The organism is Sphingobium cloacae, assembly GCF_002355855.1.
Taxonomy (GTDB): domain Bacteria; phylum Pseudomonadota; class Alphaproteobacteria; order Sphingomonadales; family Sphingomonadaceae; genus Sphingobium; species Sphingobium cloacae.
Map to the genome: position 1 here is coordinate 2,483,952 of NZ_AP017655.1, position 55,648 is coordinate 2,539,599.

Genomic DNA, 55,648 nt, shown 5'->3' on the forward strand with positions numbered 1-55,648 from the left:
TTGCACCTCGCGCCCCTCCAGCGGGAAGACCGCGCCGTCGCCCAGCACCACCAGCGCGGGACGGGCGCTCATCTGCGCCTTTACCCAGCCTTCATGTCCCTGCGCCCAGCCGAGCGCGCGTTTCAGGCTGGCGCGGGCGGGCAGGGACAGGCGCAATTCGCCTCGCACGCCGTCGAGCGACAGTTTGTAGGCCCGCGCGCGGGCCGAGCGGCGGACGCGCACGGGCACCGCGACGCCATCCACGAGGATCGCGGCTTCGTCAGAGTTCCCGGTCGACAAGATGATGTTCCCAATCACCCGCATCGGCCTCCGCCACGGTCCAGCCGCGCACGGATTCGCCGGCGCGGTGGACGGCTTCGCGGTCGCCGCAGATGAGGTAGTGCCATTCCGGCAGCGGCCTGCCTTCTTCGCGCAGGCGATAGGCACAGGTGCGGGGCAGCCAGCCGATCTGCTTCACCTTCTGCGGCGTCAGGCGCACGCAATCGGGCACGAAGCGGCGGCGGTCCTTGTAATTGGTGCATTGGCCGCTGTGCCGGTCGAGCAGGCGGCAGGCGACATTGGTGGGATAGATGCGCCCCGTATCCTCATCCTCCGCCTTGTGCAGGCAGCATTTGCCGCAGCCGTCGCACAGCGCCTCCCACTGCGCGCGGTCCAGCTGGTCGAGGGGTTTTTCCCAGAATTCCAATGGCCTCACTTCACCCATTTTTCGAGGGACGCGAGCACATGGTCGGGCGACCCTTCGTCCACGTCCGGCGTCCCCGGATCGTCCACCGGCACCAGCGCGATCGGCGCGCCGTCCGGACCGAAGAGATAGGGCGTGCGGCTGTGCCCGACCAGATAGTCGCTCGCGCCCTGCGACTCCTCGCGATGATAGATGACGGCGAAATCCCTGGCGACCTTCGCGATCTCGTCCGGCGTGCCGGTGAGGCCGATCAGGCGCGGGTGGAAGGCGCTCACATAGGTCTTGACCGTGGCGGGCGTGTCGCGCTGCGGGTCGACACTGATGAAGATCGGCTGGACTCTCGCGGCAAGGGCGGGCTTTTCCTTCTCGAACTTCGCGAACGCCTGCGTGATGCGTTGCAGGTCGACCGGGCACACGTCCGGGCAATAGGTGTAGCCGAAATAGACGAGGCGGTACTGGCCCTGGAAATCGTCCCAGCTCACCTTTTTCCCGTCCTGATCGGTAAGCGTGAAGGGCGCCCCGATCCTGGCGCCGGCCAATTCGCCCTGCGGGCTTGATGCATTGTCCGCGCCGCCCATATTACAGGCAGCCAGAAGGGCGAGGACGGGCAGGGCGGCGATGGTCAGCGCTTTGTTCATGGCATGGCCAGCCATGCCCTGCTAAGCCCGCATTTGCAAATCCAACGGGGCATGAAAGCATGACGAGTCGTTTTTGGGGTGTTCGCGGCGCCGCGCTGGCCTTGGCCCTGCTGACCCCGGCCGCCGCACAGGCGCAATTTTCGGATGCCTATAATTTCCTGAAAGCGGTCAAGGATGTGGACGGGCAAAAGGCGACCGACCTGCTGCAAAAGCCGGGATCGACCGTCATCAACAGCCGCGACGTCACCACCGGCGAAACCGCGCTGCATTATGTGGTGGCGCGGCGGGACAATAGCTGGCTCGCCTTCCTTCTGTCCAAGGGCGCCAATGCCAACCTGGCCGACAACCAGGGCAACACCCCGCTGATGGATGCGGTGCAGGGACGGTTCGAGGAAGGGGTCCGCACGCTCCTGACCTTCGGCGCGCAGGTGGACAAGACGAACAGCAGCGGCGAAACGCCCCTGATCCGCGCGGTGCAGCTGCGGGACGTGGGGCTGGTCCGCCTGCTGGTGGCGCAGGGGGCCAATCCCGACAGGCGCGACACGCTGGCGGGCATGTCCGCGCGCGACTATGCGGAACGGGACGGCCGCACGCCGGGCCTCATCGAAGCGCTCGACAGCGCCAAGCCCAAAAGCACGACGCCCAGCGGGCCGGTGCAGGGTCCGGTGTTACGCTAATCCCCTTACCAGCCGATTTCCGCCGCATGGTCGGGATCGGTCAGCGCGGTCAGCCGCCGCGCCGCGCGCCGGGCGAAACGCAATGTCTCCGCCTTGCGCCGCGCCGCCGCCAGCGCCTCGGTCGGGGCGGGACGGAGCAGTTCGGCGTCATATTGATCGGCGACGATCAGGCCCGTCCGATCCGGCCATAGCAGTTCGCCGTCGAACAGCGACAGGTCGAAACCCGACGGCACCGCCCAATAGAAGCGGTCGCAATAATCGAAATAGTCCGGCCATTTCATGTCGCCCATCAGGTCGGCGCGGCTGCACTTGATCTCCACGATGGTGATCCGCCCCGCGCCGTCCAGCGCCATGATGTCCGCCCGACGGCCGTTGGGGAGCGGCACTTCCAATAGGCCGCTCATGTCGTGACGGAAGAAAAGGCGCAGCGTCCCGCGAGCCACGGCCAGCGCCGTGCCATCGGTCAGGGGGGAGCAGCCTTGGGCGGCGGCCATATCGTTCATGATCCACCTTTAGAACAAGTCATGAACATATGAAAAGGCCGATGCGGAACGCTTCGTCCCGAATCGGCCCTGCACATCCTCCGCTGAAAGGATCAGCGATAGAAGATATGATTGTCGATCGCCGCCAGCTTCGTCTTGCCCCAATTGGGCGAAACGCGGCGGGCGTGGAAGAACAGCGCCCCTTCCGCCTTGCTGTCCCAGCTGTCCGCCATGGCGATCTGGGCGATGGCGACAGCCTGACGCCAGCTGTTGCCATTCATGCGGATCGACGGCATGGACTGGCCGCGCACGAAGCTGAACTGGCTGGGCTGATAGACGACGCCGCACAGGCTGTCGGCGAAGCGGCCGGATTTGGCGCGGTTGATGATGACCCGCGCGACCGCGAGCTGGCCTTCCAGGCTTTCGCCCTTGGATTCGAAATAGACGGCGCCCGCGAGGCACTTCATGTCGCCGTCCAGCTCTTCGGGAGCGCCATGCGCATCGACCAGAGCGGCCAGGCTGTCGGCCTGCACGGAACCATCGGAGGAAGAGAGAGTTTCATCAGAAGCCAGCGGCTGCGCGACTTCGCGCGGCGCGGCAAAGATGACGGCGGGCTTTTGACCGGCCGCGGGCGCTCCATGGGGCGCGATATCGGTGGGAAGAGTCCCGTTGGAGGATATCGCCTCACTGGCGGAGGACATATCCGACGCCGTGACCGCCGCGGCGGTGGACAGCGCAAATGCCGCAACGATCGCGGCCTTCAGACGAAAACTCATTATATCTCAAAAACATGCGGTTCTTGGCCTGAAACGTCTATTCAACCCGATATTCTGCGACGTTCGGCCGCCTCCCGTCTGCGTGTTTACCCTGTCCGTCCCCCTTGACGGGTCATGGCAACCTGCGCGTTCAACAAGCGTCGGGGGCCTGTGCCCGCGCGCGGAAGGTTAGTCAATCATGAACAGATCGTTTCAGCGGCGAATCGTTCCGCTTCCGCGATATCAAGTTCGATTATCCACAGGTCGGGGTCCGCCCGGCGTCGGCGCTCAATATATTGTGCGAGCGCCAGCGGCCCCGCGTCGAGGGCGGGACCACAGGGGGCGAGCCGATAGCCGCCTTCATAGTCGGGAATCCGCTCGAACAGGCCGGTTTCCTGTCCCCTTTCCAGCGTCTGGACCAGTATGACGCCGCTGTTTTCGTCGCCCTTCACCAGCACCGTGGCGAAGCCGCCCGCCGCGGCGGCCCGCCGCACCAGCACGCCGATCAGCAGCGCGCTGGTCAGCCGGTCAGCCGCCATAGCCCGGCAGGGAGGACAGCGAATATTGCGACCGCATGAAGGTGCCCGTGCCCCGGCCCACTTCCTCCCCTTCCGAATCGACGAGACTGGCTTCGGCGACATAGACGCGGCGCTTGCCGCTGATCCAGCGGCCCTCGGCCCGGATGCGGCCGGGGCGGATCGGGCGGGTGAACAGCAGATTGAAGGCGGTTGTCAGCAGGAAACGGTCGCTCACCAGACTGTTCGCGGCATAAAAGGCCGCGTCGTCCAGCATCTTGAAATAGAGCGTGCCATGGACCGCGCCCGCCGCGTGAAAATGCCCTTCCTCCGCGTCAAAGTCGATGATGGAGCGCCCCGCTTCCGGAATGCGCAGGACCGACCGGAACATCCGGTTGATCGGCGCGGAACGATAAAGACTCTCCAGCGCCCGGAAATGCGCGGCTTCGCCGCTGGCGCCGGGAATCGGATCAGGCTGCGTCACGCGCCTCGCCACCGGCCAGCAGGGCATGGAGCGCCTCGGCCGATTTGGCGCCGCGCAGACGGGCCACCTGGTCATCGTCCCGCAGATAGCGCGACACCCGCGCCAGCGTCTTCAGATGCTCCGCGCCGCTGTCGACCGGCGACAGCAGGGCGAAGACGATATCCACCGGCGCGTCGTCCACCGCCTCGAACGGCACCGCCGGATCGACCAGCACGACCACGCCGCACATCTTCTGCAATTCGGCGATCTTCGCATGGGGGATGGCGACGCCGCCGCCAAAACCGGTGGACCCCAGCTTCTCCCGCTCGAACAGGGCTTCGGCCACATGCTCCGCATTCAGCCCATAGGCGTCCGCCGCCAGGGCCGCGATCTTCTGGAATAACTGTTTCTTGCCGTTCGCCGTCAGACCCGTTGCGAGCGCCTTGGGCGAAAGGATGTCGTTGAAATGAACCATGTTCAATCCGGAACCGCCGGACCGCGCTTCCACCATGGGGACATAGGCGCGGACCGGATCTATAAAGTCCGGCCCCATAGGACGCATGGAGCACAAGGTCAACATGCACGCCCGGCGGGGCCGGATCGTCAGGGGGTCAGGCGCGCGGCTCGACCCATCCGATCGTGCCGTCCTGACGGCGATAGACCATGTTATAGGCCGATGTCCCCGCATTGAGAAACAGCAGCGCGTTGGTGTTGCGAAGGTCCAGCATCATCACCGCATCCGATACGCTGGCTTCGGGGATGTCGACGCGCGTCTCCGCCACGATCAGCGGCGCTTCGGCCGGTTCCTCTTCATCGTCCTGGGACGAAGCGAAGATGGTGTAGCCCGCGCCGTCCAGAGCGTCGAAACCGTTGCTCCGTTCCGCTTCGGCGGCGGCGAACTGGGCGGACCGGTCCTTCAGGCGGCGCAGATAGCGGCGCAATTGCTTTTCAATCCGTTCCGCCGCCTGATCGAAGGCGGGATGCGCTTCCTGCGCCTCGCCCGCGCCCTTCAGGATCAGGCCGGTCATGACATGGCAGACGATATCGCAGTGGAAGGCGCCGTGCGGCGCGGGACGAAACGTCACGTGCGCCGAAAGAGTGCGGGAGAAATATTTCTCGGCCATCGCCTCCAGCCGGGTCGCGACATGCTGCTTGAGCGCGTCGCCCGTGTCGACCTGATGCCCGGAAACCCGAATGTCCATATGCCTTCTCCTTTTTCTTGCCGGGCCGCGGACGAGCGGCCCGGTTGGCGCGAGACGAAGGGATCGGCCGGTCAGGCCGCCTCCGCCTCATCGAGCCAGAGCGGCTTGTCCAGCGTCGCGATGAACGCGGCATGCCGTTCCAGCTCCTCCGCGCTCGCCTGAAAGACGCGCGCGGGTCTTACGGGTCGAACGGCGGCGTTTTCCGCCAGTTCCACCCGAATGATGTCTTTCGCTTCCTCCTGTGCAAGACCAAGGCCAATCTGACGGCCGCCGGTCAGTTCGATGTAAAGCTGGGCCAGAAGCTCGGCGTCGAGCAGCGCGCCATGCTTGACGCGATGGCTGCGATCGATGCCGTAGCGGGTGCAGAGCGCGTCCAGGCTGTGCTTCGCGCCGGGGTGAAGCTGGCGGGCGATGGCCACGGTGTCGATCATCCGGTCCATCGACACTTCCGCGCGCCCGCACAGGCGCAGTTCGTGATTGAGGAAACCGAAGTCGAACCGCGCATTGTGCGCGACCAGATGGCTGTCCTCCAGAAAGGCGAGCAGTTCCTCGACCCCGCTCGCGAAAAGCGGCTTGTCCGACAGGAACATGTCGGAAAGGCCGTGCACCGCTTCGGCGGCGGCGGGCATGGCGCGCTGCGGATTGTAATAAGCGTGGAAGGTGCGCCCGGTGGGCACCCGGTTCAGGAGTTCGATGCACCCGATTTCGACCAGCCGATCGCCGGAGGCCGGGTCGAACCCTGTCGTTTCGGTATCGAAAATGATCTCGCGCATCGCCCTCTTAACCGAATCTGGCGGCCCCACTATCGGCCTGTCTTCGCGCCAAGGCAAGCGACCAGAAGTCTGACCTGCGCACGCGTATCGGCGAAAGTGGTGCCCGTATGGATGATATAGTCCGCCCGCCGCCGTTTTTCAGCATCGGGAGTTTGCAGATGGACAATCCGCCGGTATTTCGCCATCGTCATGCCGGGCCGCGCCAACACCCTTTTGCGCTGTTTCCAGGCCGGGGCGGTGACCACGATCACGCCGTGCAGTTTGCGGTCCCAATGCTTCTCGAACAGCAATGGAATATCCAGCACGACGAAGGCGCGGGCCCGGTTTTCGCGCAGGAAGCGCACTCGTTCCGACTGCACCGCCGGATGGACGATGGCTTCCAGCGCCTTCAACTCATGCGGGTGGCCGAAGACCGCCGCGCCCAGCTTCGCCCGATCCACGCCGCCCGGGCCGGTGGTTCCGGGAAAGCGCGCCTCGATCGCGGGCAGCAGCTTGCCGCCCGGGCCCTGCAACAGGTGGACCTCCGCATCGGCGTCGAAAACCGGCACGCCCTGCCGCCTCAGCATCGCGGCGACGGCGGACTTGCCCATGCCGATGGAGCCGGTGAGGCCGTAGACCTTCATGAATCGCCTATCAATCCGCCGCAAGCAGCAGGGCGCGCAGTTCCCCGTCCCTCTCGCGCGGCGCTTCCGCATCGAAGAAGATGTCGAAAGCCAGCGCCGCCTGCCCGATCAGCATCTCCAGCCCGTCCAGAGTGCCGAGACCCCGCGCCCGCGCCGCCTTCAGCAAACCCGTCTCAAGCGGCGCATAGACGATGTCGTAGACCGTCGCGCCATCCGGCAGGGGCGCCAGGTCCAGTTCCAGCGGCGGTTGCCCCACCATGCCGAGCGGACTGGTATTCACCAGCAGATCAGCGGCGGGAAGCGGATCGTCCATGCCGATCACCCGGCCCTCGATCCCGGCGCGGTCGAGCAATCCCTGCCCCTTGGCCGGATCGCGGACCATGATGCTGATCTCCTCCACGCCCAGACTGGCGAGCGCGAACAGGATCGCCCGCGCCGCACCGCCCGCGCCAATCAGAGTCGCGCTCCTGCCCTTCCACCTGTCGCGCAGCAACGGCTGGAGGAAACCGCCCGCATCGGTGTTCGTACCGACCAGCGGCCCGCCCGTCTCGCAGGCGATGGTGTTCATCGCCCCGATCCTTTCGCGCACGCCGCCCGGATCGTCGGTATAATCCATCACCGCGATCTTGTGCGGGATGGTGACGTTGCAGCCCAGCCAGTCGGGATCGGCGCGCCGTTCGAGGAAATAGGCGGCCAGCCCCTCCGGCTTCACATGCGTCTTGCGATATTCCGCCTCGATCCCCAGCGATTGCAGCCAGAAATTATGGATGAGCGGCGATTTGCTGTGCGCGATCGGATCGCCGATCACTTCTGCATAGGGGAGCTTGTCGGTCATGCCGCCAGAACGCCGCGCACGCGCAGAAAGTCAAGCAAAGGCAACAGGGGAAGCCCCTGAATCGCGAACTGGCTGCCTTCCACCTTCGCAAAGAGCTGCGCGCCCGGTCCCTCAATCCGATAGCAGCCGACGCACCAGCGGCATTCTTCCCAATCCGCGTCGAGATAGGACTGGATAAAGGCGTCGGACAAGGACCGCACCGTCATCCGCACCCGTTCGACATGCCGCCAGATCGGTTCGCCGTTCAGCACGATCACCGCCGCGCTGTGGAGATGATGAACCCGGCCCGACAGCAGGCGCAGGATGCGCTCCGCATCGGCCCGGTCGACCGCCTTGTCGATCATGCTTCCATCGTCGAGGCTCAAGGTCTGGTCGCATCCCAGCACCAGCGCGCCCGGCACCCGCCGCGACACGCGCAACGCCTTCAGTTCCGCCAGCGCATCGGCCAGCCCCCGTGCATCCAGGCCGTCGGCGCGCAGGGCTTCCTTCGCCGCCTCTTCGTCCACGCCCGGCGAAAGGGCTTCGAACGGAACCTGCGCGGCGGCCAGCAGCGCCCTTCGGCTGGCGCTCTGGGAGGCGAGCACGATCATGCCTCGCTGCCTCCTTCGGCCAGAAGGCGGTCGTTGAACAGGTTGATGATGGCGGCGGCGGCTTCCTCGATGGAGCGGCGGCTCATGTCGATCACCGGCCAGCCATGGTCGGCGAACATGCGGCGCGCGAACGACAGTTCGTCCTGCACCTTCTCCAGATCGACATAGGCGGTCTCGGGCGCCTGATTGAGCGAGAGCAGCCGGTTGCGCCGGATCTGGATCAGCCGTTCCGGGCTGACGGTCAGCCCCACGACCATCGGATGCCGCAGCGAAAAGAGGCTGCGCGGCGGCGGCGATTCCGGGACCAGCGGGATATTCGCGGTCTTGTAGCCGCGATTGGCGAGGTAGATGGAGGTCGGCGTCTTGGACGCGCGCGACACGCCCGCCAGCACGATATCGGCTTCCTCCCAATTTTCATGCCCGACGCCATCGTCATGGGCGATGGTGAACTGGATCGCCTCGATCCGCGCGAAATAGGCTTCGTCGAGGATATGCTTGCGCCCCGGCCGGTTGCGCGTTTCCTGCCCCAATATGTTGGAAAGCGCGTCCGTCACCGTATCGAGCGCCGCGACATGGGGCAGGCCCAGCGCCCGGCAGCGCGTTTCCAGCCTGCGCCGCAACTGGTGATTGTTGAGGGTGAAGAGCACCAGTCCGGGATTGGCGGAAATATCCTCCATGATCCGGTCGAGATGGACATCGGACCGCACCATGGGCCAGAAATGGCGGACCGCCTCCACATTCTCGAACAGGCCGATCGCCGCCTTGGCGATGTTTTCCAGCGTTTCCCCGGTGGAATCCGACAAAAGGTGCAGATGGATGCGCGTCATGGCGTATCTCTGTGGATGTCCTGTGGATAAAGCAAGGGAGAGAGTGGGGATGAAAGCATCCTCCTTGCTTCCTCCCTGTTGCCTCGACTCTTATCCACAGCCCTTCAACAGACCGTCCATTTCATCCACAGCCTGTGGATAGCGGGGACAAGACCGATGACTCGGACGGGAAAGCATGGCCCGGCGGAGTCAAGCTGTTGGCAAAAGCGGGCATAGCGCATAAACCCCGCTGCCAACCGCCCATCTATCTCCATCATCCTTCAGACTCTTATTATAAGAAGAATATATGTCCGGTTCCGATGTCGTGCCCAAGCCCTTGCTGGCTGTCCTCCAAGGCGAGCGGCGGGCAGTGCCGCCCATGTGGCTCATGCGCCAGGCAGGCCGTTACCTGCCCGAATATCGCGAACTGCGCGCGCGAAAGGGCGGATTCCTCGAACTGGTCTATGACAGCGCGGCGGCGGCGGAAGTCACCCTTCAGCCGCTGCGCCGTTTCGGTTTCGACGGGGCGATCCTGTTTTCCGACATATTGATCGTGCCCTATGCCATGGGGCAGGACCTCTGGTTCGAGGCGGGCGAGGGACCACGCCTTGCCCCGATCCTCGGCGAGACGGCGCTGTCGGCGCTGAAACCCGACTGGAGCCGGTTCGACGCGGTCTATGAAACGGTGCGGCAGGTGAAGGCCGCGCTCGACCCCGATGTCACCTTCCTGGGCTTCGCGGGCAGTCCCTGGACCATCGCGACCTATATGGTGGCGGGGCAGGGCAGCAGGGATCAGGGCGCGGCCCGCCGCCTCGCCTATGGCGATCCCGCGCGGTTCGGCGCGATCATCGACGCCATCGTGGAGGCGACGGTCGTCTATCTGGACGGGCAGGTCCGCGCCGGGGTGGAAGCGGTGCAGCTTTTCGACAGCTGGGCGGGCAGCCTCGCCCCGCTTCAGTTCGAACGGTGGGTGATCGAGCCCAATGCGCGGATCGTGGAGAAGTTGAAGGCGCTGCACCCGACCATTCCGGTGATCGGATTCCCCAAGGGCGCGGGCGCGAAGCTGGCCGATTATGCGCGCGGCACGGGCGTCGATGCGGTCGGCGTCGATGAAACCGTCGATCCGCACTGGGCCGACCGCGCCCTGCCGGAAGGGTTGCCCGTGCAGGGCAATCTCGACCCGCTCGCCCTCATCGCCGGCGGCGAGGCGGTGGAGCGGGCCGTGGACAATATCCGCGCCGCCTTCGCGAACCGTCCCCATATCATGAATCTGGGCCATGGCATTTTGCCCGATACCCCCATTGATCATGTCGAAGCATTGCTTAGCTATGTGCGAGCGAATGGTTCGCAGCGGAGGGAGACTGCCTGATGGCCTATCTTGGCGCCGCCTATCTATGGGTGAAGGCCGCCCATCTCATCTTCGTCATCTTCCTGATGGCGGGGCTGTTCATGATGCCGCGCTTCTTCATCTATCACCAGCAATGCGCGCCGGGGTCGGAGGAAGACGCCCAATGGATCGAACGGGAACGGCGGCTGCTCAGGATCATCCTCAATCCCTCGCTGATCCTCGTCTGGATCTTCGGCCTGATGCTGATGGTGGAGATCGGCGCCTGGCATTTCGGCTGGTTCCACCTGAAGCTGCTCTTCGTGCTGGGCCTGTCGGGCTATCATGGCTGGCTTGCCAATTACTGGAAGAAGCTGGCGCGGGGGTTGCGGCCGATGACCGACAAACAGCTTCGCCTGCTCAACGAAATCCCCGGCATAGCCGCCGCGGTGATCGTGATCGCGGTGATCGTGAAGCCCTTTTAGAGGTTCACGATCACCACAAGATTCCGTCGCGATTCAGTGGAAGAAAAGCCAGAGCAGCAGGATGATGGGAATCGGCACCCCGATAAGCCAAAGAAGAATGCCTTTACCCATGTCGCGCTCCTTTATCGTTACGGCCTGAATAACGGCCGTCGAGCGCCATCAGTTCCCGTTCGACAGGCGGGATTTGGGGGATATGATCCAGATCAAGCGCGCGGATCCTGCTCCGGATCGACCGCGATATTGTCGATCAGGCGCGTCCGGCCCATTTTCGCCGCCCCCAGCAGCCGGGCGGGCCGGTCCAGCACCGTCATCGGCTCCAGCGTCACCGCATCGCATAGCGTCACATAGTCGATCGGATCGAATCCATGGCTCGCCAACATGGCGATCGCCTTGGCCAGCGCCGATTCCACGGTCGCGCCCTTCTCCATCTGCCGTTTCGCCTCTCCCAATGCGCGGGGAAGGGCCAGCGCCTGCTTGCGCTCTTCCTCGGTCAGATAGGCGTTGCGGGAGGAAAGGGCGAGCCCGTCCTCCGCCCGTTGGGTCGGCAGGCCGACAATCTCGATCGGCATGTCCAGATCGGCCACCATCTGCCGGATGACGGCAAGCTGCTGATAGTCCTTTTCCCCGAACAGCGCGACATCGGGGCGGACCTGGTTGAAGAGCTTGGCGACGACCGTCGCCACGCCGTCGAAATGGCCGGGGCGGGCCGCGCCGTCCAGCCCCCCGGTCACGCCGGTGAGCGCGACATTGGTCGAAAAGCCCGCCGGATACATGACATCGACGCCGGGCGCCCAGAGAATGTCCACGTCCGCTTCCTGCAACAGATGGGCGTCGCTCGCTTCCCGGCGGGGATAGGCGTCCAGATCCTCGTTGGGGCCGAACTGCCTGGGATTGACGAAGATCGACACGACGACATGCTTCGCCAGCCGCCGGGCTTCCTCCACCAGCGCCATGTGCCCGTCATGCAGCGCGCCCATGGTCGGCACCAGCGCCAGGGGTTTTCCATCGCTCCGCAGCGCGTTTATCGCAGCGCGAAGGGCGGGGAGGTCACGCAGGGTTTGCACGGGAAGGAAGGCTCCGATAAGGGCAGGGTTCAGGGCAGATCATGCTAAGGCATGGCCGCGCACGACGGTCAAGAATCAAAGCGACAATCAACGGGGTTATCAAGGTCCGATGGCGAACGCCCAAACGCATCTCATCGTCTTCGCCAATGAAAAGGGCGGGACCGGCAAGTCGACCACGGCGGTCCACACCGCCATCGCGCTGGCCGCGCTGGGCCACAGGGTCGGCATCATCGACCTCGACCCGCGCCAGCGCACCGTCACGCGCTATATGGAGAATCGCGGCGAAACCGCCCGGAGGCGCGGGATCGACCTGCCGACGCCCGACTATGCGGTGCTGAAGGGCGACAGCATCGAGGCGCTGGAGGAGGAATCCGCCGCCGTCGCGCAGGGCAAGGATTTCCTGATCGTCGACACGCCCGGCCGCGACGATGCTTTTGCCCGGCACATGGCGGCGCGGGCCAACACGCTGGTCACGCCGATGAACGACAGCTTCGTCGATTTCGACCTGATCGGACAGGTGGACGCGGAAACCTTCAAGGTCCGCCGCCTGTCCTTCTATTCCGAACTGATCTTCGAGGCGCGCAAGTCCCGCGCCAAGGCGGACGGCGTGTCGATCGACTGGGTGGTGCTGCGCAACCGCGTCCAGCATCATGACGCCCGCAACAAGAAGCGGGTGGGCGACGCGCTGATGGAATTGTCCCGCCGCGTCGGATTCCGCGTGATACCGGGATTGTCGGAACGCGTGATTTTCCGCGAACTCTTCCCTTCCGGGCTTACGCTGCTCGACAAGGGACATCTGGGTGAACTGGGCGTCAGCCATATCGCGGCGCGTCAGGAATTGCGGGAGATGGTGTCGGGCCTTGCCCTTCCAGAACGGGCGGACGCCTTGTCGGTGGATCTGATCGGCGCGGCCTGATGGGCTGGCTGGCGATGGCGTTGATCGCCCTTGCGGGCTGGCTCATCTGGACCGGACGGTTGCAGCGGATGACGGTGAAGGACGGCATGGCCCTGGGTGCGGCGCTGGTCGGCGCGGTGATGGCCGCCAAGGGCAAGCCGGTCGCGGCCCTGCCCATGCTGGTGGGATCGGCGCTGTATTTCCTGGCCCGCAGCAGGAAGGGAAAAGCATGGAGAAAAGCGGCTACCCTTCCCGCCACCGATGAACAACTGGCCCGCGCCAGGGCCTTGCTGGGACTGCCGCCCGAAGCGGACGCGCGGGCGGTCAAGGCGGCGCACCGGCGCTTGATCGCATCGGTCCATCCGGATCGCGGGGGCACGGAAGCTCTGGCGGCGGAGATCAACGCGGCCCGCGACCTGTTGCTGCGGCATCTGAAGGGCGGGGACGATCCGGATCGGGCTTGACCGGAGCGGGTCGGGTAGGGAGGACATCGCCATGGCCCATCGCTTTCATCCCAGCCTGTTGCGCGAATATGACATGCGTGGGGTCGTCGGCGAGACTCTGGGCGGGGCGGATGCCTATGCGGTGGGCCGGACCTTCGGCACGCTGGCGGCGCGCGCGGGCGGATCAGCGGTGGCGGTCGGGCGCGACGGGCGGCTGAGTTCCCCGATGCTCGAACGGGCGCTGGTGCGGGGTCTCACGGACAGCGGCGTCGATGTGCTCCGCATCGGCCTTGGTGCCACCCCGATGCTCTATTTCGCCGAAGCGGAGCGGGATGTGATAGGCGGCATCCAGATAACCGGCAGCCATAATCCCCGCGATCACAATGGCTTCAAGCTGGTATTTCAGCACCGCCCCTTTTTCGGCGAGGCTATTCAGCAACTGGGCGCGATGGCGGCGGCGGGGGACTGGAGCGAAGGCGCTGGAGAAGCCGAGACGATCGATCTCCTGGACGCCTATGTGGCGCGGCTGATGCAGGGGTTCGACGGCGCGGCCTTCCGCATCGGCTGGGATGCCGGCAACGGTGCGGCCGGTCCGGCGGTGGAGAAGCTCACGCAGCTCCTGCCCGGTGAGCATCATCTGCTCTTCACCGATGTAGACGGTCATTTTCCCCATCATCATCCCGATCCCAGCGAGGAACGGAATCTCGCCGATCTCAAGGCGCTTGTCCTTGGCAACAAGCTCGATTTCGGAATGGCTTTCGACGGCGATGGCGATCGGATCGGCGTGGTCGACGGAAAAGGGCGGACGATCGCGGGCGACCAGCTGCTGTCCATCTTTGCCGAGGATGTGCTGAAGGACCGGCCCGGCGCCACCGTCATCGCCGATGTGAAGGCCAGCCAGGCGCTGTTCGACCGGATAGAGGCGCTGGGCGGCCGGCCGCTGATGTGGAAGACGGGACACAGCCTCATCAAGTCCAAAATGAAGCAGACGGGCGCCCCCTTGGCCGGGGAAATGACGGGTCATGTCTTCTTCGCGGACGATTATCACGGGTTCGACGATGGCCTTTATGCCGCTATCCGCTTGATTCGCGCCGTCACCCGGCTGGGCGGGAGCGTGACGGCGCTGCGCGACGCCATGCCGGCGATGGAGAACACACCGGAACTGCGGTTCCCGGTGGCGGAGAGCCGGAAATTCGCGGTGGTCGACGAAGTGCTTGGCCGCCTGCGCGCGGCGGGAGCGGATCTGGACGACACGGACGGCGCGCGGGTCCGGACGCAGGACGGCTGGTGGCTGCTGCGCGCGTCGAACACGCAGGAGGCGCTGGTGGCGCGCGTCGAGGCGAAGGATGCCGCGGCGCTGGCGCGGCTGATCGCCGAACTGGATTCGCAACTGGCCGAATCCGGGGTGATTCGCGCCGCGTGGGAGGAATGAAGAGGCTTTCTGACAGGAATCCACTGGAAATTGGCCGTTTGGGAACAATGGATTTCCGTTACGGAAATCAGAGGATTTTCTTACAGTTGCATGAAACGCAATCGAGTCCCCTTTGTTCGCAATTGCGAAGAGGCCTGCTGCGCCGCAAAAGGAACGGGCCTTTCAGGCATCCTCTCCTAAAAACTTCAAAGCCGTCCTTCGGGGCGGCTTTTTTTTGCTTTCAGCGCCATGGCGGGAAAAGGCGCCTCGCCGTAACGTCCTCTCCTTGCTACCCCTTTCGCGGCCGCCCCCATCGGGGGCAGAATGCGCCGTTCGGCACTGGAAATTAACCATAATACTGCTATTCGCGCGCTTCGGAGGCTCCCTCCTTCAAGGCTTTTTCGGGCCTGAGAAGGGAGCCGGCCTGTTTCACGGAGCGTTTCCGTGACGAGAGGATGCCCTGGAAGGATCGATCATGTCCCGTACCTATTCCGTCCTGACCGCCATGCTGTTGTCCGGCGCGCTGGCCCTGCCGGTTCCGGCGCTGGCGGGCGGCTTCTATCTTCAGGAGCAGTCGCCCAAGGAAACCGGGCGCGCGCTGTCCGGCGGCGCGGCGGCGGCGGACGATCCGTCGACCCTTTATTTCAACCCCGCCGCGATGACGAACCTGCCCGGCATCCAGACGTCGGTGGGCGGCATCGCGCTGATGGCGTCGGCCAGGCAGGCCAATCGCGGGTCGTCCCGCTCCGTCCCGGGCCTGCCGGTTTCCGTGCCGGTGACGGGAACAGCGGGCGGCAATCCGTTCGACAGCGTCATCCCCATCCCCAGCTTCTACGCCACGGGGCAGGTGAACGATCGGCTATGGCTGGGCATCGGCGTCAATGCGCCCTTTGGCCTGAAGCTGGAATATGAGGACGGTTTCTTCGGCCGCTACGACTCTCTCTATACCGACCTCAAAACCTATAATATCCAGCCGTCCTTCGCCTATAAGCTGAACGACAATTTCTCGATCGGCGGCGGCGTCGACGTGCAATATGTGAAGGTCACGCTGACCAACGCCCTGCCGCAGCTTTCGCCGTTGCTCGCCGATGGCGAGGCGCGAGTGAAGGGCGACGACTGGTCGGTCGGCTGGAATGCGGGCCTCTTCTACACCAATGGCGACACCAATGTCGGCATCCACTACCGGTCGGGCATGCAGCATCATCTGAAGGGTACCCAGACCATCAGTGGATTGCAGGGCCTGCTCGCCGGGTCCAATTCCGAACTGTCCGCCAGCGCGCCGCTCGACCTGCCCGATATCGTCACGGTCAGCATGATGCACAGGCTGACGCCCCGGCTGCGCGCCATGGTGACGGCGCGCTGGTATAACTGGTCGGTGTTCAAGGGCATCGCGATCACCTCGGCCGCGGGGACCAATGTCAAGGAACTGCACTACAAGGACAGCTACAGCGTCGGCGTGGGCGGGGAATATGATGTCAATCCGGCGTTGACGCTGCGCGCGGGCACGATGTTCGACCGCACCCCCACCAATCCGCAATATCTGACCACCCGCGTGCCGGACGGCGACCGCGTGTGGCTGACCGGGGGGGCGACATGGAACATCTCGCCCGCCTTCGCGCTGAACCTCAGCTACGCGCACACCTTCGTCGAAAAGGCGAACATCATCCGCCCCGATCATTTCTACGAAGGAACCCCCGCCGCCATCACCGCGACCACCCTGTCGCAGACCAGCGGCAATGCGGATCAGGTCGCCGCATCCTTCACCGCGCGATTCTGACGCGGCGCTTCTAACCGAAGCGATAAAGCATTATAGGAGGCTCCCATAATACGGAGCCTCCCTTTCCATGTCCGATCATAATCCCGGCCTGCGCCCCTGGCGCGACATCGCGCGGCGGCAGTCGCGGCAGATCATGGTCGGCAACGTGCCCGTCGGCGGCGGCGCGCCCGTCACGGTGCAGACCATGACCAACACGCCGACATCCGACGCGAAGGCGACCATCGACCAGATCCGCCGCTGCGAGGAAGTGGGCGTCGACATCATCCGCGTGTCCTGCCCGGACGAGGAATCGACCGCCGCGCTGAAACAGATCGTGCGCGCCGCCCGCGTCCCCATCGTGGCGGACATCCATTTCCATTACAAGCGCGCGCTGGAGGCGGCTGACGCGGGCGCGGCCTGCCTGCGGATCAACCCCGGCAACATCGGCAGCGAAGCCCGCGTCCGGGAGGTGGTCGACGCGGCCAAGGCCAATGGCTGCTCGATCCGCATCGGCGTCAACGCCGGCAGCCTCGAAAAGGACCTGCTCGACAAATATGGCGAGCCCTGCCCGGAGGCGCTGGTCGAAAGCGCGCTCGACCATATCAAGCTGCTCCAGGACCAGGATTTCCACGAATATAAGGTCGCGGTGAAGGCGAGCGACGTGTTCCTTGCCGTCGCCGCCTACATGCAGCTTGCCGAAGCGGTGGATTGCCCGCTGCATCTGGGCATCACCGAGGCGGGCGGGTTGATCGGCGGGACGGTCAAAAGCGCCATCGGCATCGGCAACCTGCTCTGGGCGGGGATCGGCGACACCATCCGCGTCTCCCTCTCCGCCGAGCCGGAGGAGGAAGTGCGGGTCGGCTATGAAATCCTGAAGTCGCTCGGCATCCGCACGCGCGGGGTGAAGGTCATTTCCTGTCCTAGCTGCGCGCGGCAGGGTTTCGACGTGATCCGCACGGTGCAGGCGCTGGAGGAACGGCTTCAGCACATCCAGACGCCGCTCTCGCTTTCCGTGCTGGGATGCGTGGTGAACGGGCCGGGCGAAGCGCGGGAAACCGACATCGGCCTCACCGGCGGCGGGGCGGGCAAGCATATGGTCTATCTGTCCGGCGTCACCGATCATGTGGTGCAGGACGAAGGCATGATCGATCATATCGTGAAGCTGGTCGAGGCCAGGGCGGCGGAGATCGAGGCCGAAACCACCGATGCGGGCAAGGCGCAGGCCGCCGAATAGAATTGCCCGGACATGCCGCCATCCCGCCCCTTTGCGATTCCCTTCCTGGTCTGCTGCGCGGGAGTCGGGCTGTTCGCGATGATGGATGGGGTGATGAAGAAGCTGAGCCTCTCCATCGGCCTGTATAACGCGCTGTTCTGGCGCGCGCTCGCGGGCAGCCTGCTGGGGCTGGCGCTGATGATCGTCACGCGGCAGGCATGGCCTGCCCGTCCGGTGCTCCGCCTGCACCTGATCCGTGGGCTTGCCGTTTCGCTGATGGCGCCGCTCTTCTTCTTCGGCCTCATGCATCTTCCGCTGGCGGAGGGGATCGCGCTGTCCTTCATCGCGCCTCTGGTCGCCCTCTATCTGGCCGCGCTGCTGCTGGGAGAGCCGGTGGGGCGGCAGGCCATCGGCGCGTCGCTGCTGGGGCTGGTCGGCGTCGGGGTGATCCTCAGCGGACGGATCAGCGGCCAATATGACCGGGCCGCGTTGCTGGGCGTGGCGGCGGTGCTGTTATCCGCCCTGCTCTTCGCGTGGAACCTGATCCTCCAGCGGCAGCAAGCCCAGCTCGCCTCCCCGGTCGAGATCGCCTTCTTCCAGCATATCGTCATGCTGGGCGTGTTCGCGCCGGGCGCGTTCTTCTGGGCCAAGATGCCGCCTGCCGGGGCTGCGCCGCTGGTGCTGCTGGCCGCTGGTCTGGCCTTCACCTCGCTGGCGCTGCTCGCATGGGCCTATGCCCGGTCGGAGGCGCAGCGGCTCATCCCCATCGAATATAGCGCATTCCTCTGGGCCGCGCTGGTCGGCTGGCTGCTGTTCGACGAACAGGTGACGCCGGGCACGCTGGCGGGCGCGGTGCTGATCGTCGCGGGATGCCTGATCGCCTCGCGCATCCGGCGCAACGCCGCGCTGCATGTCGAAGCGGGTGTCGCCTGAACGAAGATCAGTCGCGCTTCAGGGCATCGTTGACGCTGAGGCCTGCCAGAACAGCCATGAAACTGCCGAAAACTACCAGGACGAGCGTGAGATAAAGGTGAGTCATCAGGTCGCTCCTTTCGCCCGATCCTTGCGCCCGCGGGGAGCGGCCAGCCATAAGGGATGTTACGGACCATCCGGGACGAGCCGAAGCGCGGACTCTTGACGCGGACTCCCTGCTCGGCGCATTGTGCCGAAACGGAACATTTGGGGGACAGAACAAGCCATGGCCGTGAGCCACGGAGCCAAGCGCACGCCGGAATGGCGCGAAATGCTGAAGCGCAGCCTGATCCGCAGCGGCGCGCTGATCGGCGCGATCGCGCTGATGCTGGCGACCCTGTTCCTGGCGCTGGCCCTGCTCAGCTACGCGCCCAGCGATCCATCCATGAACACGGTGGCGGGCGATCATGTCCGCAACATCATGCAATGGCCCGGCGCATGGGTCGCCGATTTCCTGCTCTGGCTGCTCGGCGTTCCGGCCGCGCTCGTCCTGCCGCTGATGGCGATCACGGCGCGCCGTCTGTGGGGCGATCAGGACATGAGCGGGTGGAAGGCGCAGTTCGGCAAATGCCTGATCGGCATCGTCCTCGTCGGTCTGGCGCTGGCCCTGTTCCAGCCCGATCCGCTGGTGGGGCTGCCCGCCGGCTGGGGGGGCGTCATCGCGCTGGTCTTCGCGCGGGGGATCATGAGCCTGACGGCGCAGGCCGCCGCCTTGCAGGGCTGGATCGTCGGCGTCCTCGTCGCGTTGACGCTGATCGCGGGCCTGTTCGTCTGGTATCGCAGCCTGGCGCTCGAAAAGCCGATCTTCACCTTGCGCCGCCCCACCCTTCCGCGTCTCGGCCTGCCGCGTCCGGCCCTTGCGCTGGCCGGTGGAGGACGGATGGCCGAAGAGGATGCGGAGGAAGGCGCCGAGCGCGTGATCGCGCCGCGCAAGACCGTCTCCAACGAACCCAAGCCGCCGATCACCATCCAGTCGCCCAAGCCCGCGCCTGCGCAGCGCGCGATGGCGCCGGTCTCGCAGGACGACCTGTTCGGCAATGGCTCGCTGCCTTCGCCCGACCTGCTCAATCCCATCCCCTCCAGCCAGGGGCAGAAGATCGACAAGGCCGCGCTGGAACGCAATGCCCGGCTGCTGGAGTCGGTGCTCGACGACTTCCATGTGAAGGGCAACATCGTCGAAGTGCGGCCCGGCCCGGTCGTCACGATGTACGAACTGGAGCCCGCGCCCGGCATCAAGGCAAGCCGCGTGATCGCGCTGGCCGACGACATCGCGCGCAACATGTCGGCGCTCTCGGCGCGCGTGGCGACGATTCCGGGGCGCACCGTCATCGGCATCGAACTGCCCAACGCCAACCGGGAAGGCGTGTCCTTCCGTGAGCTCATCACCTCCGAACAATTCGGGCAGGAAGCGACGCTGCCGATCATCCTGGGCAAGAATATCTCCGGCGAGCCGATCATCGCCGACCTGGCGCCCATGCCCCACCTGCTGATCGCGGGCACCACCGGGTCGGGCAAGTCGGTGGGCCTCAACGCCATGATCCTGTCGCTGCTCTACCGCATGACGCCCGATCAGTTGCGGCTCATCATGATCGACCCCAAGATGCTGGAACTGTCGACCTATGACGACATTCCGCACCTCCTCTCGCCGGTCGTCACCGAACCGGCCAAGGCGATCCGGGCGCTCAAATGGGCGGTGGAGCAGATGGAGGACCGCTATCGGATGATGGCGTCCATCTCCGTCCGCAACCTCGCCAATTACAATGAGAAGGTGCGCGCCGCCAAGGCGAAGGGCAAGCCGCTCGGCCGCCGCGTCCAGACGGGCTACGATCCGGAAACCGGCAAGCCGATCTATGAGGAGGAGCAGCTCGATTTCCAGCCGCTGCCGCAGATCGTGGTGGTGGTGGACGAGCTGGCCGACCTCATGATGACGGCGGGCAAGGAAGTCGAATTCCTGATCCAGCGCCTCGCGCAAAAGGCGCGCGCGGCCGGCATCCACCTGATCCTCGCGACGCAGCGCCCCTCGGTCGACGTCATCACCGGCGTCATCAAGGCGAACCTGCCGACCCGCATCAGCTTCTTCGTGACCAGCAAGATCGACAGCCGCACCATCCTGGGCGAGCAAGGCGCGGAGCAGCTTCTGGGCAAGGGCGACATGCTCTACATGCACGGCGGCAAGGGCTTGATGCGCGTCCATGGCCCCTTCGTGTCGGATGACGAGGTGCGCGTGGTCGCCGACCATTGGCGCGCGCAGGGCCAGCCCGATTATATCTCCGCCGTCACCGAGGAGCCGGAGGAAGGCAGCTTCGCGCTCGATGGCGTCGATCTGGGCGACGACAGCCCGGATGCGCAGCTTTTCCGCAAGGCGTGCCAACTGGTGTTCGAGAATCAGAAGGCCTCGACAAGCTGGCTGCAACGCCAGTTGCGCGTCGGCTACAACAGCGCCGCGCGCCTCATCGAACGCATGGAGGAGGAAGGGCTGGTCGGTCCGCCCAACCATGTGGGCCGTCGCGAAGTGTTGCGGGACGAAAATGGCAATCCGCTTTGACCAAGCCGGCGCATGCCGCCGGACCATTTGCCAACATATTATTCCTTGGAAATCAATCGCCTGGTTCCCATCATTGCAAAATCTGCAATCGTATCTTCTCCTTTCGCAGTTGCGAGATTTTCGTGGATCGGCCAACAAGGACCTGCCTTTCAGGCATCCTCTCCTAAAACTTTTCCAGGCTGATCTTCGGATCAGCCTTTTTTTTGTCCGCGATAGCCTCTAGACACGGGTTCGCTGCTGCCGCGCCGATAAGATAATTGGAGCGGAGCCGCCGGACAGACCGGCATGGCGAGGCGGGAGCATGGGGGATCGAGCTTCGTGCAACGAACGGCTCTCCCCCATTCGGCTTTCCTGCACGATGGTCGGAACGCGCGGGTTCACGGCGGGTTCAAGCCGCACTTCCTATTCTTGAAATGCTGAACAACTGGAGAAGACTGCATGAAGCGGGTGATCACGCCCCTGGCCCTGGCTCTTTCCGCCGCTCCGCTGGCCCTGCCGGCGGGGCCGGTCGCGGCGCAGCAACAGAGCCCGTCCGACCTTTCGCAGGTCAATGCCTATATTCGCGGGGTCACGACCATGACCGCGGATTTTTCCCAGACCGATCGCAACGGCCAGACGCTGACCGGACAATTGACGATCAAGCAGCCGGGCAAGATCCGTTTCCAGTATCAGAAGGGCGTGCCGCTGCTCATCGTGGGCGACGGCAAGGCGCTCACCATGATCGATTATGAGGTGCGGCAGGTGCAGCGCTGGCCCATCGGCAATTCGCCCTTGGGCGCGCTGATCGATCCGTCCAAGGATCTGTCGAAATATGGCAAGGTGATCCAGACCGGCGATCCCAATGTCCTGTCCGTGCAGGCGCGCGATCCCAAGCGGCCGGAATATGGCACCATCACCATGATCTTCAATCGCGATCCTTCCGGTCCGGCGGGCTTGCAGCTTTACGGCTGGGTCGCGCTCGATTCGCAGAACAACCGCACGGCGGTGCGGCTCACCAACGTCCGTTACGGCGTGCCGGTGGCCGATTCCGCGTTCAAATGGACGGACCCGAGGCCCAAAGGTCGCGCGCCCGGCGGGTGAACCGGGCGGAGCCTGCGATGGGCGGAAAACTTTTCCGAACCGTTCATCTGCGGCTCATATGAAGGGCGCTAACAAGGACTCCACGGCGGGAGACGAAGTCCGGGATTTCCCCCCTGTTACCCGGAACAGCCTCCCGTCGCAAAGCGCTTCAAGGGCGCGATCGAGACCCCCGTTCCATGCCCCCGGAGCGGGGGTCTTCCTTTGGGGATAGTCCGCTATTCCATCCATGCGGGACTGCGAGACGCGATTTTCTGCGCTCCGGTGCTCAAAAATCACGTTTCTCGGCGCCACCTGAGCGAAATATCGTGCCGCCCCAGCCTTGGACCATGCCCTTGCACGGGGCGCTGGAGAGTCTTAGGGGATCGGCATGCCGCAAACTCTCAGCATCGCTTCCTGGAACATCAACAGCGTCCGCGCCCGGCTCGACATCGTCGAGCGTTTCCTGACCGAAGAGGCGCCCGACATATTGTGCCTTCAGGAAACCAAGGTGGTGAACGACATCTTTCCGACGGGCCTGTTCCGGAAACTGGGCTATGATCATCAGGTGCTGAACGGCCAGCGCATGCATCATGGGGTGGCGATCCTGTCGAAGGTGCCGATCCGCGAGGACGACCGCCTAGACTGGCAGGCCAATGGCGAGGCGCGCCATGTCGGCGTGCGGCTGGACAACGGGGTACGGATCGAAAATGTCTATGTGCCCGCCGGAGGCGACGTGCCGGACCGGACGGTCAATCCCAAATTCGGGCAGAAGCTGGACTTCCTGGAGCGGATGATCGACTGGTCGAGCGCGCTCGACGACAAGCCCACCATCCTGACCGGCGATTTCAACATCGCGCCGATGGAATGCGACGTGTGGAGCCACAGGCAGCTTCTGAACGTCGTCAGCCACACGCCTGTCGAGTGCGAGATCCTAGCCCGGTTGCAGGCGTCGAACGATTGGGTGGACATCGGGCGGAAATTCTTCCCCGCGCCCCAGCGGCTCTACACTTGGTGGAGCTATCGCGCGCGGGACTGGGCGGCATCGGATCGCGGGCGGCGGCTCGACCATATGTGGATGACGGCCGATGTCGCGGAAAAAGCGGTCGCCCATCGCGTCATGGAGCCGATCCGGGGATGGCTGCGGCCTTCGGACCATATTCCCATCATCACCGAATTCGCCTTCTGATGGGCGCGCGCGACGCGGCACGGGCGATCGATGCCCTGCGGCGCGGCTGGGCCGTGACGATCCGGGCGGACGATGGCGCGCTGCGCCTGATGGCGGTCGAGGGTGCGGATGCGGTGACGCTCAAGGATTTCGATCCGGCGGGAAAGGCCGACATGCTGATTTCGGCGGCCCGGGCGCAGACGCTGAAACTCGCCAACCAGATCGCGGCCGCCGATCCCGACATGCCGGTGCGGATCGGGCGCGCGCCGTGGATCGATGGCGATGTCGCCATGGCGATCGCCGATCCGGTGCGCGATCTCGCCTCGCCGCTCAAGGGACCGTTCGTGGCGGCCGCGCTGGGCGCGCCGGAGGCGGCGAAAGCGGCGCTGCGCCTCGCGCGGCTGGCGGGTATCCTGCCCGCCTATTTCGTGACCGCCGAAGGGCAGGGCGGCGTCGAAGCGGAGGTGACGGGCGAGGACATCGCCGCCTATGACGATGCCGCGCACCTCGCTGTCGCCACGCGCGCGCGGCTGCCGGTGGCGGCGGCGGAAAGCGCCGAGATCGTCGCTTTCCGCAGTCCCGACGAGCCGCGCGAGCATGTCGCGCTGATCGTGGGGGAGCGCAACGAGAAGCCCCCGGTCATCCGCCTGCATAGCGAATGCCTGACAGGGGACGTTCTGGGCAGCCTCAAATGCGATTGCGGGCCGCAGCTGCATCAGGCGCTGCACCAGATCGCCGACGCGCAATGGGGCGTGCTGCTCTATCTGCGGCAGGAAGGGCGGGGCATCGGTCTCGTCAACAAGCTGCGCGCCTATGCTTTGCAGGATCAGGGTTTCGACACGGTGGACGCCAATGTCCGGCTGGGCTTCGCCATCGACGCGCGCGATTTTTCGGTCGCGGCGCGGATGCTGGACCTGCTCGGCATCGGATCGGTGCGGCTGCTCACCAATAATCCCGCCAAGGTCGCGGGACTGGAAGCGGCGGGCATAAAGGTCGTGGAGCGCCTGCCCATCATCCTGCCCGCCAATCCGCACAATGAACGCTATCTGGCGACCAAGCGGGACCGTACGGGCCATCAGCTATGACCCTGATCCGCGTCGACAGCGCGGCGCGCCGCCTGCGGTTCGACGGGATGGAGATGGATTGCGAGATCGGGCGCGGCGGCGTCTGCCCGGCTGTGGACAAGAGGGAAGGCGATGGCTGCACGCCGCTCGGCCGCTGGCCGCTCCGGGCGGTGCTGTTGCGGCCCGGGCGAGCCGATCCGTCCGGCGTGAAGCTGCCATGGCGCTGGGTGCGCGAGGGGGACGGCTGGTCCGACGACGCCGCCGATCCGGCCTATAACCGCCCCGTCCGCCTGCCCCGTCCCCATTCGGCGGAAAGCCTGTGGCGAAGCGACGACGCCTATGACGTGGTCGTCGTCCTTGGCCATAATGACGCGCCGCCCGTGCCAGGCGCGGGCAGCGCGATCTTCTTCCACCTGTATGAAGGCCGGCCCACGGCGGGGTGCATCGCGGTGGCGCGCGCGGACATGCTGCGCCTGTTGCCGCTGCTCCATCCCGGCGACGCCATGGAGATCGCCTGACGGTTCAGGCGCGTTCCAGCGTCTTGCCGATCTCGCCCGCCGCCGCTTCCGCCAGACGGCGCTCCAGCGTTTGCAGGCGCGACTTGCTCTCGATCTTTCCGCCCAGCAGGTCCGTGACGTAGAAGGTGTCCACCGCCCGCTCGCCATAGGTGGCGACATGGGCGCTGTGCACCGTCACCTTCGACTGGAACAGCGCGTTGGCGAGACTGAACAGCAGCGCCGGACGGTCCCGCGCGTTGATCTCGATCACGGTGAAGCGGTTCGACGCCTTGTTGTCGATCAGCACATTGGGCACGATCTCGAAGGCGTCGGCCCGCATCCGGGGCAAAGGCCGCGCGGCCAGCTTGGTGATGAGGCGGTGGCGGTTGGCGAGCGAATCCTCGATCGCGCGCCTGATCCGTTCCAGCTGGTCGGGGCTGTGGAATGCGCCGCCCAGCGGATCCTGCACCAGGAAATTGTCGATGGCCACGCCGTCGCGCATGGTGTGGATGCGCGCGTCGATGATGTTGCCGCCCGCCAGATGGATCGCGCCCGCGACGCGGTAGAACAAGCCCGGATGATCCGTCGCATAGACCGTCACCAGCGTCGCGCCGCGCTGCGGATAATATTGCGCCGCGATGGAAAGCGGCGCGTCGCCCGCCTGCAGGATATGCTCGGCATTGTGGATCAATATGTCGAGTGGTTCGGCGATCCAGTAGGATTCGGGCAGCCGCTTCTTCAGCGCCTCGAAATCCCCGTCCGGCAGGTCGAGCGCGCTCTGCAAGGCTTCCTGCTTCGCCAGCACGCGCTCGCTGCGCCCCTTCCGCTTGTGGCCCAGGCGCAGCACTTCCTCCGCCGATTCATAAAGATCGCCCAGCAACTGCCGTTTCCAGCTGTTCCAGACCCCCGGCCCCACCGCGCGGATGTCCACCACCGTCAGGCAGAGGAGCAGCTTCAGCCGTTCCGGGCTCTGCACGATCTCAACGAAATCGAGGATGGTCTTGTAATCGGCCAGGTCGCGCTTGAAGGCGGTGGCCGACATCAGCAGATGATAGCGCACCAGCCAGGACACGGTTTCCGTCTCCGCCGCCGTGAGGCCGAGGCGCGGGCAAAGTTCCAGCGCGATCTCCGCGCCCAGCACGCTATGATCGCCGCCGCGCCCCTTGGCGATGTCATGCAGCAGCACCGCGACATAAAGCGTCCGGCGCGAAATCAGCTTCGCCATCAGGTCGGTGGAACGCGGATGGTCGTCTTTCAACTCGCCCTTTTCGATGCGGGACAAAAGGCCGATGGCGCGGATGGTATGCTCGTCGACCGTGTAGTGATGATACATGTCGAACTGCATCTGCGCGACGACGCGGCCGAAATCGGGAATGAAGCGGCCGAAAACCGAGGATTCGTTCATCCAGCGCAGCACCGTTTCCGGGTCGCGCGGCGATGTCAGCACGTCGAGGAAGGCGGCATTGGCGCGCGGATCGTTGCGCACCGCCGCGTTGATCAGCACTGCGTCGCGGCTGGCGGCGCGGATCGCGCTGGGATGGATGGAAAGCCCGTTGCGGTCGGCCAGCGCGAAGATTTCGAGCAGGCGTACAGGGTCCTGCTGAAAGAAATCGTCACTGGGAAGGGCGATCCTGCCGCGCTCCAGCACGAACCCGTCCAGCTTCTTGGGACGGCGGAAGAAAGACGGGATATAGCGCCGCCCCCTGGGCGCCATCTGGTCGTCCAGATGCGCGAGGAACACCGCCGTCAGATCGCCCACCGTCTTGGCGTTCAGGAAATAATAGCGCATGAAGCGCTCGACGCCGGAAAGGCCGGGCCGTCCGGTGAAGTGCATCCGCGTCGCGGTTTCCAGTTGCAGGTCGAAGGTCAGCCGATCCTCCGCCCGCCCCGTGATCATGTGCAGATGGCAGCGCACGGCCCAGAGGAAATCCTCTGCCTTCTGGAACTGGCGCAATTCGCTTTGCGTCAGCAGGCCGGCATCGACCAGATCGGCGACGGACCGCACCCGGTTCACATATTTGCCGATCCAGAACAGCGTGTGCAGGTCGCGCAGCCCGCCCTTGCCTTCCTTCACATTGGGCTCGACGACATAGCGGCTGTCGCCCATGCGCTTGTGCCGCTCCTCGCGTTCGGCGAGTTTTTCGGTGACGAAGGCGCGGGCATTGCCCTGCATCACCTCCGCGTCGAACCGCTTGGCGGTTTCCTCGTACAGCGCGCGGTCGCCCCAGATATAGCGCGATTCCAGCAGCGCGGTACGGACAGTCAGGTCGGACTTCGCCATGCGCATGGTTTCGTCGATGGAGCGGCTGCTATGCCCGACCTTCAGCCCCAGATCCCAAAGCGAATAGAGCATGGATTCGATGACCTGCTCGGTCCAGCCGGTCGGCTTCCATGGGGTGACGAAGGCGATGTCGACATCGCTATGCGGCGCCATCTCGCCCCGGCCATAGCCGCCCACCGCGACCAGCGCGATGCGCTCGCCTGTGCTGCGATTGCTGGCCGGATAGAGATAATGGGTGGTGGAATCGTAGAGCAGCCGCAGGATCTGGTCGATCAGGAAGGCGAAGGCGGTGACAGCCTCGCGCCCGCGCGTCGGCCTGGCCTCCAGCCTGCGCGCCACTTCCTCCCGTCCCTTTTCCAGCGCGTCCTTGAGTTCGCGGACGATTTCCCCGCGCGATCGCATCGTATCGCCCCGGTGCGCCTGCGCCAGAAGCGTGATGCGGTCGGAAATGGCCCGCCGGTCGATAATGGCCCGGCGCGATCCGAGGGCAGGAAATTGCATCACCATCGGTTATTATCTAGTCCCCGTCCCGTACCGCCGCCAGTTGTTTCAGCCGATATATGTGGTCAAGCGCCTCGCGCGGTGAAAGCGCGTCCGCGTCGATGGCGTCGATGGCTTCGCGCAGAGGGTCGGCGGCGGCTTCCTCCTGCGCGGCTGCAGCGGCGAAAAGGGGAAGGTCGTCGAGCCCCGCGGCGATGCCGCCGGTCTTGGCCTTGCCGGCTTCAAGACGGGCCAGCACGTCCTTCGCCCGCTTGAGCACGGCCGGGGGCAGGCCCGCAAGACGCGCGACCGCAAGGCCATAGCTGCGATCCGCCGGGCCCTCGGCAACTTCGTGGAGCAGGACGAGGTCGCCTTTCCACTCCCGCGCGCGGACATTGTGGAGCGAAAGCGACGGCAGCGTCTCGGCCAGTCGCGTCAACTCATGATAATGGGTGGCGAACAGGCATCGGCATCGGTTGACCTCATGCACGGCCTCCACCACCGCCCAGGCAAGCGCAAGGCCGTCATAGGTGGAGGTGCCGCGCCCCACTTCATCGAGGATGACGAAGCTGTGCTGCGTCGCCTGCGCAAGGATGGCGGCGGTCTCCACCATCTCCACCATGAAGGTGGATCGGCCGCGCGCCAGATTGTCCGACGCGCCGACGCGGCTGAACAGGCGGTCGACCAGGCTGAGCGTGGCCGATTGCGCGGGCACGAAGGCGCCCGCCTGCGCCAATATGACGATCAGCGCATTCTGCCGCAGGAAGGTCGATTTACCGCCCATGTTCGGGCCGGTGACGAGCCACAGCCGGTCGCCTTCATGGAGGCGGCAGTCGTTGGCGACGAAGGGCTGTCCTTCGCGGCGCAGCGCGTCCTCCACCACAGGATGCCGCCCGCCGATGATGTCGAGGCACGGCCCCGCGCCGTCCCCGGCCACGAAATGCGGGCGCTGCCAGCCGCCTTCCGCCGCGCGCTCGGCCAGCGCCGCCGCCACGTCCAGCCGGGCGAGCGCGTCGGCGGCGCGGGCGATGTCGGCCTTGCGCGCCAGCACGGCGGCCATCAGTTCCTCCAGATGTGCGGCTTCGGCGACCAGCGCATGGGCGCCCGCCTGCGCGACGCGGCCCGCTTCCTCATGCAGGTCGATGGAATTGAATCGCACTGCCCCGGCCAGCGTCTGCCGGTGGGTGAAGCCGCTGTCCGGCTGCATCAGCGCGTCGGCGGCGCGGGCCGGCACTTCGACATGATAGCCCAGCACGCCATTATGCCGGATCATGAGTGAGGCGATGCCGGTCTGTTCCCGATATTTCGCTTCCAGCGCGGCGATGGCGCGCCGCCCGTCGCCCGCCATGCGGCGCAGATCGTCCAGCGCGGGATCGTAGCCATCGACGATATAGCCGCCATTGGCCGTCTCGGTCGGCGGGCTGGGGACCAGCGCGCGGGACAGGGCATCGACCAGTGCGCCATGGCCGTCGAGCGCGGGGAGCAATTGCGCCAGCAGCATCGGCTGATCGGCCAGCCGCCCCAGCCGTTCCCGCAGCAGCCTCGCTTCGCCAAGGCCGTCGCGAAGCTGTCCCAGATCGCGCGGGCTTCCCCGCCCCACCGCGATGCGGCCCAAGGCGCGCCCGATGTCCGGCAAGGCCCGTAGCGCCGCCCGCAACTGGTCGCGCAAGGTGCCATCATCGTGGAAAAGCTGGACGAGACCCAGGCGCGCCTCGATCACGCCCTGATCCATCAGCGGCGCGGCGAGGTCCTGCGCGAGCAGGCGCGCGCCCGCGCCCGTCACCGTCCGGTCCACCGCGCCCAGCAGGCTGCCGGCCCGCGCGCCCGCCATGGTGGCGATGATCTCCAGGCTCTCCCGCGTGGCGGCGTCGATGGCGACATGCGCCCCGCGCGCCTTGCGCAGCGGCGGCGCGAGGAAGGGCAGCCTGCCCTTGCCCGCATGGTCGAGATAGCCGATCAGGCCGCCCATCGCCGCCAGTTCGGTCCGGTCGAACTGGCCGAAGCCGTCGAGCGTGGCGACCCCGAACAGGCGTTTCAGCGCCGCTTCCGCCCGGCTGCTGGAAAAGGCGGAGCGGTCGAAGACATGGGCGTCGGGCAGGTCGATCGCCATGCCTTCTGGCACGACCGTCTCGCTGGGCCGCAGGCGGGCGAGTTCGGCGGGCAGGTCGGCGGCGCGCAGCGTCATCGTCTCGAACCGGCCGGTGGAAATGTCGGCGGCGGCAAGGCCGATCTCGTCCGATCCTTCTCCCCCCACGCTGGCCAGCGCCGCCAGCATATTGTCGCGCCGCGCGTCGAGCAGCGTCTCCTCGGTCAGCGTGCCCGCCGTGACGTAGCGTACGATGGCCCGCGCCACGAGCGCCTTGCCGCCGCGCGCCTTCGCCTCCGCCGGGGTTTCCGTCTGCTCGGCGATGGCGACGCGATGCCCCGCCTTGATGAGCCGCGCCAGATAGCTTTCCGCGCTGTGCACCGGCACGCCGCACATCGGGATCGGCGCGCCGTCATGCTCGCCCCGGCTGGTGAGCGCGATATCCAGCGTCGCCGCCGCCGCCTTCGCATCGTCGAAGAACAGTTCGAAGAAATCGCCCATGCGGTAAAAGAGCAGGCAATCCTGCGCCTCCGCCTTGAGCGCAAGATATTGCGCCATCATCGGCGTGGGCTGGGACGTGTTGTTATCCTTCGATGCGCGCATGATTTGCGGATAGCGGCAACGGGCCGCACAGGAAAGAGCGTGAAAAAGACGTTTCTCGCGCTTGCCCACAAGAGGGGCTTGCCGCTAGGGCAGGGGAAAGCCAAGCCGGAGACAACCGAACGATGACAGACAAGTCGAATGTGGAATTTTCGGAGCGCGAGGCGCTGTTCTTCCATTCGACCGGTCGTCCCGGCAAGATCGAGATCATCGCGTCGAAACCCATGGCGACGCAGCGCGACCTTTCCCTCGCCTATTCGCCCGGCGTCGCGGTGCCGGTGCTGGCGATCGCGCAGGAACCGGGCACCGCCTACGACTATACCGCCAAGGGCAATCTGGTCGCGGTGATTTCGAACGGCACGGCGATCCTGGGTCTGGGCAATCTCGGCGCGCTGGCGTCCAAGCCGGTGATGGAAGGCAAGTCGGTCCTCTTCAAGCGCTTCGCCGACGTCGATTCCATCGACATCGAACTCAAGACCGAGGATGTGGACCGCTTCATCGACGCGGTGGAACTGATGGAGCCGACCTTCGGCGGCATCAACCTTGAAGACATCAAGGCGCCCGAATGCTTCATCATCGAACAGACGCTGAAGGAACGGATGAACATCCCGGTCTTTCACGACGACCAGCACGGCACGGCGATCATCGCGGCGGCGGGCGTCATCAACGCCGCGCTGCTGACGGGCCGCGAGATGAAGGACATGAAGGTCGTGGTGAACGGCGCGGGCGCCGCTTCCATCGCCTGCACCGAACTCATCAAGGCGCTGGGCGTCCCGCACGATCAGGTCATCATGTGCGACAGCAAGGGCGTGATCTGGCAGGGCCGCGCCGAAGGCATGAACCAGTGGAAATCCGCTCATGCGGTGAAGACCGACGCCCGCACGCTCACCGAAGCGATGAAGGGCGCGGACGTGTTCCTGGGCCTGTCGGTCAAGGGCGCGGTGACGCCGGAGATGGTGAAGCATATGGCCGACAAGCCGGTCATCTTCGCCATGGCCAATCCCGATCCCGAAATCACCCCGCCCGAAGCGAAGGCGGCGCGGCCCGACGCCATCGTCGCGACCGGCCGGTCGGACTATCCCAACCAGGTCAATAATGTCCTGGGCTTCCCCTTCATCTTCCGCGGCGCGCTGGACGTGCGGGCGACGACGATCAACGAAGCGATGAAGGTCGCCGCGGCGCAGGCCATCGCCGAACTGGCCCGCGCGCAGGTGCCCGAGGAAGTCGCCAAGGCCTATGGCAAATCGCACAGCTTCGGCCCCGACTATATCATCCCCGCGCCGTTCGACCCGCGCCTGATGGAAGTGGTGCCCTCCGCCGTGGCGCAGGCCGCGATGGACAGCGGCGTGGCGCAAAAGCCGATCGCGGACATGGCGGCCTATCGCCAGTCCCTGAAGGCCCGGCTCAATCCCACGACATCGGTGCTCAACAGCGTCTATGAGGTCGCCAAGGCCAATCCCAAGCGCGTCGTGTTCGCCGAGGCGGAAGAGGAAGTCGTGCTGCGCGCCGCCATCCAGTGCCGCGAAATGGGCTATGGCATCCCCGTGCTGGTCGGGCGCGCGGAGGTCTATGACAAGCTCAAGGCGCTGGGCGTGGGCGATCCCGAAAGTTTCGAACTGCACAACAGCGTCAATTCGCCGCTGGTGCCCGAAATGGTCGACATCCTCTATGGGCGGCTCCAGCGCCGGGGCTATCTGCGCCGCGATTGCGAGCGGATGGTCAACCGCGACCGCAACATCTTCGGCTCGCTGCTGCTCAAGATGGGCCATGCCGACACGATGATCACCGGCATCACCCGCCCCTATGCCCAGACGCTGCGGGAAGTGAAGCGGGTGATCGACCCGGCGGCGGGACACATCCCCTTCGGCATTCATGTCATGGTGTCGAAAAGCCAGACCGTCTTCCTTGCCGACACGACCGTCCATGAACGGCCGAGCGCGGAGGAACTGGCCGACATCGCGGAAGGCACGGTGGCGGTCGCCCGCCGCATGGGGCATGATCCGCGCGTCGCCTTCCTGTCCTATTCCAGCTTCGGCAATCCGCCGGGCAGCTTCCTGGAAAATGTCCGCGACGCGATCCAGTTGCTGGACGAGCGCAAGGTCGATTTTGAATATGAGGGCGAGATGGCGCCCGACGTGGCGCTCAACCCCACGGTGATGAAAAGCTATCCCTTCAGCCGCCTGTCGGGGCCGGCCAACATCCTCGTCATGCCCGGTTTGCAGTCGGCCAACATCTCCGCGAAGCTGCTGCGCGAACTGGGCGGCGCGACCATGATCGGGCCGATGCTGGTCGGCATGGAAAAGTCGGTGCAGATCGCGACCATGGCGTCCAACGCCTCGGAACTGCTGACGCTGGCCGTGCTGGGAGCAGGCGGCATCGCGCTTTGAAGTGAGGGAGAGGGGCCGGTGCTCCCGCGCAGGCAGGGGCTCGCTTCGCCCTTTCGCTCGGGCCGATGGCGGCCTCTTCCAGATGGCGCTTGGCTTGGCTCCTCCGCCTTGCTAGCGCGGCCTCATGTGGAAGATCAGGAAGTCCAATCCGGGCGACGGGGCGCAGGTCATGAGGATATGGCGCGATGCGGTCGACGCGACGCATGATTTCCTGAAACCGGAGGACCGCGACGCCATCGAGGCGGAACTGTCCGGATTCCTGCCGATAGCACCGCTATGGCTGGCCACGGACATCGAAGATCGGCCGCTTGGCTTCATGCTGCTCGACGGCGCGCATATGGAGGCGCTGTTCATCGATCCGGCGCGCAGGGGTCAGGGGATCGGCCGGGCACTGGTGCGGCATGCGCTGGCGCTGCATCCCATCCTTTCGACCGATGTGAACGAACAGAACGCTCAGGCCGTCGGTTTCTACGATCGCCTTGGTTTCACGCGGACGGGCCGGTCCGAAAGGGACGGGCAAGGCCGCCTCTATCCGCTCATCCACCTGCGCTTCAGCCGCAACGGAGCGTAGAGGCAAGCAGTCCTCTCCTATCGGCGATGGCCTGTGGTTCCGAACCGTGCTGCCGGACGGCGAAAGGGCCTAGCTGCCGTTGGGACCGCCGCCGGGGCTGGTTGCGCCGCCGCGACCGCCCATGCCGCCCGCGCCCACCGCGCCGATATTGCCGAATATCTCCTGGAAGAGGCTGCGATGGCGGCCCAGCGTCGGGGTCTTTTCGCCCCAGGGGCTGACCTTGGCCACCTGCTCCAGCCCCATGCGGTCGACCGCCACGACATTGCCCGCCGGATCGAACCGCACATGCAGGACGGTCTGCGCCACCGGCTTGGGATTGGAGAAGGCGAGGGCGCGCATGTCGCGCGACACATAATACCAGTCCTGATCGCCGAACTGCGCGGCGAAGCTGGGGCGGCCCAGCGTCCCTTCCACAGATGCGCGGTTGTCGATGCCCGGCTGGATCGAATCGACCAGCAGCTTGTCGACCTGATAGCCCTGATGCGTGCGGATGCGGGCGCAGCCCGACGTCCCCAGAAGCAGCGCGCTGAGGCCGACCGCGAGCATGATCCGCCCGCTGCGGGACTGGCGGCTGAACTGGCGCATGAACTTCTCCTGCGGGGATCGGCCCCCAAAGCCAAGAAACATAAAGCCGCCATTGCATCGGGCGGCGCGCCGATCAATATGGAAATGCGCGGGCCTCGGCAAGGGGCCGTGGCATCAGCGGGGCGAAACGCCCTTCAACCGACCGTGAAAAGCAGGCAGATCGCATGTCCACACCCGCTCCGTCCTTCCTTCAGCGCCTGTTCGGGCGGCGCGATCCCAAGGAAGGGCTGATGCCGCTTTACCGCGCCGTCGTGGCGGAGGGCCGCCAGCCGCACTGGTATCGGGACGGCGCGGTGCCCGATACGCTGGACGGGCGCTTCGACATGATCGTCGCCATATTGGCGCAGGTGCTGATCCGGCTGGAGCAGCAGGGCGGGGCGCAGGAAAGCGTGTGGCTCACTGAATTGTTCGTGGACGACATGGACGGCCAGCTCCGGCAGGAGGGGATCGGCGATGTCGTCGTCGGCAAGCATATTGGCCGCATGGTGAGCGCGCTGGGCGGGCGTTTGGCCGCCTATCGCGCCGCGCTGGCCGGGGAAGCCGATCTGGGCGAGGCGTTGCGCCGCAACCTCTATCGCGGAACCGAACCGGCCCCGGAGGCGCTCGCGCATGTCGAAGGGGCCTTGCGCCAACGCTGGATGCGCCTGGGCAGCCTGTCCCGCGACGCGCTGCTGACGGGAGATATGGGATGAGCGACCGCGCCGCGCCCGAATTTTCCCGCCCCGTGCGCATCGACCAGCTTGGCCGTCACGCCGCACCCATGACGATCAGCGCGAATGAGGCGGAGCGTGCGGCGCTGGCCCGCCGTTTCAACCTGCTCGCGCTCGACCGGCTGGAGGCGGATTATGCCCTGGCGGAAGAGGACGGCGCGATCCTCGCGCGCGGCCATGTGCGGGCCGACCTGGCCCAGCCCTGCGTCGCGACCGGCGTCCCGGTGCCCGAAACGGTCGATACCGAATTGCTGCTGCGCTTCGTCGCGGAAGAGAGTGCGTTGCCCGAAGGCGAGGAACTGGAACTCGATGCCGAGGATTGCGACACCATCGGCTATAGCGGCAACATCATCGACATGGGCGAGGCGGTCGCCGAAACCGTGGCGCTGGCGATGACGCCCTATCCCCGCTCGCCGGAAGCCGACGCGGTTCTGCGCGAGGCGGGCGTCCTGACGGAGGAGCAGGCCAGCCCCTTCGCCGCGCTGCTGTCGCTCAAGGGAGGGAAGAAATGAAATCCGTTCTGGGCTTGCTGTTGTTCGCTGGCCTGACGCTGCCCGCCTTTGCCGCCGAACCTTCTACCCTGATCGGCGAACGGCGCGCCCGCGCCGAATGGGCCAAGGCGGAGAACCGCAAGCATTGCGCGCCGCTGGCCCTGGCCGCGCCGGGGCAGCCGGAAGGCACGCCGCGCGCCGCCACTTTCGGCGGAGGATGGGCCGTCGCCTTCGACCTGCCGGGCCAGCGCAGCGCCTATGGCTTCGCGGGCACGGGCCTGCTGCCGGACGACTATGCGGAGGCTGCGGTGCAGCGCGACCGGCTCTATCGCCAATGGCCCTATTTCCGCGACCTGCGGCAATTTGCCGCGCCTTCCTTCGCCGGTTACGGGCAGGAAGGCGCGGAGCCCTATCCGGCCGGCAACCCGGACGGCACGGGTCTCAAATCCCTCGCCTATGTGCGGATCGCCGGACAGCGTTGCACCTATAATGTGTGGAGCGGGATCAGCCGCGATCATCTGCTATGGATGCTCGACAATCTGCGGATCGATCCCTTGCGGCCTGGCGGGCGATGGTGAGCAGTTCGTGCCGGACCATCAGGTCGCCCAATCCCCTCCCGCTGCGGCTGGCCCTTTCCGCTTGCGCAAGGCGCTGGATGACGCGGGCGATGCCCTGCGCGTCCCATGATCGCACCTGCCGCGTGACGATGCCTTTTTCCTTCCAGAAGACCGCCTTGCCCGCTGCTTCCATCGCGGCTTCCAACCGCCCGCTCCGATCGAAGTCGGTGCGGATGTTGGCCAGCAGCATTGCCCGCGTCAGCAGCGGACGCAGCACCGACGCCATGGCCGCGCCGACTTCCACGAGCCGCCCCAGTTCCCGGTGCATCGCCTTGAGGTCGCCACTCAGCACCGCATTCACCAGCGGCGTGGCGTCGGCCTCGGGATTGTCGGCGGAGAGCGCATCGAGCGCTTCTTCCGTCGCTTCCTTCGGCTGGTCGGGCGCGGCGTCGAGGTAGAGGATCAGCTTCTCGATCTCCCCCGCCATCAGCGCGCGGTCGCCATGGGCAAGGTCGACGATGCGCCGCGCGAGGTCGGGCGTCAGACGCAGCCCCCCTTCCCGCGCGATGGCATGGGCGATCTGCTCCGCCTCCCGCGCGTCGGGCTGGTAGGAGATGAAGGCCAGCACCCGCTTATGATCCAACGCCAGCTTGACGAGTTTCGACGCGGGTTTGAGCGTGCCCGCCACCGCGATCACAGGATTGCCCGCCGCCTCCGCCTCCAGCAGCGCGGTGAGCGCAGGCACGGATTCCTCGCCCATGCCGTTGATGCGCACCCAGCGTTTGTCCCCGAACATGGAGAAGGACGCGGCCTCATCCGCCAGCCGCGCCGGATCGTCGCGCAGGGTCGATCCGTCGAGGTCGATCCGCTCCGCCTCCGGCCCCATCGCCCGCTCCAGCCGCTTGGCGAGTGCCAGGCTGCCCGCTTCGTCGGGGCCGTAGAGCAGGAAGAAGCGGACGTCCGCCGGCGGGGCGTCGAGCGCCTTTTCGATCTGCCCTCTATTGGCCTTCATGCCGTTGGTCCCGCGTCGCGAAGGTGGCGAGCCGCGCGATGATCTGGTCCGCGATGGTTTGCGAGAGGCGTTCGAGCGCCGTGTCTTCCGCCGCGATGGTCGCATATTCGCTGGAGGTGACGTCGATGCCCGCGTCGGACCCCGCAGTGTCGTCCAGCACCTGCGCGCCCGTCGCCCCGTCGATCAACTGATAGCGCGCGCGCAGGGTCCGCCGCTCCCGCGTGATCGCCGCGTCGCCGCGCAGGCCAAAGCCGCTGATCTGGTCGTCCAGCTTCACCACCAGCTTGTAGGCGGGACCGGTCCCGTTCATCGCGGAGAGCCGGTCGTTGAGCGCATTGCGGACCAGCCAGCCCGCCTTGCCCTGGATCGGCTGCACCTCGACATTGCCGAGCGCCTGCGCCACCGCCCCATGTCCGCCGCCGCCATAGACGGGACGGAGCCCGCAGCCGGAAAGAAGGACCGTGACGGCGAGCAGGGGGATCAAGCGCTTCATGTGACGACCCTTAGACGCTGTTCCATTCAAGTTGAAGCACAACGTGCCCGGACATCACACCACCAGATTGACCAGCCGGTCGGGCACCACGATCACCTTCTTCGGCGTCGCGCCGTCCAGCGTCCGCGCGACATTGGGCGCGGCGAGGGCGAGCTTTTCCAGTTCTTCCCTCGGCGTCCCCTTGGGCACGGTGATGGTGTCGCGCAGCTTGCCCATCACCTGACAGGCGATGGTGACTTCATCGTCAACCAGCAGCGCGGGGTCGACCACGGGCCACGCGGCGTCCGCGATCAGCCCGCCCTCGCCCATGGCCGCCCAGGCTTCCTCGGCCAGATGCGGCGTCATCGGCGCGACCAGCAGCGCCAGCGTGCGGATCGCGGCGCTGCGCGAGGCGGAGGGCTGGGCCTTCTCCACTGTGTTGGCGAGTTCGTATATCTTCGCCACCGCCTTGTTGAAGGACAGCGCCTCGATATCCTTCGCCACGCCGTCGATCATCTGGTGCAGCTTGCGGTCGAGGGCCTTGTCCTGCCCTTCCGCGCTCCTGTCCGCTTCCCCGAACAGGCGCCACAAGCGATTGACGAAGCGCCACGATCCTTCGATGCCGCTTTCGGTCCAGGGCAGGTCGCGCTCCGGCGGGCTGTCGGACAGCATGAACCAGCGCACCGCGTCCGCGCCATATTGGGCGATGATGTCATCGGGATCGACGACATTCTTCTTGGACTTGGACATCTTTTCGACGCGGCCGACCGCCACCGGCGCGCCGCTTTCGATGTGGACATAATCGTCGCCGGACTTCTTCACTTCGCCCGGAGAGAGCCAGCTTCCGTCGCCCGCCTTGTAGGTCTCATGCGTCACCATGCCCTGTGTGAAAAGCCCGGTGAACGGCTCGGCGAAACCCAACTGTCCCATATGCTGCAACGCCCGCGTCCAGAAGCGCGCATAGAGCAGGTGCAGGATCGCATGTTCGACGCCGCCTATATATTGCCCCACCGGCAGCCATTTCTCGACCGTCTCACGGTCGAACGGCCTGTCCTGCGGCTGGCTGGCGAAGCGGATGAAATACCAGCTCGAATCGGCGAAGGTGTCGAGCGTGTCCGTCTCGCGCCGCGCGGGCTTGCCGCATTGCGGGCAATCGACATGCTTCCATGTCGGATGCCGGTCCAGCGGATTGCCCGGAATGTCGAAGCTCACATCCTCCGGCAATGTCACCGGAAGCTGATCCTTGGGCACGCCCACCACGCCGCAATCGCCGCAATGGATGACCGGGATCGGCGTCCCCCAGTAACGCTGGCGCGACACGCCCCAATCCCTCAACCGGAATACGGTCGTGCCGGTGCCCCAGCCGCTCTCTTCGGCGCGGCGGATGACTTCGGCCTTCGCGTCCTCCACGCTCATGCCGTCGAGGAAGCGGGAATTGACGAGCTTGCCTGGCCCGACATAGGCTTCGTTCTGGATCGGCTTGGCTTCGTCACCCTCGGCCGCGACGACGCGCTCCACCGCCAGCATATATTTGCGCGCGAAGTCGAGGTCGCGCTGGTCATGCCCCGGCACGCCCATCACCGCGCCGGTGCCATAATCCATCAGCACGAAATTGGCGATGAAGACCGGCAGCTTCCATTCGGGATCGAAGGGATGCGCCACCGAAAGTCCGGTGTCGAAGCCCAGCTTTTCCGCCGTCTCCAGCTCAGCGGCGGTGGTGCCGCCTTCCTTGCACTTTTCGATGAAGGCAGCAGCTTCCGCGCTCTCCGCCGCCACCGCCTGCGCCACCGGATGATCCGCCGCCACCGCGACGAAGCTTGCGCCGAAGATCGTGTCGGGCCGGGTCGAATAAACCTCGATCTCGCTGTCGAAGGGCGCGACCGGCTGAAAACGGAAAGCCAAGCCGACCGATTTGCCGATCCAGTTTTCCTGCATCGTCCGCACCTTGTCGGGCCACTGGTCCAGCGTCTTCAGTCCCTCCAGCAGATCGTCGGCGAACTGCGTGATCTTGAGGAACCACTGGGAAAGCTTGCGCTTCTCCACCAGAGCGCCCGACCGCCAGCCGCGCCCGTCGATCACCTGCTCATTGGCGAGCACGGTCATGTCGACCGGGTCCCAGTTGACCGCGCTTTCCTTGCGGTAGACGAGGCCCGCCTCCAGCATGTCGAGGAACAGCGCCTGTTCCTGCCCGTAATAGTCCGGCTCGCAGGTGGCGAGTTCACGGCTCCAGTCGATGGCGAAGCCCAGCTTCTTCAACTGCGCGCGCATGTTGGCGATGTTGGAGCGGGTCCATTCGCCCGGATGCACCTTCTTCTCCATCGCCGCATTTTCGGCGGGCATGCCGAAAGCGTCCCAGCCCATCGGGTGCAGCACCTCATGCCCCGTCATCCGGCGGAAGCGCGCCAGCACGTCGCCCATGGAATAGTTGCGGACATGGCCGATATGGATGCGCCCGGAGGGATAAGGGAACATCTCCAGCACGTAGGAGCGCGGCTTGTCGCTGCTGTCGGACGCCCTGAACGTCTGCTTCTCATCCCAGACGGCCTGCCAGCGGGCATCGGCCTCAAGCGGGTTGAAGCGCCTTTGCATGTCGAGTCCTCAAAATGCTTTGGGACCGGGGTTGCGCGAAGGCAGCCCGGTCCCGTCCTGAAAGAAAGAGAAAGGAAGGGTGGATCAGCCCGCGATCGCCATGCGGCGCAGGTCTCGCGCCTTGGTGAGGATGATCTCCTCTAGCTTCTGCACGGTCGCGGCTTCCACCGGGGCGTTGACCCACTGGCCGCCCTGATTGACCTGACGGCTGGCCGCCACCCGCAGCGCGTCGGCGCGCAGGTCCTGGTCCAGGATGGAGACGGTCAGCTTCATCCGCTCATTGGGGCTGTTGGGATTGCTGTACCAGTCGGTGACGATGACGCCGCCGTTGGAGTCCGTCTGCACCATCGGCATGAAGGACAGCGTGTCGAGGCTCGCCCGCCACAAATAGCTGTTGACGCCGATGGTCGTGATCTTCGACGCGGCGAGGTCGGCCTTGGGCCGCTCCTTCGACCCGCCCCCGCACGCGGCGAGCGGCAGGAGCGCGGCCAGCATCAAACCGGCGGAAACGGGAAGGGAAAAGCGGCGGACCATCAGCCATGTCCTATTATGAAAGGTCGAAAAACGCTCCGCTTCTATAGTCGACCCGCGCCATTGGGCAAGGGGGCGCGGGGCACCTTGCCCTCCGCCTGCCGCCAAAACAATGTGTGTTCTATGCAACAGGCTGGATAAAATATGATCCCGCTCTAGCTTTTCGGCACCTTTCATGCGTAATGAATGCCGAATAATAGCTCGGGGGTTAGAGAGTCGCGATCATGCGCGTGAAAAGGGGACATCTGGCACTGGCGGGTGCGGCGATTGCCGTGGCCGGTTTCGTGCTGTCTCCGGCCATCGGCGCGGCGACCGATCTTGTCCGGATGCGCGCGGAAATGCCGGTTTCGCTTGGTGCGCTGGGCAGCATATCCTCCTTTACGCCGACGACCAAGGACCCGCGCCTCGCGGCGGCCTATGCCCGGATCGCGGCGTCTGCGGGCCGTCAGAATTTCCGTTTCACGCCCACCAGCGGCTCGCTCAGCGGCCAGCGTTCGGTGACGGTGCTGGTGCGCGCGGACAATGATCGCGTCGCCATCAGCCGCACTTTGGCTCCGGTGGACATCAAGCCTGTCGCCTTCAGCCTGAACAGCCCACATAACTGGCGCAAGTTCGCCCTGCCCGATTCGGTCGGTCGCAAGGCGCTGGACCCGGTTCCGGTGGAAACGATGGCGGAAGCGAAGAACTTCTCGCTCGATCAGGGCAAGAAGGATCGTTTCAGCACCAAGGTGCTGATCGAAAGCCGCCGCGACCCGGCGACTGCCGTCCGCAATCCGAATGCGGACAAGGATTATTCGCTGGATCTGGCGAGTTCCTATTCGCTGACGCGCAACCTGAACGTCACGGCAGGCATCCGCTACAACAACAGCGTCGCGGGCCGTCTGACCCCGATGACCGACGACCGGCAGGATAGCCAGGCCGTCTATCTGGGCACCGTCTTCAAATTCTGATCCGTTGAAGGTTCGCAGCCGACGTCCTTGCGCGGGATGTCGGTCTGGGACTCATGCCTCACAATGGATTGTGGCCAGGGTGGCGTCTGCCTTCGGCCAGTTTGTGCCGATATTGCGGCATAGTCGATCTTATCGGATCGCGTTGTCGTTTGCGGATTTGATCGTGCGGCATCCAGCGGAAGTAAATGGGCGTTCCCGCACCCCCCAACATGCAGCTTCTTCGGCTCGCCACGCATATCCATGCGGGAACAGGTGACAGCCCGCTATCGTTTCGCCATCATGCAAGCGGAAAGGGGTAATGGAGCCGTGAAGAAAAGCTATTTCTGGACCTGTGCCGCAACGGGAACACTGGCGCTGGGGAGCGCCATGGTCGCCGCGCCGTCCGTGATCGGCCAACAGCGTGCGATCCGCACCGTTTCGTCGATCAATCCGCAGGAAAAGGAAGCGGGGGCGAAACAGCATCCGCAATTGCTGGCGGAGTTCGGCGGCGCCTATGCCGGTCCGCAGGCGAAATATGTGGAGGGCGTCGGCCGCCGCATCGCCGTCCAGTCCGGCCTTTCCAACGCCCAGAGCGACTTCACCGTCACCCTGCTCAATTCGCCGGTGAACAACGCCTTCGCGATCCCGGGCGGCTATGTCTATGTGACGCGGCAGCTCATGGCGCTGATGAATGACGAGGCGGAACTGGCGGGGGTGCTCGGCCATGAAATCGGCCATGTCGCCGCCCAGCACGGCCAACGGCGGCAGAAAACGGCCCAGCGCAACGCCGTGGGCGGCGCTTTGCTTCAGGTGTTGACGGGCGCGCTGCTGGGTGATTCGGCGGTTGGCGGCCTGCTGCAAAAGGGGATCGGGACCGGCAGCCAGCTGCTGACCCTCAAATTCTCCCGCTCGCAGGAATATGAAGCCGACGATCTGGGCATCCGCTATCTGGCGTCGGGCGGTTACGACCCGCGCGCCCTGTCCGACATGCTGGCTTCGCTCGCCGCGCAGAGCAGTCTCGATAGCCGCGTGGCCGGCAATGGCGGTTCCGTGCCCGAATGGGCCAGCACGCACCCCGATCCGGCATCCCGAGTCGGCCGCGCGGCGAAAGAAGCGTCGCGCAGCGGTTCCACCAGCACCGTCCGCAATCGCGACGCTTTCCTGACCGCCGTCGATGGCGTGCTCTATGGCGACGATCCCGCTCAGGGCGTGATCGAAGGGAATCGCTTTCGTCACCCCGACATGCGCCTCGCCTTCACCGCGCCGTCCGGTTTCGGCATGGAAAATGGCGCGAGCGCGGTGACGGTGGCGGGATCGGGCGGGCAGGCGCAGTTCAGCGCGGCGCCCTATTCGGGCAATCTGGCCGCCTATGTCGACTCGGTCCTCGCCAAGCTGGGCGGCGGCAAGGCGCCGCAGGGCGAGGCCAGCCGCACCACCGTCAACGGCTTGCCCGCCGCATGGCGCACGGTCCGGGCCAATACCCAGTCGGGTCAGGTCGACGCGACGGTGTTCGCTTATGATTTCGGCGGCGGCAAAGCCTATCATTTCCTGCTGCTGACGGGCGCGGGGAAGGGCGTGGGGCCGTTCACCTCCATGGTGCAATCCGTCCAGCGTCTTTCCGCGCAGGAAGCCGCCGCGATCAAGCCGCGCCGAGTGGAGGTCGTCACTGTCAAGGCAGGCGACACTGTTCAGTCGCTGGCGAAGCGGATGGCCTATACGGATTATCCGCTGGAACGGTTCCTGACGATCAACGCGCTGACAGCGCAATCGGTGCTGCGGCCGGGGCAGCGGGTGAAGATCGTGATTTGATGGCAGTGAGGCATAAGAAAAGGCAGGGGAATTGCTTCCCCTGCCTTCCTTTAGCTAGCTCTTTCGAACGGAACGTTATTATTCAGTGGCGGCGGGGGGGTGGTGCCACCGCCACCGCCGCCGGCCTGACCAGCCTGAACACCGGCCTGCAGCGCCGTGGAGGTCGTGGTGAAAGTCGTGCGAAGGTTGCTGCCCAGCGAGGTCATCGCGCCAATGGCGGCAACGGCGATCAGAGCGGCGATCAGGCCATATTCAATGGCGGTCGCGCCCTTTTCATTCTTCAGCATCTTGCGAATAAACTGCATGTTCGTCTCCATACCCAGAGAAATCGTTCAACTACCCGGCCTCTCTTCTAAGAATGGAAGATCAGCAGAACCGGATTTAAGGGGCTTCGGTTGAGAAAAACTTAATGGCCGATCCCTTTTGTCAATTATTGATGGTTAATTGGAATTCACTTCTTCGGCGACATGAGTCCACATCGCCATGGTCTGGTTCGCGAACTGCCCGACGGCGGAAATGATAGCCAGAAAGATAAAGGCGAGGATCAGCGCATATTCGATCGCCGTCGCGCCGCGCTGGCATCGCGCGAGGCTGCATTGGGCAATAATGTCGACAAGCCCCCGCATTCCGATTCCAGTCCAGTGCAGACAGTCCCGGCGGACTGTGTAAAGGAGGCGCGGTTAACAAAGCCCTTTCACCGGAACCCATGATGCACATTTCTCCTCTTCTGGTCGTGGCCGCCGCTCTGGTCGATGCCGACGGGCGCGTCCTGTTGCAGCAGCGGCCGCCGCACACTTCCATGCCGGACCTCTGGGAATTCCCCGGCGGAAAGGTGGAGGCGCGGGAAACGCCCGAAGCGGCCTTGGTGCGCGAACTGGAGGAGGAGCTGGGCATCGGCACGCATGAAAGCTGCCTTGCCCCCGCGACCTTCGCCAGCGCGGCGCTGGGCGATCGGCATCTGCTGCTGCTGCTTTATGTCTGCCGCAAATGGCGCGGCGTGCCCGAAGCCCGCCACGCCACGGCGCTCAAATGGGTGCGCCCGGCGCAGATGTACGCGCTGGACATGCCCCCCGCCGACCTGCCCCTGATCGGGCTGCTGGAGTCGCTGATCTAGGCGAGCGCCGCCTAACCGCCGATCAGGCGGATGAAGGCGCTCGATACCCAGCCGCTTTGGCAGGGGCCGTCATAGGGTTGCTTGCGGTCCACCGGGGAGGATACGCCGCAATCCACCGCTTCGCTCGCATCGCCCGTCGTACCGGAAGCCTCCGGCGGGATCACCACGCCCAGCCACTTCTGGTCGATGCTCCGGGTACAGAGGAAGGCGCGGCCGCCCTCCGCCATCCGCCCGATCTCCTGCGCTTCGTCGAAAGGCGCGGCGCGCACCGCCAGGCCCTTCGCCCCGGCGCGGATGACCTGGCCCAGCCCGCCGCAGGCGTCGAGGCGCGGTCCGTCCTCGCCGATGATGACGGGCCGTGTCAGGCGGGATTCCAGCTTGGTTTCCGGTGCGGTCTCCCGCGGCGCGCCCGCCACGGAGCTGTTGGGCAGTTCCTCCAGCACGCTGCTGCGGTCGGAGCAGGCGGAAAGGAGGAGGAACAGGGAAATCAGGGATCGCATGCGGCCTTGATAGACGGTGCCGTCCTCAAGCGGAAGAAGGCATGTTTCGCTTTAGTTTCGCGGTTCGATTTCCTATATGCTCCGGCATGAGCGAGGAAATCCAGAACAGCCCCAACAGCAACAGTTACGGCGCGGACAGCATCAAGGTTCTCAAGGGACTGGATGCCGTGCGGAAACGCCCCGGCATGTATATCGGCGACACCGATGACGGCTCCGGCCTGCACCATATGGTGTTCGAGGTCAGCGACAACGCCATCGACGAGGCGCTGGCCGGTCATTGCGACCGCATCCTCATCACGCTGAACCCCGACGGATCGATCAGCGTCGAGGATAATGGGCGGGGCATCCCGACCGACATCCACAAGGAAGAAGGCGTGTCGGCCGCCGAGGTCATCATGACCCAGCTTCACGCGGGTGGGAAGTTCGAGAATACCTCCGACGACAATGCCTATAAGGTGTCGGGCGGCCTGCACGGCGTGGGCGTGTCGGTGGTGAACGCGCTCAGCGAATATCTGGACCTCCATATCTGGCGGGACGGCAAGGAGCATTATATGCGCTTCGCCTATGGCGATGCCGTCGCGCCGCTTGAAGTGATCGGCGACGCGCCTCCCGGCAAGAAGGGGACGCGGGTCACTTTCCTCCCGTCGGTCGAGAAGGTGCCCGGCGACGGCGGCACCTTCAAGAACCATACCGAGTTCGATTTCGAGAAGCTGGAGCATCGCTATCGCGAACTGGCTTTCCTCAATTCCGGCGTGCGCCTGTTCCTGATCGACGCGCGGCATGAAGAGAAGAAGGAAGTCGAGCTGTTCTATGAAGGCGGCATCGCGGCCTTCGTGCAATATCTCGACCGGAACAAGACGCCGATGATGCCCGAGCCGATCGCGATCGCGGGCACGCGCGACGACGTGACGATCGACGTGGCGCTGGAATGGAACGATAGCTATTATGAGAATGTCCTCTGTTTCACGAACAACATCCCGCAGCGGGACGGCGGCACCCATCTGGCGGCTTTCCGCGCGGCGCTGACGCGGACGCTCAACAATTATGCGGACAAGTCGGGGCTGCTGAAGAAGGAAAAGGTGTCCCTCACCGGCGAGGACATGCGCGAGGGGCTGACCGCCATCGTGTCGGTCAAGCTGCCCGATCCCAAATTCTCGTCCCAGACCAAGGACAAGCTGGTGTCGTCCGAAGTGCGCCAGCCGCTCGAAAGCCTGATGGCGGACAAGATGGCCGAATGGCTGGAGGAGAATCCCCAGCATGGCCGCATGATCGTGCAGAAGGTGATCGACGCCGCCGCCGCCCGCGAGGCCGCGAAGAAGGCGCGCGAGCTGACCCGGCGCAAGGGCGTGATGGACATCGCCTCCCTGCCGGGCAAGCTGGCCGACTGTCAGGAGCGCGATCCGGCCAAGTCGGAACTGTTCCTGGTCGAGGGCGATTCGGCGGGCGGGTCGGCCAAGCAGGGGCGCAACCGGCATAATCAGGCGATCCTGCCCCTGAAGGGCAAGATCCTGAACGTGGAGCGCGCGCGGTTCGACCGGATGCTGTCGTCCAAGGAGGTGGGCACGCTCATCCAGGCGATGGGCACGGGGATCCGCGACGACTTCAACCTGGAGAAGCTGCGCTATCACAAGATCGTCATCATGACGGACGCGGACGTGGACGGCGCGCATATCCGCACCCTGCTGTTGACCTTCTTCTACCGGCAGATGCCGCAGATCATCGAGGCGGGGCATCTCTATATCGCGCAGCCGCCGCTCTACAAGGCGACGCGGGGGCGGTCCGAAGTCTATCTCAAGAACGAAGCCGCGCTGGAGCAGTATCTGGTCGACAATGGCGTCGAGTCCATGGCGCTCGAGACGCGGGGCGGGATGCGCGCGGGCGAGGATTTGCGCTCGCTGATCGAGCATGCGCGGAGGATGCGGGCGGTGATGCGCTATGTGCCGCGCCGTTACAATCCGGCGATCATCGAGGCGTTGAGCCTCAACGGCGCTCTCGACCCCGAACTCTCCCATGCCGAACAGGCCACGCGGCTGTCCAGCACCATCGCGTGGATGGACGCGCAGGATGAGGAAGGGAGATGGACGGGCCGGATCGCGGAGGAAGGCGGCTTCCATTTCGAGCGATTGTGGCGCGGCGTCACCGATCATCATGTCGTCGAACATGGCTTCGTCGGGTCGGCCGAGGCGCGCAGGCTGCATGCCATCGCGGCGGAGGAAGCGGGCAGTTATCTGACGCCCAGCCGTCTGGTGACGGCCAAGGCAGCGCAGGCCGCGGAAGAGGCGGGCGAGGATGAACTGCCCGTCGCGGCCAAGGGTTCCGCCAATGTCACGCGGCCCAGCGAGCTGCTGGACGCGATCCTGGCCGCCGGGCGCAAGGGGCTGGCGATCCAGCGTTACAAGGGGCTGGGCGAAATGAATGCCGAGCAGCTTTGGGAAACGACGCTGGACCCGGACAACCGCTCCATGCTGCGGGTCGAGGTGGAGCAGGCGGATGTGGCCGACGAGATCTTCACGCGGCTGATGGGCGATGTGGTGGAGCCGCGGCGTGAGTTCATTCAGGACAATGCGCTGAACGTCGCCAATCTGGACGTCTGATCCCTTGAGCGGCGACGCCCTGCCTCGCTGCACCTGGGTGGGCGCGGATTCGCTCTATCGCGCCTATCATGACGACGAATGGGGCGTGCCGGAGCGGGATTCGCGGATGCTCTGGGAAACGCTGATGCTGGAGGGGTTTCAGGCGGGCCTCTCCTGGATCACGATCCTGCGCAAGCGGGAGGGGTTTCGCGCCGCCTTTGCGGGGTTCGACCCGGACCGGGTGGCGGCCTTCGGCGCGGCGGATGTGGAGCGGCTGATGGCCGACCCGGGCATCGTGCGGGCGCGGGCGAAGATCGAGGCGACGATCCGGGGCGCGCGTATCTTTTGCGAGATGCGGGACCGGGGCGAGGATTTCGCGGACTATGTCTGGTCCTTTGTGGACGACCAGCCGATCCGGGGCGACGGGGTGACCGTCCATGCCCAGACGCCCTTGTCGGCGGAGATTTCCAGGGAGCTCAAGAAGCGCGGATTCAAGTTCGTGGGGCCGACCATCGTCTATGCGTGGATGCAGGCGGTCGGGATGGTCAACGATCATGCGGCCCATTGCTTCCGGCGGGACGCGCTATGAGGGTTGGGTTGCCCTTGCTGGCGGCGCTCGCTTTGGCGGGATGCGGCGGGGAGGATCGCGTTCCGGCGAACGAGGCGGGAGCGGGAGGCGCGGCGGTGAATGGGGCGTTGATCGCCGATCGTCGCGAAACCATGAACGAGATGGCGAAGGAAAAGGGATTTGAAAATCCCGCGCCGGCGGTTCCACGTGGAACGTCGGCCGTTTCCGATCCTGACCCCAGGCCGGAGCCGAGGGAGGTATCGGAATACCGGGCCATCGGGACGGAGCCTTTCTGGGCGGTGCGGGTGCGGGGGTCGGTGGCGACATTGGAGCGGCCGGACAAGCCCCCGGCCCGTTTTGCGGTGGCGCGGGCGGATGACCGGCGGACGGTGCGCTATCTGGGCGAGGAGTTCTCCATGACCGTCAGCGAGGGGCCTTGCAGCGACGGGATGAGCGATTCCATCTGGTCCGACCGGGTGCAGATCGCCTTCGGAGAAGGGACGCTGAAAGGATGCGGCGGCGAGCGGGACGACGGGGGCATGGGGCCGCCCTGAGCGTTCCGGCCATGGTCCCTCGCCGAAGCGGAAACGACCCTGGCCTGAAACGCCTGTCCGCTCCTCCAAAAATGAACGCACCCGGTTTTGAGCGCAAGGAATGGGAGGCCCCGGCCCGCGCCATGCCCTAAATGGCTGGCTCCATCAGATGGAGTGGCAGGATGAACAGGATAGACGGCAAGGTCGCCATCGTCACCGGCGCGAGTTCGGGCATCGGGAAAGCGGCCGCCATGCTCTTCGCCGCCAACGGGGCGTCGGTGGTGCTGGTCGCTCGCCGCCGGGAGGCGTTGGAACGGCTGGCGGGCGAGATCGAGGGGCGGGGCGGGCGAGCCGTCGCGATCGCCGGAGACGTGGCCGGGGAGAGCACGCATCGGGACGCGGTGGCCGCCGCGCAATCGGCCTTTGGCGGATTGGACATCGCCTTCAACAATGCGGGGCTGGTCGGCGCGATGAGACCGCTGGCCGAGATCGAGCCGCACGAGTGGGCGGAGGTGCTGGCGGTGAACCTGACCGCCGCCTTTCTGGGAGCGCGCGCGCAGATTCCCGCGATGCGGGAGCGGGGCGGCGGCGCGCTGCTGTTCACGGGCAGCTTTGTCGGGAACAGCGTGGGATTGCCGGGCATGAGCGCCTATGCGGCGGCGAAGGCGGGCCTGATGGGGTTGGTGCGCGGCATCGCCGCCGATTATGGCGCCGCCGGCATCCGCGCCAATGCCCTTTTGCCGGGAGGAACCGCGACCGGAATGGCCGGCGATGCGGCCCAGCGCGAATGGGCCGCCGGCCTGCACGCCATGAAGCGAATCGCCGAGCCGGAGGAAATCGCGCAGGCCGCGCTGTTTCTGGTCAGCGGCATGGCGAGCTTCGTCACCGGGTCGGCGCTGTGGGCGGACGGAGGCAATGCCGCCGTGAAGCTGTGAGGATGGGGCGGGTCAGGCCGCCGGGCGCTCTCCGAACAGGGCCGTTCCCACGCGGATATCGGTCGCGCCCAGCATGATCGCGGTCTCGAAATCGCCGGACATGCCCATGGAGAGCCGCTCCAGCCCTTCCTCCCGCGCCATCCTGGCGAGCAGGGCGAAATAGGGGGCGGGCTCTCCCTGCGCGGGGGGGACGCACATCAGGCCGAGAAGGGGAATGTCCGCCTGCCGCGCCGCCGCGATCAGCGCGGGGGTGTCGGCGATGGCGCAGCCGCCTTTCTGCTCTTCCGCCCCGATATTGACCTGGATGTAGCAGGGGACGCGGCGGCCTGCGGCGTCCATCGCCTTCGCCAGCGCGGCCAGTAGCGAGGGGCGGTCGAGCGAGTGGATCGCGTCGAACAGGGCCACCGCCTCCGCCGCCTTGTTGGATTGAAGCTGGCCGACCAGGTGCAGGGCGATGCCGGGATATTCCCCGCGCAGGGCGGGCCATTTGGCCTGCGCTTCCTGCACGCGGTTTTCGCCGAAGACGCGCTGGCCCGCTTCGATCAGGGGGCGGATGGCTTCGGCCTCCTGCATTTTCGAGACGGCGATCAGGCTGATGTCGCCGCCCTTGCGGCCCGTCAGGCGGGCGGCGCGGTCCATGGCGCTGGAAATGGCGGCGAGGCGGCCGGCGGCTTCTGTGATGGCGGTCGTCATGGCGGCTGCTATAGGCGAGGGTCATGGAGCATCGCCACCGCAAAAAGCTGCCGATTGTCTGGTTGATGACGGATGAGCGCGTGGACGAGGCAGTCCAGCTTGCCGCCGCCGCGCGATTGCCCAGGGGGCGGGGGGGCATCGTTTTCCGCCATTATCGCACGGGCGCGGAGGAGCGGCGGGCGTTGTTCATGCGGTTCCGGGCGATTGCGCGGCGGCGGCGGTTGCTGCTGATGCTGGGCGGGAGCGCGGGGCAGGCCGCGGACTGGGGCGCGGATGGCTGGCATGGCGGGGACCGTCGGCGCGGGCAGGGGAGGATGCTTCATAGCGTGGCCGCGCATGACGCGCGGGAGGTCGTGGCGGCGGGGAAAAGGAAGGCCGATTTCCTCTTCCTCTCACCCCTGTTTCCGACGCGCTCCCATCCGGGCACGCGGGCGCTGGGCAAGGCGCGGTTCGCGATGCTGGCGCGGCAGGCCGGGATGCCGGTGATGGCGCTGGGCGGAGTGCGGGCGCGGGACCGGCGCTTGCTGCGCGGGCTGGGCGCGGCGGGGTGGGGGGCGATCGACGGGTTGCTGGGTTAGGGTGAGGGAATTGGCTGGCGAAGACGGAGAGTGGAAATTCCGCGTTGGGGAAGCGGAGGATTGGTATTCCTCACCCCATTGTCCGTGGGCATCTCTCATTTTGCGATATCGAAAATATAGACTGTGGTCTCGCCGCTAATCCAAGCCTTTCGACCATCGCGGGAGAAGCCGACCGTGCATCCGCTTGTCGAAGGACGAGGTATCTGCTGAATGATCTTTCCTGAGGCCATCGATATGAGTGCGGTGGTCGATCGATGCTTTTCGCGAGGCATTGATATCAATGCATATCGACCATCAGGGCTGATCGCTGGAACGTCGCTACCGGAAAACTCCCTGGCGGTCCCCCTTAGCGACCAAATAATATTGCCGGTGGATAGCGATCGAAGCTCCGCTATTGGCCCGGTTTGTGGTGTCGGAGGTGGGCAATTCGGATTTAGTTCACAGGTGGCTCCGGAGGCGCTCAAATTTTTCATCACGAGGACGTCGCGACCGTTGGGAGTCACCGTGAATTGGTGAACATATTTCGTTCCGAGTTGTAGGATCCGTGGCGCTTTGCCCTGCGTCCATACGACCCATCGATTAGATTGAAAGGCAATTAACGCAGTGATGATGCCCTTCGCATTCATGCTGTGCGATATCGCGCCTACTCTTGATTTCGTCGGAAGGTCGGGAATGGATGCGATAGCTGCAGCCTGCAAAACTTTACCGTTCAAAGCATCGACAAAGGCGAGAGTGGGATGAGGATCGTCATGTTCAGGCTTATACAGAAAGCCTTTCGTGCCAAAGGCCGCAATGGCGATGCCAGATTCGCCCATCCAATATAGCTCGTCGAGGGGACCAGCGGCATTTGCAAGCTTGGGTAACTGGCGAGCCGGTCCATTGACGGGGAAAAGATAGGGCTGAAGAGGGCCAAGAGCGAAACCGCTGGGCTTTGCTGTATTCTGCCTTACTCCCAGCACCGCCGATGAAGTCCTCAGCCAGTCAAAAGGCGGCTTGCCTAATGGGCCAGTTATGCGCCCCTGAAAGCGCGTCGTTGAAGGCTTGGGGCCAGTACGCACGATTGCAAGACCATTTATTGAGTCAAAAACAAAGAAATCACGCAAATCAGGGGATGGTTGCGGAGCGGTTCGCGGAAAATTGCTCGGCGGGATCGATAGACAGTAAACTTTCGAAAGGGAAAACGGACCCGCTCCTATCGGTTTCGCAGATGATAGCATCCGGCTATCATGTTTACCGCAGCCACTTGCCGTTGGAGCCGCCGAAGCCCCGGGCCAGCTGCACATGACTATAATCGCAAACAACAAGGAGAGCCGGACGCAAGGCATATGGAATCCCGATACACTGCTGGAAGGTCTTCCTAGTCGGGTGTGATTATCCCTATGTGGTGAAGAATGGTTAATCACAAAATGCTGTGGCACTAGTGAGACCGGATTCTTCCTGTGGGAAGCCGATATGATGTTATGAATGTCGAAATGGGCCGTACCGCCCATGGACGGCAACATCATCCATAACCTTTTTCAACAGGCCTTTTACAAAAGAGCCATTTCCCGCTATTGGCATGGCATCCCTATCCAACTGGATCGCTTTGCCATGTCCACATCCTTTCTGAGGCCGCCTTCCTTGCTCCGCTTGCTGGGGGCCTGGCGGGCGGAGGATAGTCCGGAGCCGGCCTATCGGCAGTTGGCGCAGGCCTTGCGGATGCTGGTGCTGGACGGACGGATCGGGCTGGACGTGCGCTTGCCGGGGGAGCGGGAGCTGGCGGCGGCGCTGGGATTGAGCCGCACGACGGTGGCCGCCGCGTTCGACCGGCTGCGGGACGAGGGCTATCTGCAAAGCCGTCAGGGATCGGGCAGCGTGACGCGCCTGCCCGCCGGGCGGATCGAATCGGGCCAGCCGGAGATCGATCTGGGCAGCGGCGGCAATCTGCTCAACTGGACCCATGCGGCGCTGCCCGCCGCGCCGGGGGTGGGGCGCGCGGTGCAGGCGGCGGCGGAGATGCTGCCCGCCTTTCTGGGCGATCTGGGTTACGATCCTCTGGGGCTGCCGCCGCTGCGGCGCGCCATCGCGGCGGATTTCGAGCGGCGGGGATGCCCCACCAGCCCGGACCAGATCATCGTCACCAACGGCGCGCAGCAGGGCTTTGCATTGCTGGTGCAGTGGCTGGCGGGGCCGGGCGACCGGGCGGTGATCGATCATCCCACCTATCATAACGCGGTGCAGGCGTTGCAGCGCGCCCATGTCGTGCCGGTGCCGGTCGGCCTGCCCGCGCAGGGGTGGGACATCGACGCGATGGAGGCGGCTTTCCGCCAGACCGCGCCGCGCTTCGCCTATGTGATCGCGGATTTCCACAACCCCACCGGGCGCAGCATGGACCCGGCGACGCGGCGGGCGCTGGTGCAGGCCGCCGCCGCCACGCACACGCCGCTCATCATCGACGAGACGATGGTGGCGATGGGGCTGGACTTCGCGCCGCCGCCGCCGGTCGCGGTGCACGATCCTTCGGGGCGGCAGGTCATCACCATGGGATCGGCGAGCAAGATCTACTGGGGCGGGCTGCGGGTCGGCTGGATCCGCGCCGATCCGCAGACCATCGCGGCGCTGGGGCGGCTGCGCACGACCATGGACATGGCGAGCCCGGTGGTCGAGCAGCTCGCGGTCGCGCATCTGCTGGACGAAGGGGAGGGGCTGGGGGCGCGGGCCGACATGCTGCGGGAGCGGCGCGACCGGCTGCTGATGCTGCTGGAGGCGCATTTGCCGCACTGGCGGATCGAATCGCCGGCGGGCGGGCTTTCCTTATGGGCGGAGATGCCGCGCGCGGAGGCCACGGCGCTGGCGGCGCTGGCGGAAAGCCATGGCGTGCGGATCGCGGCGGGGCCGCGCTTTGGCGTGGGCGGCGCGTTCGAGCGGTTCCTGCGCCTGCCCTTCACCCTGTCGGAAGAGCAACTGGCGCTGGGCGTCGAGAGGCTGGCGCAGGCCGATGCGCGGCTCCATGCGCGGATGCCCGCGGGGCGCGATGCGGCGGCGCTGGCGCTGGAGGCGGATCGGTTGATTTGAAGGGGTGGATTGGCGACGGTTTGCTTTCCTAACTTCGTTCGCCCTGAGGTGGGCTGAGCGAAGTCGAAGGCCCGTATCGAAGGGTCTCCCTCGTGCACCCTGTCCTTCGATACGCCACTGCGACAAGCTCAGTGGCACCTCAGGACGAACGGTGAATGAATTGCGAATGTACGCCTTATGGCCGAAAGCACCCATCAACGCCGCATAATCGCTCTACGTGCTTTGCATCCGCGCCGGGATCAGGCAGAACGGCGGTAACGCCCGGAGGGAGCCGATCCTGATGCATGCTATCCGACTGTTTTCGAGCCTGTTGTTCGCCTTGCCCGTCGCGGCCTTCGCGCAGGGGGCGGCTTCCGATCCGACGGGGGCTTCGGCGCAGGGGGATGTGTCGGTCACCATCTATAATGACGATCTCGCGCTGGTGCAGGATGTGCGGCAGATCGCCATTCCGGCGGGCATCCACCGGATCGAGTTTCCCGACGTGTCCGCGCAGATCAGGCCGGAAACGGTGTCCTTCGCGGCGGACGGCGCGTCCATCGTCGAGCAGAATTTCGATTTCGACCTGCTGTCCCCGGCCAAGCTGATGGAAAAGGCGGTAGGCAAGACCGTCACCATCGTCCGCACCAATCCCGCGACCGGCGCGGAAGTGCGCGAGCAGGCCAAGGTGCTGAGCGTCCATGGCGGCACGGTGCTCCAGATCGGCAGCCGGATCGAGGTGCTGCGCGACGATGGCTTGCCGGTGCGGGTGATCTTCGACCGGGTGCCCGCCAATCTGCGGGCGCGGCCCACCTTGTCGGTGACAGTCGACAGCGCGCGGGGCGGGACGCGGCCCGCCGCCATCCGCTATCTGACGCCGGGCATCGGCTGGAGCGCGGATTATGTCGCGCTGTTCGATGCGAAGGTGGGGCGGATCGACGTGCAGGGCTGGGTCACGCTGACCAACAATTCGGGCACGGCCTATGACAATGCGCGGACCTTGCTGGTCGCGGGGAGCGTCAACCAGAGCCGGTCCTCGCCGCGCTATCGCCCGGCGCGCCCGACCCCCATCCGCGCTGCGGGCACGGAGACGGCGGACCGCGAGCAGCTGGGCGACTTCTATCTCTATCCGCTGGCCGCCCGCACCACCATCGCGGAGCGGCAGACCAAGCAGGTGAGCTTCCTGGACGTGCAGGGCGTTCCGGCGAAGGCGGGCTATGCCTATGACAATGGGTGGCTGGGCAGTTCCAATGAGCCGCAGAGCGCGCGCAGCGTCGTCAGCTTCTCGACCTCGCGCAGCGGCGGGCTGGGCGATGCGCTGCCCGCCGGGACGGTGCGCTTCTATATGAAGGACGCGGCGGGCGCGCCGCAGTTCATCGGCGAGAATCAGGTCGGCCATACGCCGATGGGGAGCGAACTGGCGCTGGCGACCGGCGACGCCTTCGACGTGAAGGTGAAGCCGGTGGTGGAACAGCGCGAGCGGCTGTCGTCGAACAAATGGCGGTCGCACATGCGCTATGACCTCAGCAATGCGAAGGCGGAGCCGGTGACGGTGGACCTCACCCAGTCGGGCCTCGACTTTTATCAGGACGACACGCGGATCGTCAGCGAGAGCCAGCCGTCCCGCCGGGTGGACAGCAATGCGGCGCGCTGGACGGTGACGGTCCCGGCCAACGGCACCGCGACCGTCACGGCGATCTTCGAAACCCGCTATTGAGCGGCGTCATGCGGCGCTGGCTCCTTTTGCTGCTTGCCGCCCTGCCCGCGCCGGTGGGCGCGCAGGCGGTCGTCACCTCGGCCGCACCCGAATCGGTGTCGGTGACGGTCTATCGCGATCCCGAACGGGGCGAGGGCGCCATCGACGCGCAGTTTCCCGAAGGGTTCGCGCTGGTCAGCGAGAAAAGGCGAATCACGCTTCCGGCAGGCGAATCGACCATCCGGTTCGAGGGCGTGGCGGACGGCATGATCGCGGTCAGCGCCGTGGTGACGGGCCTGCCGGGCGGGGTCGTGCAGAAGAATCGCGACGCGAAGCTGCTGTCGCCCGCCGCCCTGGTGGACGGGACGCTGGGCCGGGCGGTGCATCTGCGCCGCACCGATCCG

Annotated in this window: 56 protein-coding genes and 1 pseudogene (2 of these 57 only partly in view); 30 read left to right on the forward strand and 27 right to left on the reverse strand. The window is 65.6% G+C overall.

Annotated features, from left to right (window positions below):
- The 3 genes in view from SCLO_RS12430 to SCLO_RS12440 are tightly spaced (at most 5 nt apart) and all read right to left on the reverse strand, a layout consistent with a single transcriptional unit that may run on beyond the window.
- Window positions 1-303 carry the 5' end (the start) of a M48 family metallopeptidase gene (locus SCLO_RS12430; RefSeq protein WP_174521957.1) on the reverse strand. 435 nt of this gene lie to the left of the window's left edge, so the window shows 303 of its 738 coding nt (coding positions 1-303); its start codon is at window positions 301-303; the stop codon falls past the left edge of the window.
- On the reverse strand, window positions 260-685 hold the full coding sequence (locus tag SCLO_RS12435) for a YcgN family cysteine cluster protein (protein ID WP_066517149.1): 426 nt from the start codon (window positions 683-685) through the stop codon (window positions 260-262). The genes SCLO_RS12430 and SCLO_RS12435 overlap by 44 nt, the downstream gene beginning before the upstream one ends.
- A gap of 5 nt (window positions 686-690) precedes the next feature.
- Window positions 691-1,335, reverse strand: coding sequence for an SCO family protein (locus SCLO_RS12440; RefSeq protein ID WP_174521956.1), 645 nt, complete (start codon window positions 1,333-1,335; stop codon window positions 691-693).
- A 44-nt stretch (window positions 1,336-1,379) separates the two neighbouring features.
- On the opposite strand from SCLO_RS12440, the gene SCLO_RS12445 reads away from it, so the two are divergent.
- Complete coding sequence (locus SCLO_RS12445) at window positions 1,380-1,997, forward strand: ankyrin repeat domain-containing protein (protein ID WP_066517147.1); 618 nt, start codon at window positions 1,380-1,382, stop codon at window positions 1,995-1,997.
- Between the two features lie 5 nt (window positions 1,998-2,002).
- On the opposite strand, the gene SCLO_RS12450 is transcribed toward SCLO_RS12445, so the two are convergent.
- The 11 genes from SCLO_RS12450 to SCLO_RS12500 form a co-directional block, all read right to left on the reverse strand.
- Entirely contained in the window at window positions 2,003-2,500 is a 498-nt protein-coding gene (locus SCLO_RS12450) for an MmcB family DNA repair protein (RefSeq protein ID WP_066517146.1), read from the reverse strand.
- A gap of 92 nt (window positions 2,501-2,592) precedes the next feature.
- Entirely contained in the window at window positions 2,593-3,255 is a 663-nt protein-coding gene (locus tag SCLO_RS12455; protein ID WP_066517144.1) for a cell wall hydrolase, read from the reverse strand.
- 176 nt (window positions 3,256-3,431) lie between these two features.
- Window positions 3,432-3,773: a DUF1491 family protein gene (locus SCLO_RS12460; RefSeq protein ID WP_066517142.1), complete on the reverse strand. Its 342-nt coding sequence runs from the start codon at window positions 3,771-3,773 to the stop codon at window positions 3,432-3,434.
- Window positions 3,763-4,260 carry a PaaI family thioesterase gene (locus tag SCLO_RS12465; RefSeq protein ID WP_066517141.1) on the reverse strand — a complete coding sequence of 166 codons (498 nt, stop codon included), beginning with the start codon at window positions 4,258-4,260 and terminating at the stop codon, window positions 3,763-3,765. The genes SCLO_RS12460 and SCLO_RS12465 overlap by 11 nt, the downstream gene beginning before the upstream one ends.
- Window positions 4,220-4,687 (reverse strand): PTS sugar transporter subunit IIA, encoded by a 468-nt coding sequence (locus SCLO_RS12470; RefSeq protein ID WP_066517218.1) that lies wholly within the window; start codon window positions 4,685-4,687, stop codon window positions 4,220-4,222. Before SCLO_RS12470 ends, SCLO_RS12465 begins: the two co-directional genes overlap by 41 nt.
- Before the next feature lie 136 nt (window positions 4,688-4,823).
- Window positions 4,824-5,414: a ribosome hibernation-promoting factor, HPF/YfiA family gene (hpf, locus tag SCLO_RS12475; protein ID WP_066517139.1), complete on the reverse strand. Its 591-nt coding sequence runs from the start codon at window positions 5,412-5,414 to the stop codon at window positions 4,824-4,826.
- Between the two features lie 71 nt (window positions 5,415-5,485).
- Complete coding sequence (dnaQ, locus tag SCLO_RS12480; protein WP_066517138.1) at window positions 5,486-6,187, reverse strand: DNA polymerase III subunit epsilon; 702 nt, start codon at window positions 6,185-6,187, stop codon at window positions 5,486-5,488.
- A 29-nt stretch (window positions 6,188-6,216) separates the two neighbouring features.
- Complete coding sequence (gene coaE / locus SCLO_RS12485) at window positions 6,217-6,810, reverse strand: dephospho-CoA kinase (protein ID WP_066517136.1); 594 nt, start codon at window positions 6,808-6,810, stop codon at window positions 6,217-6,219.
- Between the two features lie 10 nt (window positions 6,811-6,820).
- Window positions 6,821-7,645 (reverse strand): shikimate dehydrogenase, encoded by an 825-nt coding sequence (aroE, locus tag SCLO_RS12490; RefSeq protein ID WP_066517135.1) that lies wholly within the window; start codon window positions 7,643-7,645, stop codon window positions 6,821-6,823.
- Window positions 7,642-8,235, reverse strand: coding sequence for a Maf family protein (locus tag SCLO_RS12495; RefSeq protein ID WP_066517134.1), 594 nt, complete (start codon window positions 8,233-8,235; stop codon window positions 7,642-7,644). The genes aroE and SCLO_RS12495 overlap by 4 nt, the downstream gene beginning before the upstream one ends.
- On the reverse strand, window positions 8,232-9,062 hold the full coding sequence (locus SCLO_RS12500; protein ID WP_066517131.1) for a pyruvate, water dikinase regulatory protein: 831 nt from the start codon (window positions 9,060-9,062) through the stop codon (window positions 8,232-8,234). The genes SCLO_RS12495 and SCLO_RS12500 overlap by 4 nt, the downstream gene beginning before the upstream one ends.
- Window positions 9,063-9,348: 286 nt before the next feature.
- Here SCLO_RS12500 and hemE point away from each other — a divergent pair, with 286 nt between their 5' ends.
- Window positions 9,349-10,410, forward strand: coding sequence for a uroporphyrinogen decarboxylase (hemE, locus tag SCLO_RS12505; protein ID WP_066517130.1), 1,062 nt, complete (start codon window positions 9,349-9,351; stop codon window positions 10,408-10,410).
- The gene (locus tag SCLO_RS12510) at window positions 10,410-10,850 is read left to right on the forward strand and encodes a CopD family protein (protein WP_066517129.1); all 441 of its coding nucleotides are present in this window, start codon (window positions 10,410-10,412) and stop codon (window positions 10,848-10,850) included. Before hemE ends, SCLO_RS12510 begins: the two co-directional genes overlap by 1 nt.
- Before the next feature lie 203 nt (window positions 10,851-11,053).
- Here the strand turns inward: SCLO_RS12510 and panC are convergent, their stop codons facing one another.
- Complete coding sequence (gene panC / locus SCLO_RS12515) at window positions 11,054-11,914, reverse strand: pantoate--beta-alanine ligase (RefSeq protein ID WP_066517127.1); 861 nt, start codon at window positions 11,912-11,914, stop codon at window positions 11,054-11,056.
- Window positions 11,915-12,023: 109 nt separating this feature from the next.
- On the opposite strand from panC, the gene SCLO_RS12520 reads away from it, so the two are divergent.
- The 11 genes from SCLO_RS12520 to SCLO_RS12570 all read left to right on the forward strand — a co-directional run bounded on the left by SCLO_RS12520 (window position 12,024) and on the right by SCLO_RS12570 (window position 24,955).
- A complete protein-coding gene (locus SCLO_RS12520; RefSeq protein ID WP_066517126.1) occupies window positions 12,024-12,830 on the forward strand; it encodes a division plane positioning ATPase MipZ in 807 nt (268 codons plus the stop codon).
- A complete protein-coding gene (locus SCLO_RS12525) occupies window positions 12,830-13,273 on the forward strand; it encodes a J domain-containing protein (protein ID WP_066517125.1) in 444 nt (147 codons plus the stop codon). The genes SCLO_RS12520 and SCLO_RS12525 overlap by 1 nt, the downstream gene beginning before the upstream one ends.
- 31 nt (window positions 13,274-13,304) lie before the next feature.
- Window positions 13,305-14,684 carry a phosphoglucomutase/phosphomannomutase PgmG gene (pgmG, locus tag SCLO_RS12530; RefSeq protein ID WP_066517124.1) on the forward strand — a complete coding sequence of 460 codons (1,380 nt, stop codon included), beginning with the start codon at window positions 13,305-13,307 and terminating at the stop codon, window positions 14,682-14,684.
- 454 nt (window positions 14,685-15,138) lie between these two features.
- On the forward strand, window positions 15,139-16,440 hold the full coding sequence (locus SCLO_RS12535; RefSeq protein WP_066517120.1) for an OmpP1/FadL family transporter: 1,302 nt from the start codon (window positions 15,139-15,141) through the stop codon (window positions 16,438-16,440).
- Between the two features lie 67 nt (window positions 16,441-16,507).
- A complete protein-coding gene (gene ispG, locus SCLO_RS12540) occupies window positions 16,508-17,653 on the forward strand; it encodes a flavodoxin-dependent (E)-4-hydroxy-3-methylbut-2-enyl-diphosphate synthase (RefSeq protein ID WP_066517118.1) in 1,146 nt (381 codons plus the stop codon).
- Window positions 17,654-17,665: 12 nt separating this feature from the next.
- On the forward strand, window positions 17,666-18,565 hold the full coding sequence (locus SCLO_RS12545) for a DMT family transporter (RefSeq protein ID WP_066517110.1): 900 nt from the start codon (window positions 17,666-17,668) through the stop codon (window positions 18,563-18,565).
- Between the two features lie 265 nt (window positions 18,566-18,830).
- Entirely contained in the window at window positions 18,831-21,149 is a 2,319-nt protein-coding gene (locus SCLO_RS12550) for an FtsK/SpoIIIE family DNA translocase (RefSeq protein WP_066517108.1), read from the forward strand.
- 438 nt (window positions 21,150-21,587) lie between these two features.
- The gene (locus SCLO_RS12555; RefSeq protein ID WP_066517107.1) at window positions 21,588-22,229 is read left to right on the forward strand and encodes a LolA family protein; all 642 of its coding nucleotides are present in this window, start codon (window positions 21,588-21,590) and stop codon (window positions 22,227-22,229) included.
- Between the two features lie 367 nt (window positions 22,230-22,596).
- Window positions 22,597-23,394, forward strand: a complete 798-nt coding sequence (locus tag SCLO_RS12560) for an exodeoxyribonuclease III (protein ID WP_066517106.1) — start codon at window positions 22,597-22,599, stop codon at window positions 23,392-23,394.
- Entirely contained in the window at window positions 23,394-24,458 is a 1,065-nt protein-coding gene (ribA, locus tag SCLO_RS12565) for a GTP cyclohydrolase II (protein WP_066517104.1), read from the forward strand. The genes SCLO_RS12560 and ribA overlap by 1 nt, the downstream gene beginning before the upstream one ends.
- Complete coding sequence (locus SCLO_RS12570) at window positions 24,455-24,955, forward strand: L,D-transpeptidase family protein (RefSeq protein ID WP_066517102.1); 501 nt, start codon at window positions 24,455-24,457, stop codon at window positions 24,953-24,955. Before ribA ends, SCLO_RS12570 begins: the two co-directional genes overlap by 4 nt.
- 4 nt (window positions 24,956-24,959) lie before the next feature.
- Here the strand turns inward: SCLO_RS12570 and SCLO_RS12575 are convergent, their stop codons facing one another.
- Window positions 24,960-27,722 (reverse strand): [protein-PII] uridylyltransferase, encoded by a 2,763-nt coding sequence (locus SCLO_RS12575; protein WP_066517101.1) that lies wholly within the window; start codon window positions 27,720-27,722, stop codon window positions 24,960-24,962.
- A 10-nt stretch (window positions 27,723-27,732) separates the two neighbouring features.
- Window positions 27,733-30,384: a DNA mismatch repair protein MutS gene (gene mutS / locus SCLO_RS12580; protein ID WP_066517213.1), complete on the reverse strand. Its 2,652-nt coding sequence runs from the start codon at window positions 30,382-30,384 to the stop codon at window positions 27,733-27,735.
- Between the two features lie 122 nt (window positions 30,385-30,506).
- Between mutS and SCLO_RS12585 the strand changes: the two genes are divergently transcribed.
- Window positions 30,507-32,768, forward strand: a complete 2,262-nt coding sequence (locus SCLO_RS12585) for an NADP-dependent malic enzyme (RefSeq protein ID WP_066517100.1) — start codon at window positions 30,507-30,509, stop codon at window positions 32,766-32,768.
- Between the two features lie 169 nt (window positions 32,769-32,937).
- Window positions 32,938-33,339: an acetyltransferase gene (locus SCLO_RS12590; protein WP_322788825.1), complete on the forward strand. Its 402-nt coding sequence runs from the start codon at window positions 32,938-32,940 to the stop codon at window positions 33,337-33,339.
- A gap of 69 nt (window positions 33,340-33,408) precedes the next feature.
- Here SCLO_RS12590 and SCLO_RS12595 read toward each other — a convergent pair whose 3' ends face one another.
- A complete protein-coding gene (locus SCLO_RS12595) occupies window positions 33,409-33,924 on the reverse strand; it encodes an outer membrane protein assembly factor BamE (protein ID WP_066517212.1) in 516 nt (171 codons plus the stop codon).
- 164 nt (window positions 33,925-34,088) lie between these two features.
- On the opposite strand from SCLO_RS12595, the gene SCLO_RS12600 reads away from it, so the two are divergent.
- The 3 genes from SCLO_RS12600 to SCLO_RS12610 are packed head-to-tail and all read left to right on the forward strand — an operon-like array spanning window position 34,089 to window position 35,703.
- Window positions 34,089-34,616: a ubiquinol-cytochrome C chaperone family protein gene (locus SCLO_RS12600; RefSeq protein WP_066517097.1), complete on the forward strand. Its 528-nt coding sequence runs from the start codon at window positions 34,089-34,091 to the stop codon at window positions 34,614-34,616.
- Window positions 34,613-35,146, forward strand: a complete 534-nt coding sequence (locus tag SCLO_RS12605) for a YceD family protein (protein ID WP_066517096.1) — start codon at window positions 34,613-34,615, stop codon at window positions 35,144-35,146. The genes SCLO_RS12600 and SCLO_RS12605 overlap by 4 nt, the downstream gene beginning before the upstream one ends.
- A complete protein-coding gene (locus tag SCLO_RS12610; protein ID WP_066517094.1) occupies window positions 35,143-35,703 on the forward strand; it encodes a hypothetical protein in 561 nt (186 codons plus the stop codon). Before SCLO_RS12605 ends, SCLO_RS12610 begins: the two co-directional genes overlap by 4 nt.
- On the opposite strand, the gene holA is transcribed toward SCLO_RS12610, so the two are convergent.
- The 4 genes from holA to SCLO_RS12630 form a co-directional block, all read right to left on the reverse strand.
- The gene (gene holA, locus SCLO_RS12615; protein WP_066517092.1) at window positions 35,630-36,694 is read right to left on the reverse strand and encodes a DNA polymerase III subunit delta; all 1,065 of its coding nucleotides are present in this window, start codon (window positions 36,692-36,694) and stop codon (window positions 35,630-35,632) included. The two genes, SCLO_RS12610 and holA, sit on opposite strands and share 74 nt — an antisense overlap.
- Window positions 36,681-37,187 (reverse strand): LPS assembly lipoprotein LptE, encoded by a 507-nt coding sequence (lptE, locus tag SCLO_RS12620; protein WP_066517089.1) that lies wholly within the window; start codon window positions 37,185-37,187, stop codon window positions 36,681-36,683. Before lptE ends, holA begins: the two co-directional genes overlap by 14 nt.
- Before the next feature lie 54 nt (window positions 37,188-37,241).
- Window positions 37,242-39,755: a leucine--tRNA ligase gene (gene leuS, locus SCLO_RS12625; RefSeq protein ID WP_066517087.1), complete on the reverse strand. Its 2,514-nt coding sequence runs from the start codon at window positions 39,753-39,755 to the stop codon at window positions 37,242-37,244.
- Window positions 39,756-39,839: 84 nt separating this feature from the next.
- Window positions 39,840-40,289: a DUF3576 domain-containing protein gene (locus SCLO_RS12630; RefSeq protein ID WP_066517086.1), complete on the reverse strand. Its 450-nt coding sequence runs from the start codon at window positions 40,287-40,289 to the stop codon at window positions 39,840-39,842.
- Between the two features lie 221 nt (window positions 40,290-40,510).
- On the opposite strand from SCLO_RS12630, the gene SCLO_RS12635 reads away from it, so the two are divergent.
- Entirely contained in the window at window positions 40,511-41,236 is a 726-nt protein-coding gene (locus SCLO_RS12635) for a hypothetical protein (protein ID WP_066517085.1), read from the forward strand.
- A gap of 366 nt (window positions 41,237-41,602) precedes the next feature.
- Entirely contained in the window at window positions 41,603-43,024 is a 1,422-nt protein-coding gene (locus SCLO_RS12640) for a M48 family metalloprotease (protein WP_066517210.1), read from the forward strand.
- A 146-nt stretch (window positions 43,025-43,170) separates the two neighbouring features.
- On the opposite strand, the pseudogene SCLO_RS12645 reads toward SCLO_RS12640, so the two are convergent.
- Window positions 43,171-43,329, reverse strand: a pseudogene (locus SCLO_RS12645) (Flp family type IVb pilin); the annotation flags it as partial.
- A gap of 135 nt (window positions 43,330-43,464) precedes the next feature.
- Window positions 43,465-43,650 (reverse strand): Flp family type IVb pilin, encoded by a 186-nt coding sequence (locus tag SCLO_RS12650; protein ID WP_066517083.1) that lies wholly within the window; start codon window positions 43,648-43,650, stop codon window positions 43,465-43,467.
- An 80-nt stretch (window positions 43,651-43,730) separates the two neighbouring features.
- Between SCLO_RS12650 and SCLO_RS12655 the strand changes: the two genes are divergently transcribed.
- Window positions 43,731-44,138, forward strand: coding sequence for a (deoxy)nucleoside triphosphate pyrophosphohydrolase (locus SCLO_RS12655; protein WP_066517079.1), 408 nt, complete (start codon window positions 43,731-43,733; stop codon window positions 44,136-44,138).
- Window positions 44,139-44,149: 11 nt separating this feature from the next.
- Here the strand turns inward: SCLO_RS12655 and SCLO_RS12660 are convergent, their stop codons facing one another.
- Complete coding sequence (locus tag SCLO_RS12660) at window positions 44,150-44,638, reverse strand: hypothetical protein (protein ID WP_066517077.1); 489 nt, start codon at window positions 44,636-44,638, stop codon at window positions 44,150-44,152.
- A gap of 86 nt (window positions 44,639-44,724) precedes the next feature.
- Between SCLO_RS12660 and gyrB the strand changes: the two genes are divergently transcribed.
- From gyrB to SCLO_RS12680, 4 genes are all read left to right on the forward strand, one after another.
- Window positions 44,725-47,232, forward strand: coding sequence for a DNA topoisomerase (ATP-hydrolyzing) subunit B (gyrB, locus tag SCLO_RS12665; RefSeq protein WP_066517208.1), 2,508 nt, complete (start codon window positions 44,725-44,727; stop codon window positions 47,230-47,232).
- Window positions 47,233-47,236: 4 nt separating this feature from the next.
- Window positions 47,237-47,800 carry a DNA-3-methyladenine glycosylase I gene (locus SCLO_RS12670; protein ID WP_066517075.1) on the forward strand — a complete coding sequence of 188 codons (564 nt, stop codon included), beginning with the start codon at window positions 47,237-47,239 and terminating at the stop codon, window positions 47,798-47,800.
- Complete coding sequence (locus SCLO_RS12675) at window positions 47,797-48,333, forward strand: COG3650 family protein (RefSeq protein WP_231923227.1); 537 nt, start codon at window positions 47,797-47,799, stop codon at window positions 48,331-48,333. Before SCLO_RS12670 ends, SCLO_RS12675 begins: the two co-directional genes overlap by 4 nt.
- Before the next feature lie 161 nt (window positions 48,334-48,494).
- Window positions 48,495-49,247, forward strand: coding sequence for an SDR family oxidoreductase (locus SCLO_RS12680; RefSeq protein WP_066517068.1), 753 nt, complete (start codon window positions 48,495-48,497; stop codon window positions 49,245-49,247).
- A 12-nt stretch (window positions 49,248-49,259) separates the two neighbouring features.
- Here SCLO_RS12680 and SCLO_RS12685 read toward each other — a convergent pair whose 3' ends face one another.
- Window positions 49,260-49,940, reverse strand: a complete 681-nt coding sequence (locus SCLO_RS12685) for a YggS family pyridoxal phosphate-dependent enzyme (protein ID WP_066517066.1) — start codon at window positions 49,938-49,940, stop codon at window positions 49,260-49,262.
- Between the two features lie 23 nt (window positions 49,941-49,963).
- Here SCLO_RS12685 and SCLO_RS12690 point away from each other — a divergent pair, with 23 nt between their 5' ends.
- Window positions 49,964-50,518, forward strand: a complete 555-nt coding sequence (locus SCLO_RS12690; RefSeq protein WP_066517064.1) for a thiamine phosphate synthase — start codon at window positions 49,964-49,966, stop codon at window positions 50,516-50,518.
- A 95-nt stretch (window positions 50,519-50,613) separates the two neighbouring features.
- On the opposite strand, the gene SCLO_RS22950 is transcribed toward SCLO_RS12690, so the two are convergent.
- Entirely contained in the window at window positions 50,614-51,621 is a 1,008-nt protein-coding gene (locus tag SCLO_RS22950) for a WD40 repeat domain-containing protein (protein WP_123905496.1), read from the reverse strand.
- Between the two features lie 517 nt (window positions 51,622-52,138).
- On the opposite strand from SCLO_RS22950, the gene yczR reads away from it, so the two are divergent.
- The 3 genes from yczR to SCLO_RS12705 form a co-directional block, all read left to right on the forward strand.
- Window positions 52,139-53,572, forward strand: coding sequence for a MocR-like transcription factor YczR (gene yczR, locus SCLO_RS12695; RefSeq protein WP_456154404.1), 1,434 nt, complete (start codon window positions 52,139-52,141; stop codon window positions 53,570-53,572).
- A 280-nt stretch (window positions 53,573-53,852) separates the two neighbouring features.
- Entirely contained in the window at window positions 53,853-55,265 is a 1,413-nt protein-coding gene (locus SCLO_RS12700; protein ID WP_066517062.1) for a DUF4139 domain-containing protein, read from the forward strand.
- 8 nt (window positions 55,266-55,273) lie between these two features.
- Window positions 55,274-55,648, forward strand: partial view of a DUF4139 domain-containing protein gene (locus tag SCLO_RS12705; protein ID WP_066517060.1) — the 5' end (the start) only. Its footprint extends 1,149 nt past the window's final position; 375 of the gene's 1,524 nt are visible here — the first part of the coding sequence; it begins with the start codon at window positions 55,274-55,276; its stop codon lies beyond the right edge, outside the window.

Coding starts and splice junctions, on each gene's coding strand:
- lptE (WP_066517089.1), bottom strand. CDS start 37,187: ATGAAGCGCTTGATCCCCCTGCTCGCCGTCACGGTCCTTCTTTCCGGC.
- SCLO_RS12690 (WP_066517064.1), top strand. CDS start 49,964: ATGGAGCATCGCCACCGCAAAAAGCTGCCGATTGTCTGGTTGATGACG.
- SCLO_RS12595 (WP_066517212.1), bottom strand. CDS start 33,924: ATGCGCCAGTTCAGCCGCCAGTCCCGCAGCGGGCGGATCATGCTCGCG.
- SCLO_RS12660 (WP_066517077.1), bottom strand. CDS start 44,638: ATGCGATCCCTGATTTCCCTGTTCCTCCTCCTTTCCGCCTGCTCCGAC.
- SCLO_RS12605 (WP_066517096.1), top strand. CDS start 34,613: ATGAGCGACCGCGCCGCGCCCGAATTTTCCCGCCCCGTGCGCATCGAC.
- SCLO_RS12500 (WP_066517131.1), bottom strand. CDS start 9,062: ATGACGCGCATCCATCTGCACCTTTTGTCGGATTCCACCGGGGAAACG.
- SCLO_RS12600 (WP_066517097.1), top strand. CDS start 34,089: ATGTCCACACCCGCTCCGTCCTTCCTTCAGCGCCTGTTCGGGCGGCGC.
- SCLO_RS12610 (WP_066517094.1), top strand. CDS start 35,143: ATGAAATCCGTTCTGGGCTTGCTGTTGTTCGCTGGCCTGACGCTGCCC.
- SCLO_RS12550 (WP_066517108.1), top strand. CDS start 18,831: ATGGCCGTGAGCCACGGAGCCAAGCGCACGCCGGAATGGCGCGAAATG.
- SCLO_RS12445 (WP_066517147.1), top strand. CDS start 1,380: ATGACGAGTCGTTTTTGGGGTGTTCGCGGCGCCGCGCTGGCCTTGGCC.
- holA (WP_066517092.1), bottom strand. CDS start 36,694: ATGAAGGCCAATAGAGGGCAGATCGAAAAGGCGCTCGACGCCCCGCCG.
- SCLO_RS12655 (WP_066517079.1), top strand. CDS start 43,731: ATGATGCACATTTCTCCTCTTCTGGTCGTGGCCGCCGCTCTGGTCGAT.
- SCLO_RS12650 (WP_066517083.1), bottom strand. CDS start 43,650: ATGCGGGGGCTTGTCGACATTATTGCCCAATGCAGCCTCGCGCGATGC.
- SCLO_RS12590 (WP_322788825.1), top strand. CDS start 32,938: ATGAGGATATGGCGCGATGCGGTCGACGCGACGCATGATTTCCTGAAA.
- SCLO_RS12455 (WP_066517144.1), bottom strand. CDS start 3,255: ATGAGTTTTCGTCTGAAGGCCGCGATCGTTGCGGCATTTGCGCTGTCC.
- SCLO_RS12635 (WP_066517085.1), top strand. CDS start 40,511: ATGCGCGTGAAAAGGGGACATCTGGCACTGGCGGGTGCGGCGATTGCC.
- SCLO_RS12640 (WP_066517210.1), top strand. CDS start 41,603: ATGGTCGCCGCGCCGTCCGTGATCGGCCAACAGCGTGCGATCCGCACC.
- SCLO_RS12545 (WP_066517110.1), top strand. CDS start 17,666: ATGCCGCCATCCCGCCCCTTTGCGATTCCCTTCCTGGTCTGCTGCGCG.
- hpf (WP_066517139.1), bottom strand. CDS start 5,414: ATGGACATTCGGGTTTCCGGGCATCAGGTCGACACGGGCGACGCGCTC.
- pgmG (WP_066517124.1), top strand. CDS start 13,305: ATGGCCCATCGCTTTCATCCCAGCCTGTTGCGCGAATATGACATGCGT.
- SCLO_RS12535 (WP_066517120.1), top strand. CDS start 15,139: ATGTCCCGTACCTATTCCGTCCTGACCGCCATGCTGTTGTCCGGCGCG.
- leuS (WP_066517087.1), bottom strand. CDS start 39,755: ATGCAAAGGCGCTTCAACCCGCTTGAGGCCGATGCCCGCTGGCAGGCC.
- SCLO_RS12470 (WP_066517218.1), bottom strand. CDS start 4,687: ATGGTTCATTTCAACGACATCCTTTCGCCCAAGGCGCTCGCAACGGGT.
- hemE (WP_066517130.1), top strand. CDS start 9,349: ATGTCCGGTTCCGATGTCGTGCCCAAGCCCTTGCTGGCTGTCCTCCAA.
- gyrB (WP_066517208.1), top strand. CDS start 44,725: ATGAGCGAGGAAATCCAGAACAGCCCCAACAGCAACAGTTACGGCGCG.
- SCLO_RS12525 (WP_066517125.1), top strand. CDS start 12,830: ATGGGCTGGCTGGCGATGGCGTTGATCGCCCTTGCGGGCTGGCTCATC.
- ispG (WP_066517118.1), top strand. CDS start 16,508: ATGTCCGATCATAATCCCGGCCTGCGCCCCTGGCGCGACATCGCGCGG.
- SCLO_RS12555 (WP_066517107.1), top strand. CDS start 21,588: ATGAAGCGGGTGATCACGCCCCTGGCCCTGGCTCTTTCCGCCGCTCCG.
- ribA (WP_066517104.1), top strand. CDS start 23,394: ATGGGCGCGCGCGACGCGGCACGGGCGATCGATGCCCTGCGGCGCGGC.
- SCLO_RS12630 (WP_066517086.1), bottom strand. CDS start 40,289: ATGGTCCGCCGCTTTTCCCTTCCCGTTTCCGCCGGTTTGATGCTGGCC.
- SCLO_RS12560 (WP_066517106.1), top strand. CDS start 22,597: ATGCCGCAAACTCTCAGCATCGCTTCCTGGAACATCAACAGCGTCCGC.
- SCLO_RS12440 (WP_174521956.1), bottom strand. CDS start 1,335: ATGGCTGGCCATGCCATGAACAAAGCGCTGACCATCGCCGCCCTGCCC.
- dnaQ (WP_066517138.1), bottom strand. CDS start 6,187: ATGCGCGAGATCATTTTCGATACCGAAACGACAGGGTTCGACCCGGCC.
- SCLO_RS12510 (WP_066517129.1), top strand. CDS start 10,410: ATGGCCTATCTTGGCGCCGCCTATCTATGGGTGAAGGCCGCCCATCTC.
- SCLO_RS12575 (WP_066517101.1), bottom strand. CDS start 27,722: ATGGTGATGCAATTTCCTGCCCTCGGATCGCGCCGGGCCATTATCGAC.
- mutS (WP_066517213.1), bottom strand. CDS start 30,384: ATGCGCGCATCGAAGGATAACAACACGTCCCAGCCCACGCCGATGATG.
- SCLO_RS12675 (WP_231923227.1), top strand. CDS start 47,797: ATGAGGGTTGGGTTGCCCTTGCTGGCGGCGCTCGCTTTGGCGGGATGC.
- SCLO_RS12680 (WP_066517068.1), top strand. CDS start 48,495: ATGAACAGGATAGACGGCAAGGTCGCCATCGTCACCGGCGCGAGTTCG.
- SCLO_RS12460 (WP_066517142.1), bottom strand. CDS start 3,773: ATGGCGGCTGACCGGCTGACCAGCGCGCTGCTGATCGGCGTGCTGGTG.
- aroE (WP_066517135.1), bottom strand. CDS start 7,645: ATGACCGACAAGCTCCCCTATGCAGAAGTGATCGGCGATCCGATCGCG.
- SCLO_RS12700 (WP_066517062.1), top strand. CDS start 53,853: ATGCATGCTATCCGACTGTTTTCGAGCCTGTTGTTCGCCTTGCCCGTC.
- SCLO_RS12685 (WP_066517066.1), bottom strand. CDS start 49,940: ATGACGACCGCCATCACAGAAGCCGCCGGCCGCCTCGCCGCCATTTCC.
- SCLO_RS12465 (WP_066517141.1), bottom strand. CDS start 4,260: ATGCCCTGCTGGCCGGTGGCGAGGCGCGTGACGCAGCCTGATCCGATT.
- coaE (WP_066517136.1), bottom strand. CDS start 6,810: ATGAAGGTCTACGGCCTCACCGGCTCCATCGGCATGGGCAAGTCCGCC.
- SCLO_RS12495 (WP_066517134.1), bottom strand. CDS start 8,235: ATGATCGTGCTCGCCTCCCAGAGCGCCAGCCGAAGGGCGCTGCTGGCC.
- SCLO_RS12520 (WP_066517126.1), top strand. CDS start 12,024: ATGGCGAACGCCCAAACGCATCTCATCGTCTTCGCCAATGAAAAGGGC.
- SCLO_RS12585 (WP_066517100.1), top strand. CDS start 30,507: ATGACAGACAAGTCGAATGTGGAATTTTCGGAGCGCGAGGCGCTGTTC.
- SCLO_RS12570 (WP_066517102.1), top strand. CDS start 24,455: ATGACCCTGATCCGCGTCGACAGCGCGGCGCGCCGCCTGCGGTTCGAC.
- SCLO_RS12450 (WP_066517146.1), bottom strand. CDS start 2,500: ATGAACGATATGGCCGCCGCCCAAGGCTGCTCCCCCCTGACCGATGGC.